Genomic DNA, 47259 nt, shown 5'->3' with positions numbered 1-47259 from the left:
TACGGAGTATAAAAATGCGTAACTGTTAATAACATACATGATGCATTGGCGATTTTAAATTGACTGAGATTGGCGTTTTTAATCCGACTCTGAATGGTGAAAATCGCCCGACGCTAACATCGCAATTGATGAGTCCATTATACCACTTCCATAAACAAGATTACAGAAGAATCTATTTCTCTCTTAAATGGATATATAAAAAATTCATAATATTTATAGTTTTTTAAACTCCTTGCATAATTTATCTGTTTACTCCATTTATTATTCACAGAATTTATGCATATAATATATAAAATTTTTCAGGAGCGTATAGTATGGACTACTCAAGGATTGGCTCAAGAATCAAAGAATATCGTGAAAAACAGAAAATGACGCAGCAGATGTTAGGGGAAGAAACAGACTATTCTGTCCAGCATATCAGTCATATTGAAACAGGAAAGACCAAGCTCAGCGTACAATGTCTTCTTGATATTGCTAATGCGCTCCATGTATCCGTAGATGAACTGGTATGTGGATATAATACTGCTTCCTCTGTTATTCTGGACCAGGAAATTAAAGAACTCCTGGATGACTGTACCCCTCAGGAGAAACAGATTATTCTGGAAACCATGAAAAGCCTAAAATCCAGCTTAAGAAAAAGCAGCAATACTTGAACATCTTTATCGAGCAAGAAAGATATTTCCATATGAGCATTTTTTTAAACAGGGGCTGGCGCACTTGATGCGTCAGCCCCTGTTCTCTCACTTACTGAAAAACAGCCTGATTTTTGTAATTTAACGCAATATAGCTTTTTCCTCTGTTAATGGAAATCTCCTGACCGGACTCATCGTAAAATCTCAGGTAGGAACTTTCATTATTGTAGTCCTTAGACCAAGTAATTTTCTGAACGCCTCCATTGGATACATAATATCCTACAGAATCTGTTCCTCCATCCCAGTCAATCTCTTTATGTCCCACACTGTCTCTCACAGAAATATCTGTTTCCAATACAAATACATTAGTAAAGGCCAGCTGTTCTCCGGTTTTTCCATCTACCTGGGCATCGCCATTGATCTGCTTCAAATAAACCTTATTCTCTGCATCATAAGTAAACTGTGAAGACTGCGCGCCGAAGTTAATCTGTACGCTGGTACAGTCACTGCCCTCTGGCTTGAGCTGTTCCTCCAGGCCGTTGAACTGGAAAGCAGGCCCCTTCTTGTCCTCATTCAGGTCTGTCCTCAGGCCCTGAGACTCAATATAAGAAACCAGCTTTGTTCCGTCAAAATATCCTGTATGTTCCAGAGAATATCCCTGATTCAGCCTGTCCTGGTCCCTGCCGAAAAGTCCGCCGGTATTGGTAATCCCTTCAATCTGGTCCATATTCAAAGCTTCCAGATAGTCCGCCATAGTATCATCAATTCCCCAGTTTACATAGAATGCATCAAATCCCTGGGAAAGAGCCGGGAAATAATAACGGCAGCTGCGGATGGGGCAAATTTGAGGCACCTGGGTATAATCGCCGTAAAGAGCCATAAATCTGGTAGCATCTCCCTCAACAGGAATTTCAAAAATAATATCTGCCTGTCCTACGCCATACTGAGGCATTGCGTAAGAAACATTATTGACCATAACAGCTACTGGCCGTTTTCCAATGGCCCCGTCTGTCAGGTCCGGCACTCCTGTAAGAAGGTTCTGATTAGCAGGAATCTCTTCCTGAGGCTCTACTGCAGAACCCTGTACTGCCCCCTGATCATCTTCCGTCTCTCCCTGTGAGGATTTTTCGGTCTGAGCAGTCTCATTCTGGCTCTGTTGTGTATCGTCCTTATGGCTGCAGGCTGCCATGGAACCTGCAAGAACAAAAGCTGCAGTGATCAGCATAACTTTTTTGAATTTCATTTATATTCCCCCTAGTATAATAATGGTGTAGTCAATAAGACTACTCGGTTAATAAGTTTCTATGATTAGATAACAGAAGAAGGTGTTCTTCCTTCATCAGATGTTATCCTAAAATTATCATGTCTGACGGTTCCTGATAGACACCAGATAAAACGTATACGGTAGTATACGATAAACCATGAGTACTGGCCCATTTTTTGACCGCCGTTTCCGACGGCCTGGTTTACAGCTTGGTTGTTTTTGACTCGCTCCGGCAGATCTCTGGTAACTGATCTGACCATGGAAGCAGGTTGATTATTCCGGGGCTCTTTGAGCCACCTGTCCGCACTGTAATATTCAATAACAAGCCTTTTGAAATCATTACTCCTCGAGAACATATCAAACAATATAATGCTGATAAATACGACATAGCTGCATAAAATACTGCAAATCCAACGAATCAATATCTTTTTAAAAATGATATTATCACCAAGGGGAAAGTCTACCCTTTTTTCTGATGAAAAATATTTTCATTTATCTATTGGCATTTATTAGCTGGACTTTACATAAGCATAAATGATACCGTACAAATTCATCCTTTTGTTTCATTCAGATTTGTTTCTCCACATATATAGATAGGTCTCTTCTTGGTTTCTAAATACGTCTTTGAAAGATACATACCCAGGATTCCCATACAGAGAAGCTGAATTCCCCCAAGCATAAGAATAATACAAGTCATTGAAGGCCATCCGGCTACCGGATCACCAAAGCACAATGTCTTCAAAAGAATAATCACTAAAAATAAAAATGCCACCAAGCAAACCAGAATTCCTAAAGCAGATACCAGGGCAAGAGGCGCTGTAGAAAAACCAATGATTCCCTCTAGACTGTATTTAAATAATTTCCAAAAAGACCACTTTGTCTCTCCTGCCTTTCTTTCTATATTTTCATATTCTATCCATTTCGTTTTAAAACCTACCCAGCCAAAAATTCCTTTTGAAAACCGATTGTATTCACCCATTTCCAGTATAGCATCTTTAAACTGCCTGGTCATTAACCGAAAATCCCGTGCTCCATCCATAATCTCGGCTGTAGAAATCCTTTTCATTAATTTGTAAAAGCACCTGGCAAAAAAGGATCTAACAGGAGGCTCTCCCTTTCTGCTCACTCGCCTAGTGGCCACAGAATCATATCCCTCCTCTACAATTCCCTTCATCATTTCCGGAAGTAAAGAAGGCGGATCCTGAAGGTCTGCATCCAGCATAGCGATATAATCCCCATCTGCATGCTGAAATCCAGCATAAATAGCGGCCTCTTTTCCAAAATTTCTGGAAAAAGAAAGATATTTTACTCTATCATCTCTGGCAGCCATTTCCTTAATAATAGACAACGTTTTATCTTTAGAGCCATCATCCACAAAAATAACTTCTGTGTTATAATTTTTCAGTTTTGATGCAACTTTCTGAAATTCTTCGTAAAAAAAAGGAAGGACTTCTTCTTCATTATAACAGGGCACGATCAGTGTCAGCTTTTCCATATTCAATTCCTCCCCAATAACCCTAGTTTTTATTTTCCTGGGTTTTGCTTGATTTTCTAAATACCCAAAATTTACTAAAAATATAATTTAACACTGTTACCAAAACCTGATTCATCAATTTTACAATATTATCATCTATCTGACATATCTGGACAAAAAAATACATACTGAGGATTTCTACCAAAAGAGAAGCAACCCTGCTGGATATAAAGCTGGACATTTCTTTTACCGTATTATGCATTCCAGAATAGCGGGATTTAAACACAAACTTTTTATTCGTCACATAAGCAAATGCTACCGCCAATATCCAACTTATAATATTTGCAGTCTGATAGTATAATCCCAACGGATTTGCAAGGATATAGTAAGACACCAGCGATACGATCATAGTACAGACTCCTACGATCACATACATAACCAGTTCTTCGTATTTTTCATATAATTTTTTTATTAGCTCTATCATATCTCATCCTTTTTCATTTTTCTCACTAATTGAAGCCGGAATTCAAATTCCTGGCGTTCCTTTTCGGCTAAAGTAGATAGGATCAGACCAGAGAACAAAGATTCTAAGGCCGCAAGGGTAATAAACCCACTGACAATTAAAGTGGGGAAATTAGGGACCAGACCTGTTCTGATATAGACAGCCAATACAGGGATAAACATCGCCGCAGAAATCAGCAGTAATACAAGTGCTGCAATTCCAAAAAACTGCATCGGCTTGTAATTTCGGTAAAGCCGCCCTATCGTTTTTAATACTTTCAGTCCATCTGAGTAAGTATTCAATTTCGACTCGCTTCCCTCCGGTCGATCCCTGTACTCAATGATGATATTTTCAACATTCATATTCTTGTCTACTGCATGAATACTCATCTCTGTCTCAATTTCAAATCCCTTTGACAACACAGGAAAACTCTTAACAAATTCATAGCTAAAGGCTCGATATCCTGTCATAATATCCCGGATATTACTATGGAATAACTTATTAATAGCTGCTCTTACAAGACTATTTCCAAAATTATGAAATGGTCTTTTATTTTCTTCAAAATATGTAGAGGAAAGCCGGTCACCTACAACCATATCAACATTTCGAGTCATTATCCTCTCTACCATCTCCCGTCCAACTTCTGCTGGATAGGTATCATCTCCATCGATCAAGATATAACAAAAAGCGTCAATTTCGCGAAACATCCTTCTGATCACATTGCCTTTGCCCTGCTGATATTCATATCGAACTATGGCTCCTGCAGCTCTGGCAATTTCATCAGTATGGTCTGTAGAATTATTATCATACACGTAAATTGCCGCTTCCGGTAACTCTACTTTCCAATCACGTACTACCTTCTCTATTGTCTGACTTTCATTATAACAAGGAATCAACACTGCTATTTTATCCATCATTAGTTCCTCTCACTATTTTTCATACCTAGTGTACTGTATCACTCACATTTTTCATAATGACTTGCCTGAACTTCCATCTGCGGCGTTGTCGTCAATCAGCGTAGCCACCGCTACGCCTCATTCCTCCGCCTTGTAGAGTGAAAAATTCATTCGTCGTCATTATGCTGAAAGTGAATGATACAGCACACTAGGTTATTTTACTACAGATCAGAAAAAAATAAAAGTCTTTTACCAGTATAAACTTCATCCATTCACATTCTTCCTGCAAGACATTTTTTACGATTTATTCTCTTTATAGAATAGACTGCAAGATATACTATGAATCCTCCGGTAAGGATATCCCCTATGCGATATAGCTTATTTTCCTTGTATATTACTTGAACCACGCCTTCAGTCATTTCCTCAGGAATACAGATCAGAATACGATTTTTATCATCCTGTCCATAAGAGATTTTTTCGCCGTTAATGAATATTTCATATTCATTATAGTCATATAAAGGTAGATGCATATCTTTATCCTTGTCTTCCGGATTCTCAAATTCAAATGAAAAGGATAGATCTGTTCCCTTTCTTCTAAAGGAAGAAATTTTCACATCTGCTTTTGTATCAATTTTATTTCTTTCTTGCCACATCCAGTCATACCCTATCCCTGTATCGTAATAGTCAGCATAGTAAGCAGAAGTATATGCCTGTGTCCTGCTCTTTAAAAAAGTCGTACCATCTGTTTGGTAACTGTCCATACTCATTACTGCCATCCACAGCGACAATCCTGTCATAGCTCCCGCGATCAGTACTTTTTTATCCTTTAGGAGTTCCTGTATGGCAATCCCTGATACAACAGCCAAAAATAAACTGGCAAATCCCAGCATTCTCCAGGGATACTGTATCACACATAGAAGACTATCCGCCACTGAAAAACTCTGAATCCAGTCCCACGGAAACCATGTGCTGGCCGCATAGCAGGAAAGTATGCCAAGCAAAGCACATACATCTGCGATCCTGTAAACATGTTTTCCTAACTTATCTGTAAAAAAACGATATCCCAGATAAATGATCAGACCAATAAGCAATACCAGTCCAATAGTTTCTGGCATTTCACCTTCCGCGCCATAAAAAACGTTCCCTCCCTGCATTTTAAAGCTTGTCTGGAACATCTGCTGCCAATAAACAGTACTTCTCGACAGCACATCGTCTGCGCCGGCAATAGCTGTCTTTCTTCCCATTTGCATGAAAAGAGGAAACAAAAACCAGGCATTAGCTAATATACAGGCTCCCGCCGTTTTTCCCAAAGCTATGATCCTATATATACATACTTTCTTTTTTCGTATCTGCCAGATTATGACAGGTATAGCAAAAGCCGTCACAAAAAGCACAGACAACTCAACTGTCAAAATATGGCTCTGCACGATCCCCGTAGCTGCGATTGCTGTAATCCACCATTTTTTATAGTCGCCACAAAACAGTTCATAAATCCCATATAAAAGGAGCGGTAAAAACATGGACGCCAAAAGTTCTCCTAATGCAGCCCTCAAATAGAGGTTCGTCAAGTGATATGGATTCAACACATAAAGCAAAGCACAATATAGTCCTAATCGTTCCGATTTCAGCAATCCGCGAAATCCTAAATATGCTAAAATCGCCGAGAAAATATTTATGAAAAAGATAAGGATCTTGTAGGCATTCAGCAGTGAACAGCCCAGTAAACAAAGTATTGCGGCAGGATACAGGAATAAGTTCGGATAATAGATCGGATCCAGAAAACCAAGCCCTTGATTCATCACGGTATCCATGCGCACCGGAAACTGTCCCTGACTAAGCCCCTCCGCAATCCCTTCTATTCTTGCCAAATGGAAGAGAAGATCATGCCCGCTTTGGAGATAATCTCCAAAAAATGGCATTGTCAGGAAAATTCCCGATGCTGACATAATCACATAATTGCGTTGCTTTTCCCAGTCCCAGACCATAAATAATGCAAAAATAACTCCTGCCGCCGCCAAAAACAGGAATAAACTATCCGTATACTCATCCTTTATCAGGGAAATGTTCCAATTTTGCACAGAAACATCCTCTGAGTCAGAATAAAATGTAAAATACAAACTATCAGTATTTTTTTCTATGGAAAAATCTATCTGGATTTTTTCCCCTTCTCCCGCGGGATAGCTTCCTTCCTGAAGAACTTTTCCTCTATAATTATTCCCGTCATTTTGATTCCTGTCCTCTATTTTCCATATGCCTTCCTGACCAGCGGAATAAGACAGTTCTAATTCATATTCTCCTTTATTAAGGGCCAGGATCAAACAAGGCCATCCCTTCTCCCCCTTTTCATTTTCCTCCCAATAGACGTCAGGGCTGCTTCCGCCATCCCAATATCCATATCCTAACTCTTTCATGAGAAAAACTCCGGCAAGGATGAGCAATATTATCAAGAATAAAAACGATTTCTTAGCTAATCTTTTCCTTTCCATCTTCCACTTAGTTCTCCTTTATCTTTTCACAGCAAACCCCAGCTATCACAGGAATACTTACCATCAGAGGATACGCATATCGCAGGAGCACCACCGGTGAAACCATTAATGTCAGCCACAAAATTCCCAAAAGCACAAATGACAGTAATTTCCCAGATCTTTTAATAAAGATAAGATACCCAACTGCCAGACAAAGACACCAGAAAGCTGATCCAGGACTAAACAGCATGGATATTACCGGATATTTCTGATAAACCCCGCCTTCCGTCCAATCCCTGTAGAACTTTTCCAGGCCAGGCAGCAGGCTGTTTCTCTCAATGAAAATACCCTCTTGTGAATATTGGTCTTTTCCTTCTTCCGGGGCATTTTCATAATCTATATGAGACATATAAGCTCCAGGATCCGGATATACCATATCAGGATACCAGAAGCCAAGATTCATAGACAAAAATGCGTCTACATAACAGCCAGGGTACTTGATCCCCAGTTCTGCCCAAAGTCTAATAAAGCCCGCCGGGTTTTCTTCAAAGGCACTTTTATTAAAGCTAGCCTTTACATTATCAGCAACTCTAGGTGTATACTTTTCATAATCCGGGATATAAGTCCTGACCTGTTCCTGAAACTCTTCTGTCTCATCCTCCTCTCCGTATAACATAGCTCTTGAAATCTGCTGCATGGGAACGCTTAAAATCTCTGCCGGGCTTCCTTTCTCCACATCCAGTGCTTTATATACAGGTCCCGTATAGATCATCCATATTCCGAGCACTGCTATGGACATCAGCAGAATCCTTTTCCAATATTCTCTTCCGAAAATCAATAATACAGGTATCATACAGGCAAAAATATAGATGCCTGTATTACGAAATGCACAGGCCAGCAGCCAAAGACCCCCATATAAAACAATCTTTTTCCAATTCTTCCAAAAAATATTCTTATCATCCGCCATTTCTGCAGTCTGAAATACAACCAGCAAAAAGAAGCCAGAGAAGATCACATCCTTAGTCGCTGTAAAAGAGAAGACTGCATGATAAGGCAAAATTCCATATAAAAGAAGAAAGACTGCACACAAAACTAATGGCAACTTTTTCTTAAGTTTCAACAATGTATAAGAAAAAACCGCCGACATAAACAGCATCTGAAACAGAGAATATAAAAATACACCTGTTTCATAAGAGTGAAACACTGCTTTTCCTAAAGATAAAAACCAGCCGATCAAATATGTATGGAGCACGGGATGATGGGCCAGCATCTCGCCGGTAAAGTACCATTTGGACTGAAAAACTGTGTCGATCACATAAACCCCGGGATAAGCCGCGGCAATTCCAGGCAGCCAGCAGACAAAAATTATTGCCCAGCCGATCAGAAAAGTTTTACCAGCGCTGCACTGTTTTTTCACAAGCCACCGCTCAGCTGCACTGCTTTCTAATTTGCACATCCACACAGGCCATGCTTTATAAAGCGCTCCTACTATAATCGCCATGAAGGGAGTAACTGCCGCTATCATCAAAAAGCCATAAGTTCCTCCTATTTCATCATACAAATAATAGTTGGATCCGATTATCAGTGCAGCGGAAAAAATAAATCCTAAAATCCATAATATAACAGCATTTCTATTGAGAATACTCCGCCAATTCTTTTTATACACAAAAAAAATCACTGCAAATAAAAGAATGGATACCACACTGTTTCTGATCGGAAGGGGATCTCCTCCCAGACGGATCGCATATGGTATTGCCACGACACAGATCCATGACAGAACCATCAATATCAAAACTCTTACTGTCTTTTTCATAAAGCAGCTCCTTTCCTGCGTATTCTTTTATTCGTTAGCAGAGCGGCCCCTGCGCCCACCGCCGTTATAATTATTCCCGGCAGGACGCCCGGCACATGATACTCCATAACAATCTCATGTCTTGCTGCGCCATCGGTCGAAACAGCCAAAAGGCTTCCATTTGCAGACTGGGCCTCTGCCTCTTTTCCGTCCACACTGATCTCCCAATTTTCATCATAAGGTATACTTGTGATAATATAGCCATCTTTGTCAGATTCACAGGAAAATTTTACTTTTCCGTCTTCAAACTGTGTCACTTCTGTATTTCCTGTATTTAACCGATCTACAACGTTTTTCCACACATCCATATCCAAATACCAAAAATGTGCGCCAACTGAAAAATCCCCCTGATCTTTACAAAACTCAACAGAATGTTCCTGGCTTGACGACCCGATATTAAAAACAAGATAACTAAGCCAGGTATTATACACACATCTTTTTTCCCCGTCTATTTTAAGGATCAGATCCTGCTGTTCGGGACGCGCATATCCATAAATAGGATTTTCTCCCTCCAGCTTCTCTGTGTCTAGGATATATCTGACCCCATCTGCTGTATTCTCTTCATCACATGGGATTTCCTTATACAATTGTGTCTCTTCGCCCAATATAAGGGAAAAAAACTGATTTTGATACACAAAAGGATTATCCGTATCTTCGACTATCTGCAGTACTTTTTCAGAAGCAGGCATAGCCAGGGGCAGTACATATGGATTTTCATATACGCTTTTCCCATTATATTCTGGAATACTTTCTATCTCAGCATAAAAAGGGATTGCAAAGTCAGACAGTACATACTTAATCCCAAGAAATGCGTCTGATGCAAGAATCGGCTCATCATATATAGTCAGATCTATGGAATCTGAGTATCCCAGTTTAGAAATAAATTCAGATACAGGATAATCATATGAAGAAGAATATTGAGATATCCCATAATAGCCATAAGCCATATTTTCAGAATAATGTGCATGGATCCTGTCTCCATTTGCATCACTTCCTCTGGCAGAGGTCTGTTCCATCCGGTAGAAGGGTGTATCATCATATTTCTCCAAGGCCTCCTGTGTCTTATTTGCCTCGCTGACATACTCCTGATAGGCCTGCGCAGATCCTGAATATTCTGTTATCATACGAAGTACCAAAAATCCGTTCAATCCCAGCTCTATACATACAAGAATACACAATGCATACCTTTGATAATGACGGTTCCAGAAAATCAAAACTCCTGTTACCAGAGCTATCCCACCGGAAATCCACAGATACTTTGGATGCTCCAAAGGCATCCATATAGTCAAAGCTCCTATAAGCACATAGAAGACGATCAATAAAAATAACACTTTCTTCTTATCACGAGGTTCAAATACCTCCACCCCTTCTGAGGCTGTCAAAAGAAAGGTAAAGATGATCAAATAACTGAAGCGATATGGATAAGAATACACAAATCTGAGACCATTAAAAATATTTTCAAGTAAATTAAAATGGCAGGTCAGAATCATCCCTATCAGGAAAATCCCCATGGTAGCCTTTCGTCTCCTGCTGATCTTTCCTGAAACGAAAAAATATAAAGCAAAGATCACTGCCAGCATGCCGCAGAAAAAAGATGGGATCTGACGCACACCAGGATTTGATCCCACAAGAAATCCCTCTAGGAACGCCCATGGGGAATTATTTACTGATAAATTAAAAATCCTGCTGTCGAACACAGATTTTCCATTAGACAAACTAATAACAGCTGGAAGAAACAAAAAGCCGCTGCACATCACTCCCAAAAATTCTGCCCACAAAAATAGAAAGAACTTACCAACTGCCTTTTTTAATGTTCCTTTTTTATAGTACCGTCCAATATACTGTGCCAGGTAATAAAGCACAATAAAAAGACAATTCATATACGCGGTATACCAGTTCAGGACAATGCAGAAAGCTGTAAAAAACACGGTTGCAAGAATCCTGCCTTTTTTTAAAAACTGATCAACCGCCCACAAAATCACCGGAAGGAGCAGGACCCCATCCAGCCACATAATATTCGACATCTGTGAAAAAATATACTGCATCAGAGCATATCCCATAGAAAGCAAAAATACTCTGCTCTTTTCCAGCTTTCCATGGTGCAGGAAAAAAAATGCCGCTGTTACTCCGCATAATCCAACCTTGATCGCAGTTATTATATAAATAAATAATGGTATCTGCGTATCTTGAAAAAATACCACCAGAAGATTCAGAGGCGAAACCAGATAATAGGCAAACACCCCCACAAGAGAGCCCCCCAAGGACTTCGAAAAAGAATATCCTATATGGGCTTCTCCCGTCAATACATTTTTCAGATACTGAAAATAATCTGCGTACTGTACATCCTGATCCCACAAAAGCCATGTTTTTTCTCCAAAAGGATACAAGTTATTTGCAGCTGTGATCAATGATAGAATAACAATAGGGACCATAAAAATCAGAAGATAAAAAAGGCCTTTTTTTCTGATCCAATCTTTCATCTTATAACCTCCTCCTAAGGAAACACTCGTCTTAATATCGGGATTTTTTTAACAATAAAAACGATTGCCATACAGATCAGATAGATCCCTACTGCTCCTACCGTCATCCACCGGATACCGTTATGCTCCGGGTTCTCCCATATCAGCGGAGCTATAATCCGCATTTGGATCAAATAAATACCAAAACTGGCGCCTGACATCGTTTTGATCGTCCTGCGGATTTTTTCTTTTTCTAAAAAACTCCAGTCGTGATATCTGAACCATACGAAGACTGCCGCAGCCATGCCATAAGCAGTAAGCCCGCTAGAATCAAAAAAAGTATAAGAAAATGTCCCATCTCTGCCTGACTGCAATAATGTATATACAAACATTAAAGCAAAACATAATACACCAATCCCATAAATAAGACACCGCATTTTTTTACCTAGATTTTCTTTGCTTAACAGCCATCCCAGCACAATATATCCTACAAAGCCATTAGCTAATGGTGAAAAAAGCGCTGCATTATAATAAATTTGAAAATGATCTGGAAGATACGCCAAGACACAGCTGTATCCCCCAGCGATCATCAATATATAATAAAGGATCTTTTTTCCCCCGGCTCCTGTCAGCATGGAAAACACCGGTATCAACAAATACATTCCAAATAAAGGATAAAAAAACCAATAAATACTCTCTATTCCATTTCCAAGATACCAGCTGACAGTAGTCTTCCAGCTTTCCCAAACTAATTCTCCGGTACACAATTTCCAGATTAGAAAAACAGTACTCCAAATTAAAAATGGCCCTATTACATGGATAAATCTTCTCTTAAAATAAATTTTAGTGGAATACTTTTCTCTGTAATTCATCAACGTTGCGCCGGAAAGCATTACAAAGATCGGGACGGTCCAGTAAAAGGCCACCTGCATAAGCAATGAAAATATCCATGTATGATTTAATCGGTAATCAAATACCGTATTGCTGCAGTGGAGGACCACCACACCAAAACATGCAGCAATATTTAACAGATCAATATATAAGATCCGCTTTGGTTCTTTTTTCTCCACACTTTTTGCTCCTTATCATAGATTTATTCTTTCAGTGCTACACCAGCTTCTCTAAATTCGGACTGCAGCTTTTCGCCTTTTACCAGCAGCAATTCATCCTCATCTAAGACCAGATATGCATACCCTTTAGATGTCCACTCATAATAATCGTTATCCGTGTACACCATATTCGTAAAGAAAACAGCTTCTTCCACCGTATCTTCCGGAACTTCCGGTATGATCGTATACCGGTTCAGAAGAAATTGATACTCATAGTAGGTAAATTGGTCTGTCATCCAGTCCCTGGCGTCCTGTACATAAATTGTATCTGGTATATCTATTTTCTCCTCCAAAGACTTGATAAGTCCATAGCTTTCATCTGCAATTTCCCAGTTGTCTTTCATAAATTCTCTGTCCCATGCAATACCAATAAAAAAGTACACTTCTACAAATATCCCGCAGACAAATAAAACCGACGCCCATTGCTGTTTCTTTTTCACCATGACCCAGCACAAAATAAAGGACAGGAAAAGGATTACTGACGCCGGCAGCAGAGCCAGCAGCCTTGTTTCTTTATCCAGCGTCCACAAAGAAAACGGAAAATAAAAATTAAAAACACCAATCTGTCCACAATGATAGATATATGGAACAATGCAGATCATCCAATAAGCTTCGCATACCATCAGAGCAGCCAAAGCCGGTCTAAAATATTTAAGGATCTGCTCTCTACGTTTATACATCCAGACGCAGCATATACAAAACAGTGGGCCGCAGAAAGGTCCAAAATACCGGAGATACCCATAAGCTTTTGTCGCATAAAGATCATTTTCAAATCCTGCGGCAATCACTTCTCTGGATCCTGGCAGCCAGGAAAAGGACTGACCCAGCATAGTCATAGCAATTCCTGCCATACAAAATACGATAACCGGAAAGGTCCCCCTCTCCACTGCAGAAAGATCCTGTCCCTGTAATTCTTTTCTTCTCCAAAGCGCTTTCCAAAGTAAATGTGTAAATATCACAAAAAATAGAATAAAAATGCCGCCGGTAAATACTCCTGCCGTATGTATCTGACCGATCACAATATTGGCCCATGCCTGCCAATTTTGTGGATCCAAAAGCTGAAGCGGCCCCCCAGAAAGATGAATTTCAGCATTTCTCATACTGGAAGCACTGTCTGCTATCCAAAGTTTTCCCTGTATATACTGCACATACCATGTACCTGCCGCCGCAAATACGCCTCCGCTGATAACCGCAGCCGGAATGGAAATCAAACATCTGTGATAGAGCCAGGCATAAAACACCACTGCAATTCCCACAGCCAGCCAGAAAGCAATAGCCCTTGTATGGAGAGTCAGGCTATATCCTAATACTAAGATTAAAAGCAAAGTGGCTCTTATCTTTTTCTTCTTATTATCCAGATTTTTCTGGAGATACAATAAAATCCAAGCTATGATCCATGAACACAGCATAAGAGGATGTTCATTAAAAATAATGATAGAACAATCCGTTACTAAATAAGAAGAAGCAACTGCGGCTACTGCCACAAAGAGTATTTTCTCTATAGAAAAATATTTTGTAAAAATTCTATAGGCGATCAGGGAGGAAGCCCCCTGAAGCACTGCACAGACCATTCCTATCCCTCTGTAGATGATCACAGGATCATCGGTAGCCATAAACAGCGGAGCCATAAGCGCTGTGAAACCTGTGCCATAATATCCTGCATGCTGTATTACCTGGGACCAGTCATATCCTGCCAAATATGCTCCCCCAGAAATCGTTGCAGTTTCATCGGAAAGCACTCCTACTGGGATCATGAAGAAGCAAAATATAACTCTTGGAAGAGTTGCGAGCAAAAAAATCATGATTGGAATACAAAGATTCTTTTTTTTAGTATTTGTTTGTATTTTTTTCATATCTTTTTATTATCCTTCTATAATTAGAAATCATATCATACAGAAAAAGCTTTCGACAGACAGTCTTTTTTATCTCCCTGTCTCTCAAAAGCCTTGTCAGTTCATACGCAGCACGTAATTATGACGCAATAAAATCCTGCATATTAAAATTATACTTTTATATTTATTTTGAGTATTTTAATCAATTACAACTGCACCTTGTTAATATACTCTTTCTAAAGAGATGAAAAAGCATTTACCGCAAGAACAAAAAATAAATTGTACTTTATTTTCTTATTAAATTCTTTATATCCTCTCTAAATAACATACAATATCCTGCTATTATAATAACTGCTATGCATAAAGGAATCAATAACAAATCTCTCATCAAAAATCTCCAAGCCAAAAAATACCCTAAGAGACTACCTGCCATAATATAGATCTTGCAACCTATTTTTAATAATCGTATTTTTACTAAAATTACCGCAGTAATCAAAATCGCTATTATATAGCCTACTAATGTTCCTATTGCAGCTCCTTCGATACCAATAAGCGGAATTAAGATATAATTGATTATTACATTAACGAACGCGCCAATAACTAATGCCAATAAATTATACCACGTTTTTTTTATTACTATAAATTGATTCACTATTACTTGGAAAAGCATAAGCATGAGCGGTGCCAAAAATAAATACGGGGCAACTACATAGCCTTGTACATAATCCCCGGTAAACAGTATTTTAAAAATAGTTTTACTACATGCAGCCATCAATATCCCTGCACCAAATGCAATTGCAGTTAAATATTCAAAAATATGAGAGGTCATATCAACCTGATCTTTATCCTTCATAGTAGAAAAAGCAAAAAACTGCCATCCCCCAGCAAAGGCTGTATAAATCAACTGGCTAACTTGTCCAACTTTTCCTCCAATGGCATAAATACCATTATAATCCATACCAAGCATTTGAGCTATCATTAATCGATCACATGAATTAAAAACCCAATATACTAAAAAATTAGGGAATAATGGGATTGCTATTACTAATAAGGGTTTCAAACAAGAAAAATTAATACGTCTAATTGAAAACCAATTACGATTTAATATTGCAAAAATAACCTCTATTGTCAAGGCCGAAATAACCGCAGCTAAAGGAAGTGCAACAACATACATTCCCTTAACCAAAAGCGGTATTGAAATAGCATATGATATAATCGGACTAAGGGTATTAGTTACAAGAAAAATTTTTCTTTGATTTCTCATTCTCGTTGGTGCCGAAACAATTGAGTTAGTAGCACCAATTAAAATACTCATTGCCGATAAAATCAGCAAATTAACGAAACGCCTATCTGAGAAAAAAATTTCAGTCCAAAAATTTCTAAATAGAATTAACACACAAAACACAAGAATAGACAAACCACTTGTAAACGCCAAAGTTGTAGAACAGATAGTCTTTCTATACTCTTCATTATCTTTGTCAAAGAATAATCGAAACATAGCATCATACATTCCTAAAACAGCAATAGCTGAACCAAAAGACACTATAGTGGTCGAAATATCATTTAGCCCAAAATAGAATGTGTCCGGCATTAATCGAGTAATTATAGGTAACATTATTAACGGAACAGCCTTACTAATTACTCCACCAAGTCCATATACTAAAATATTTTCCAAAAAAAGCTTAAAACGACCCATTTACTTAATTCCCATCTTCATATGATTCTTTTAAAATTCCAAACCAAAATAAATCTTGGAAGCTGCCTCTTATATATTTATGTTTTTTAAAAACCCCTTCTTGTGTAAACCCCATTTTTTCATAGAATGCTCTTGCTCTCATATTTTCTTCTAAAACGTTTAAATAAACACGTTCTAATTTCAAAGTATTAAATGCATAGTCTAAAATTTCTCTCGTTGCTAGATTGGAAACTCCAGTTCCATGAGCCTTTTTTCGAAGGACTACTGCATATTCAGCATTACGATCTTTTAAAGAAATATTTTTTAAACTGATTGTACCTAAATACTCATCGTTTTCATCCACAACTGCAAAGTGATGATTTTTTTCATCAAAACTATTTAATATAAAATTTCTTGCATCTTCTATTAAAAAAGACTCAAAGTTTACATTAAACATACTATTTATATGTGAATCATGCATCCATTCTAACATAAATTCCGCATCTTTTAAATGTAATCTTCTTAACATACTATTCTCTATGATGCCTGCATAATACCAAACACCATTTTCCCTTTCTCTTAATTTTGTTTCATAACCTGAAAAATTCAGATACTACAAACATATTAATCTTTGCCTTATATATTTATCGAATAATAATGTAGTCGAAATTAAGTTTCCCCCAACTCTATTCAAATTAGGATAATTCAGTACAATTCGCATATATGTTTTGATATGTTAAAGTTTTGCTCCGAAATATCAGTTCTAAAAAAAGCTGAAGTATCAATTATATTTTCATTTAACCAATATTTCAATAAAATTCCAGCGTTTTTAGAAATACATCGCCTGAACTATATAGTAAATTCAAAAAATCTAATATTTCACTATATGCATTAATATACATCATAAGAAGCAACAGAATAATACTACATTTAAACAAAAAGTAAGAATATAAGAAAGCCTACCATTAAAGTTATACTTTATACTGTAATATCTAAAACCATTGCACAAATATCCATTTAACATATATAATCATCCTCTTTAACTCTCAACTCTAATTCCGTCTTTCCCATAATATTTTCCTTCATACCAAGAATTAACAACCATTTGTCCATTTCTTTTACTAAAAGCATACCAGTTCCCATTTATTTTTTTTGTTCCAAATGTCAATGTTCCATCCTCATTATAATAATATTTATTCCTTCCAACTTCTCTCCAACCTGTAAGCATAGTTCCATTTTCTCTGAAATAGTACCATGAACTTCCTATCTTAGTCTCTCCTAATGCTAATTTTCCATCCGTTCCATAATAATATTTATTCTTTTCAACTTCTCTCCAACCTGTAAACATAGTTCCATTCCCTCTGAAATAGTACCATGAACTTCCTATCTTAGTCTCTCCTAATGCTAATTTTCCATCTGTTCCATAATAATATTTATTCTTTCCAACTTCTCTCCAACCTGTAAACATAGTTCCATTCCCTCTGAAATAGTACCATGAACTTCCTATCTTAGTCTCTCCTAATGCTAATTTTCCATCTATTCCATAATAATATTTATTCTTTCCAGCTTCTCTCCAACCAATTGTTGCTGCGCCTTTACAATTCATATCAAAATAATACCACGCACCATCAACTTTTTGTTCTCCGTATAGCTTATCACCTCCAAAATAACCGTAATATTTTCCTCCTTGAAGCAATACCCTATATTTTTTTATTGTTCCAAAATCCATATTAATATCTACATTTTCACTAATTCCTTTAACATTTCCTATGTCTGTACATTGCCACATAGTATAATTACCTGTATATGTACATGTACTATTATATTGGGCCACCCATTTTTCTACAGTATCAAAAAAAGGATCTATCAAATAATTACTAAACCAATCTGTATTTGCATATATTGCTACATTATATCCTGCTTCCGATATTATATCGCAAAATGTTTTTGCTATTTTTGCGATTTCACTAGTTGACAATTTTTGTCTAACAGAATTTTCTTCTAAATCATAATAAATTGGATATTCTAACTTATAGTTTTTTATTAATCTTAAAACATGTCTTGCTTCACTTTCTGCTTTTTCGACACTATCCGCATATGAATACAAATATGCTCCAAATGGAATTCCCAATCTCGTACATTCAGACGCATTTCTCTCCCAATATTTATCATCTTGATTCTCTTGATTCATCCCATATCCACATCTAATTATTGCATATTCTACATCTGTTTTTTTTACCGTATCCCAGTCGATTATCCCCTGCCATTCGCTAACATCTATTCCTTTGGAAAGTGCTCCTTCAATTATTTCACCTCTAGAATTAATATAAAAGCCATCCACTTTAGTCCATGCATTTTTACTACTAATGGTCCGTTCTTCACCCGGCTTGTCTAATATCATTTTTTCCCCATTAAAATATCTCCAACTATTTGCCGGACCTTCTATATTATTCCCTTTACCATCTTCTTCATTATTACTTTGATTTTCGGTTACTTCTTCTTCCATACTTTCTTCTTGTTTAATTTCAGATTCTTCAGAATTACTATTATCTTCTGTTTTGTCTTCTAAGTTCTCTTCTTCCTGTTTAATGTCAAACTCCTCATTATTACCATTGTCTTCTTTTTTGTCTTCTAAATTCTCTTCTTCCTGTTTAATGTCAAACTCCTCATTATTGCCATTATCTTCTTTTTCGTCTTCTGTCAATTCTTCTTTTTCATGTTTAATTTCAAGCTCTTCACTTTTACTATTATCTTCTATTACTTCTTCTGCTATATTCTCTTCTTTATTATTTTCAATTTCATCGCTATTACTTCTATCCTCGGCTACTTCTTCACTTTCTATATTTATCTGTTCAAATATATCATCTGAATTTTTATCATTTTGATTTGCTGAAGCATATATTGGATTTATAGAAATCATAAATTGTATTATAACTAAAAGCATCACTAAAAGGCTATCAAAACTTTTTTTCATTTCATATTCCTTTCAACTAATAAATCTATTAGGCGTTTGTGAAACATCACAAGCCGCATAAATACGGCATTTCCTGCTACCTAAAAACAAATAACTCCTCACTGGATATGGTATAATAGAATTGACTAAAAGCCAAAATACATACCCAAGAAAGGAGTTATTCTGATGCCTATGATACCATATAAACAACTTTCTTTGGCAGATATTTTTTCAGATTGCCCCAAAATTTGAATAGGACAAACCTGCTTTTCTTCCTCTATTAGAATCCCATATCGACCTTGATGAAATAATTCCGATCTCCTTTCGAAATCATTTCTATGCTTCTACAGGCAGAACCCGTAAATATCCTTTGCAAGCTTTTCTGTGGGCCTTGATCATCCAACGTATTTTTTCTATCCCCACAGACCTGCATCTCTCAACTTTTCTCGCTTACTCCAACCCGCTTCGTGAGTTCTATGGCTTCACCAAGGTCCCCATGCTTCTAAGATCACCCGTTTCAAACAAGACTTCCTTGATGATCTACATCTCGTATTCGATAAACTCGTTGATCTTACCGAACCCATCTGTCAGACTATTGATCCTGCAAACACGGAGATGACTACCTTTGATTCTTCAGGTATTGAAGTATTCATTACCGAGAATAATCCGAAGTATGCAAATAAGATCATCAAAAAATTAATGGCTTTTGCAAAAGCTCCTGGCTTTGATCGATCTTATGATTCTTATAAAGCCGCTTATGTTTCCATGCCCCATGCATCTGCAAATCCGGAGATCAAACAACTGTATATCAGTGGCCATTTTTGCTGTGTCTTCAAGTTTGGCATTGTCACCACCGGTCTCGGTATCTCATCCGTCATATCGCTTTCTATAACAAGTACTTTATACTGTCCCATCCCGACATTGTTGTTGAAAAGAGATCGGATTCCCCTGACGAAGATAAATCCATCCATGATTCAAAGCTTTTGATACCAACACTGAAAGGTTTCTTTTCAAAACAGCCACTGATCGATCCGAAAACATTTCTCGGTGACGCGACTTTTGATACCGTAGAACTTTATAAAAGTATTCTTACCGGCAACGCTTTTAGGAATAACCGGCATTTCCTGAAATTTTATATTCCTCTAAATGCAGGATCCGGACTTAAAAACCAGGACTACACCACCAATGAGGATGAGGGCCCCTGTTGTCCCCATGATCCTTCGCTTCCCATGAAGCAGTAGGGCAACAGATCGAACTTACGAAGCGGCATACCTACTTTTAAATTCGCCTGTCTAAAAATGAAATGAATCTACGATAAAACCACTCAAAAGTCTCACAAGCACTGCATTTGTGAAAATCCCTGTACCTCTTCCCGATGTGGACAGATGATCTATATCTGTCCCCCAAAAACCTGCGTGCGTATCCAAGAAGGATCTGCGGGGCCAAAGGATAGGATGGCACTTATAAAACTAGGACTGCTGTCGAAAGAGACCTCAATCACATCAAGGATCATCTATGCCTTGCAGGGCGCCGGAATCAAATTGAGAAGACTTTATATGCTAATCTAATCCTTGCCGACATCACACAATTCATTACGGTTGTCCTTGCAGATAAGATCGATCATCATAAATTCTTAAGAAGCTTAAAGCCCTTATAGTATAGGACTTACCAACTCCATAAAGCCTAAAGCTTATTAAAGTGTGCCTAAAATGGCCGGTTATTCACATTTGCTCGTATAATTTGTACTCTGCATAAAATCACCCTTGTTTTGGTTCAGAATTACGAATGTACTTAATGAGTTTCGCAATTACCTAAATAAATCTATAATATTTCAATAACCATCAACTTATATTTCATATAGGAAAGAAACTTTTTTCCAAAGAGATTTCCTAGAATTGGCATACCTATCATAAGTACTAAATAAACCGGAATTTTCAGAATATACGGAATCAACAAAATATTATTGTTTACACATTCTAAAATTCTTAAAATAAGCATATGATACAAATAAATATATAATGAAAATTCTCCCAACCATGATAAAACGTTAATTATGCTCTCTATATATTTATTCTGAATTTCACATATGGCCGAAAAAAAGGAAAATAAAAATATTACAACCCCCATAGAATAAAGAATGAGCGAAACTCCCGGGGGATTTAAACCATCTCCGAACCAAAAAAATCTTTCTATTTTCAACTGATCATGATACAAAAACATAAAACAACAGATAGTATACAACAATGAAAAAATTGCCAATCCTATTTTTTTCCTAAATGTAATTGATATTCTTCCATAACTGGCAAAAAGCATTCCAAAATAAAATATTATTAAATAACTACCACCGAATAGATATTTTCCTCCTCCATATATATTTATAATATATGTATAATTAACACTCAGAACACAAATCCCCAAAATAATACATCCTAAAGCAACAACATACAAAAGTTTCCTTTTTTTATTCATACATATCATTATCATTCTATAGAGGAGTGGACTTATTATAATTAGTTGCAAGTAAACCAAAATATAATAAAAATGGCCACTAATGTTAAAATGCAGTAAATGATATATAAATGTTTTTAAATCCCAAAAACGATATGTAGCAAATTGATATATCGCTGTTGCTACAATATATGGAATAGCAATCCCCTTAATTCTTCTTATTAAGTCTTTTAAAAAATTGTCTTTATAATGGCGCTGATTAGAATAAAATGAGGTAACACCAGACAAAAAAATAAAAACTGTCACTGCAAAGTAAGACAGCCACGCAAAAATAGGATTATCATACAAAATACCATTTACATGATCAATGATTACTGCCACGATTGCTATAAATTTTGCTATATTAATCCATTTAATTGTATCCCGTTTATTTTTTTCCATAGTCTACCTTTCCTATAATGTATTAAATCTACCATATAATTACCAGAGTAAATATTTTTATGGTAAATTATGAATATAAAATTTTTGTTTCAAATGACCAACGATATGCAAACAACTATAGATAAACATTTGATATTTTAACGCTAATTATATAAATAATTTTTCACATTTTTATTATTCATCCTCTTAAACATTAGATACAACTTTTTATATCAAAACGTAGTTCCACGGTCTAAATTCAACAATCTTCTCTCTTCACTAAATATATTCTAACATTTTTATCAAATTACATGCCTTTTATTCCCATCCTATATTTTATAATCTACTTAAAATTGTTTACATTACTAACAACATAACTAATTTCCTTATCAGTCATTCCATTATACATTGGTAAAGAAAGCACTTCATTTGCATATTTTTCAGTAATTGGCAAATCTCCTTTTTTGTATCCTAAATATTTATATGCTTCAGACAAATGTGGAGGTATTGGATAATGGATAAGTGTATTAATATTATTACTTTCTAAATATTCAATCAATTCTTTACGCCTATGTGTATGAATCACAAATTGATGCCATACTGTTGTAGCCTCTTCTAATATTTTCGGTAATAAAATATTCTCATTTTTTATCTCTTCTAAATATCGATTAGCTATATAACTTCTTTCTTGATTTATATCATTAAGGTGTGTCAGTTTCACACGTAGTAAACCAGCTTGTAGCTCATCCAGTCTAGAATTTGCCCCCACAACCATATTGTAATATCTTTTCTCACTACCATAGTTCCGATAAATTCTCATTAAACGATTTATTTCTTCATCATTTGTTACTATGGCTCCCCCATCGCCAAATGCTCCTAAATTTTTCGATGGATAAAAAGAAAAGCATCCAATATCTCCAAATGATCCTACCATTTTCCCTTTATATTTTGCACCATGGGCTTGAGCACAATCTTCTACTAATTTCAAATTGTATTTTTTACAGAGTTGTAATATTTTATCCATATTTGAAGCCTGACCATATAAATGTACAACCAAAATTGCTTTTGTCCTATCGCTGATTTTACATTCAATTTTTTCGGTATCAATATTATTATATTGATCTGGTTCTACGAAAATAGGTGTAGCCCCATTAATTGTAATCCCCATGACACTGGCTATATATGTATTACCCTGAACAATCACTTCATCCCCTTCTTTTATACCTAGGATCTTAAAAGCTAGCCATAAAGAATCCAGACCACTAGCCAATCCGACACAATATTTTGCCCCGATGAAATCTGCAAATTCATTTTCAAAATTATTAACTTCCGGACCCAACACATACCAACCTGAGCGTAATATTTCTAAAGCTTTACTTTCATATTCATTTTTATACTTGCTATATCCTCGATCCAACCTATTAACTTTAATTTCCATTATTTATAACCTCACTTTTATCATTTTACAATACTGCTCATAATCTCGAATATATTCTTCTGAATCATAATATTGATCAGATAATACTAATAAGACAGAATCCTCAGAGAAATCAAACATATCTTTCCATATCATGGATGGTATATATATTCCTTTATTAGGACGGTCTAAGACTATAACTTCTGATTTATCTCCGTTATCAACTCTTATTTTTGATGAACCACTTACATTTATAAGAACAAACTGCGATTTTTTATTAGCATGTTGTCCACGAATAACATTTTTCTCCGATCCGTACATATAAAATATTCTCTTAATTTCAAATGGAATATCCTTTAAAGCTTCAACTACAACTAATTTTCCTCTTTCGTCTCCTTTCTCTATAAAATCAATCATTTTAGCTTCTTTTCTTTTCATAACCATTTACCTCTTTATCAGTCTTTATAATATATATCAAACACTAATGTACTTTCTATCTCTCGGATTGAGTTATTGGAAATATTAGTGCCTGGATCAACTAATATAAGCGCACTTCCATTGACATCATCTTCGGAATCTATTGCTATAATATTTTTATGTTCTAGTAACAATTGTAAATATTTTATCGGTATATTCATTTCATTAGCCTCATCATCATTTAAATAATAGAGATCTACTTGATCATATTGTTCTATAACTTTTTCCACCTCATGATATTTCTGATAATTCTCCTCTTTCATAGAAAGTTGTTCTGCAATTGGATCAATTCCTAAATAAATCCAGTACACCATAAACATCCCCATAATACATAAATATGTATAAGGCTTCAATTTTTTATATTTAAATAAAGAAATTATAATTTCTAAGGCGCATAAAAATCCACACGTAACAATTACAACTTTCAGCAATGAAAAACTCAAATCTACATTTTGAATATAAAACTCGAAAAATCCTCCCATTGCGACCGCGCTACTAGTTCCGAACATATTGCTCTCCGCAGACTCCATTCTTTCTAGAATTATCGGAGTAGCAAACATTACAAAAAACATAAAAACATAATTTAAATTTTTCCATCTATAGTTATACTTATATTGCTCAGATAACCAATACAATCCTATCGCTAATATTGGTCCAATTATATTCTCCATATAACGTCCATAGACTATGGTCTCCGTTCTAACCATAGTTGTTTTATTTGTCGCAAACGCTACTATATTTATCAATAATACAATGCCTAAAAATAGATATACTCTCTTCTTTATTCCATCTTTTGTCTCATGAAAACAGATACAAGCCTTAACCCCTTCATATATGCATACTATGCTTCCTACAAAAAAAGCTATATTTCCGGCAACAAAAAAATAATATAACTGGCCAATAAGACCTTTGAAGAATGGCAAAAACTTTTTAAATATATCCATAATTCTACCTGCTATATCTAAATTAGTATTAATACTATTAATAGCAGTCTCTGTTCCAAACAAATTATAATGCCACTGTTTTGCATATTCAAGCAATATTAATCCTATTCCTATAAAAATAAAGATCAAAAAAAGATTATACCATTTTTTCTTATCTTTAATGGTTCTTATAAATAAAAATAAAACTGTTGCCATTACAATAACCAATGTTCTCAAATGAACTAATAACATATAAACTAGAATTATACCTAGTATAATAAAATAGTACCACTTGTCATTCTCTAAAATTTTATTTATACAAAACAAAAGACTCCAAAACAATGTATATAATAATGTTTCAGCTAAAGCATCCTGCATAAAATAAATATTACTCGGATATAAAATCAGCACTGAAGCGATTAAAAAAAGTTTTTTATAATTATTTGTTTCAAAATGCTTTTTTAAAAAAACATACGACAATAAAAAACTAATACATAACAAAATTCCATTTAGAATAATTATCAAACGATATATAATAATAAAATCATTTATAAAATAAAATAAAGGAATCCATAAAATCCCTATCCCAATCCCATAATATGGAAAATTTCCAGAAATCCCACCTTCTGACCAGCCACATATTTTTGCCGGAAAAGATAAATATCCTAATTCATCGGTTGTAACACCTATAAAATGAATATTAATAGCAAAAAATATAGATAACATTAAAATACATAAAAATCCAAATACTAAATATTTTATTTCTATAGTAATACCTTCTTTTATATTTTTTAATGAATCCATCTTATCTCCTTTGTTTTCTTCTGTTTTGTACTCTAATTTTCAAGTTCATCAAAGCACAATCATATACGTTTAAAAATGCATATTTTGCTGCACTCTCTATTTTTCCCTGTTTTTTCTTTAAAATTTCTTCCATAATATTATCTATTTGATAATATTTCTTGCAAGTATAATACGATTTATAGCAGTGTTCTCTATATTGCCAATCACTTTTTTCTAACTCCTGTCGTATACATTCTTCAAATGTCATACAATCATGTGCTGACAACTGAATATTACCTCCAACATTGTCATATTCTTTATCAAAAAATCCAACCGTGGAATCTCCATTTTGAAAAGCTGTTGCAACTATACTAGGAAGACCACTCTTTGAGGCCTCTATCAATGTTGTTCCCATTCCTATATATAAACTAGCATTGTCATAATATTGTTGTAACTCGTTATATGCCACTTCTCCAGTTAAAGAAATTTTCTTTCTAATGTCTAATGGTAATTTGTTTAATGCCTCTTTTACTAAATCATTATTAGGCCCATCTCCTACTATCACCAAATTTAAATTCGGATATTCTTTTCCCAATATCCCCATCGTATTTATCAATCCTAAAATATATCCTTTAAAGGGAAAATCAAATCTTGCAATAGTTAATATAATAAAATTATTTTTTCTGTTTTTGATCCTGATTTTTATTCTTTCCTCATCTAAATTGGGGAAAAAACTTCCTACTCTATAATATTTTGAATTTTTAACTTGAAGTGAATAATATTCTTCACAAAATTTTTCTGTTTCTCTATCCATAAACAGTATATTATTCAGGTTATCTCGAATTAATTTTCTATATGGCAAATTAAAAAATTTATGCTTTTCTACAACTGTTGCATGGGGATGCAAACAATAGAAAAAGACTTTCATATTATTATATTTATTTAAATTTTTGTAATAAAACATTCTAAAGTAACAGTGGAGATCTGCTGCTATACAAATCACCTCATCATACTTTTCTATTTCTACATTTTCTAACTGTTTTACAGGTATATCATATCTTATAATATTTAATCTTAAATCGTCCACTTGTTTTTTCCAAATCGTATATATTTCCCTGTTTTTAGGAATTAGCAAAGCTTTATCAAATCCTTGTGAAGCTGCCCATTGAAATATTCTCATAAAATAGGTAGGAACTCCTCCCATAACAAAATCATATGATGTTCCGCAAACTATCAGCTTATTCTTCATAGTTAACTTGTATGATGTATATAGAAACTTAAACACCATATTTCCTTTCTTTTAATCTAGTATCGTGGTCCACCAATACATTCAGATTCTGTGGACTTTTAATTTGATCCTGTAGCCTTGACTACTCTATAGGAGTTTATTGGCGCTACCTTTATCTGAATTGTTTATGTGCCGGATGTTATCGGAAGTATTTCTATTGAGTACATATTTCAATCAAGTCTACGATGATAATCGCTGGTGGATATCACAGTATCAGACTTTAGAAAGGGAGGTACTGCCTCATGATTTACGTTGGTATTGACATTGCCAAACTCAACCATTTTGCGTCAACTATTTCTTCTGATGGCAAAATACTCATGGAACCGTTTGAATCCTCTAATGACGCTAAAGTTCTCCATATATTGGTATCCAGACTCGATTTACTCGAATCTGACAACACCATCACTGGTCTTGGATCTACGGCACACTATGGCGACAACCTTATACGATACCTTGTTGCCAGTTCCTTTAATGTATGTGTACTTAACCCGACCAAGACGTCTTCCATGCGTAAAAACAATATACGCAAAACGAAGACGGATAAGTTCGACACTTACATCATTGCTAAAACTCTTATGATGCAGGATTCCTACAGGTTTGTCACTTTTTATGACCTTGACCTGACGGATTTCAAACAACCTGGCCGCTTCCGGCAAAAAGCCATTACGCAGCGGACACGTTTGAAGATCCAGCTAACTTCTTATGTGAATCAGGTATTCCCTGAACTGCATTATTTCTTCAGATCAGACCTGCACCAAAAATCTGTCTATGCTCTTTTGAAAGAGGCACCTTCGCCTCAGGACATTGCTTCCATGTACATGACTCATCTAAGCCATCTCCTTACGGCCGCCTCACATGGTCACTTCAAAAAGGAGCAGGCAAACAAATTAAGAGTTCTCACACGGAAGTCTGTCAGTGCTGACGACAGTGCTTTATCTATTCAGATCACTCAAGCCATTGCCCAGATTAAGTTACTGAATAGCTAATTAAAGAAGGTTAAAACCGAAATAACTGAGATCATGAAGTTCCATGACTCTGTCATCATGACGATCCGAATATCGGTTATATCAACTGTAGGACCATCCTTAGTGAAATCGGTGATATTCACCGGTTTTCCAACCCCAGTAAGCCGCCGGCGTTTGATGGTCTGGATCCATCTGTATACCAATCCGGAAGTTTTCTGACCATGCGGATACAGATGTCGAAACGTGGCTCCTATGTTCTCAAATATGCTCTGATCAACACAGCTCACAATGTAGTAAAAAACAATGCCACCTTTAAAGCTTACTATGATAAGAAGATGGCAGAGATCCAGACTCACTACAATGCCCTTGGGTATTGTGTCGGCAAACTTGTCAGAGTTATCTAGAAAATGCTGACTGACAAAGTAGAATTTAACCTCGATTAAGAGATCTGTATACCTCAATATCGATAGATTTTTTTAAGCACCCTAAAGGAGCTCTATTAAAGTTACCCTTTTTTACCATCGATACCTAAAAGAAATATTTTGCTAATTTATACTTGGCTTTTCGTAGCTGGCCGCCTAGTATATTTTTTTAATCCCAAGCATTTCCGTACTCTTTTTCTAATCCATCTAGTCCATACCCTGCTTTTATAAGTAAATCAGAATAATCTTTTTTATTTTTAAACTCATCCATATGTAAAATAATATATTTTGCCCAAACCTCTGGACTATCTAAACTAAAAAAATTTGCTAAAGGTGTAATCGCTAGTTTTGGATCAATCACATCTGAAAACATTGAATAGGTACCCGATGCTTGCGATTCTATCCCCACGAAAGGTAATCCCTCATATATTGATGGAAGAACAAAAAGGTCAAACATTTGATAATACTCTTCTACATTCTCCACTCCATCTACAAAAATCACTTTTGAATCCATTTTTTTTTCAGATACTTCTTGTTGGATCTTATTTCTCATAATACCATCTCCAATAAGTATCACTTTTATATTTATATTATTCTTCAAATTCAGCAAAGCTTCTAATATTCTCAAAATAAATTGCTGATTTTTTTGTTCTCGAAATCCACCTATATGTCCTATAACTAATTCATCTGTTATACCATATTTTCTTCTTAATGCGCTTCTTATTACTGGATTATAAGCATATCTTCCTATATCTATCTTATTTTTTATTACAACAAAATCAGTATTTTTTCCATACATATATTTTCCAGCTTCCAAAGAGCAAGCAAACAAGCGATTACAACGAACTTTTATAATATTAGATAATATCCTCTGCAACAATTTATGGTTTCCTGTAGAATTATGACTATGAAAAAAGATTTTTTTATCCTTTGAACACCATATTGGAAATGTATACAACATACATAAAGCATGATTTGCATGACAATATATATATTCATATTCCTTATGAATTTTATAAAATTTGTACATTTCACCAATGAATTCAAACGGTTTTTTTATATAATATGGCATAAAATAGAATCTGCATCCGTCTGACTGAAATTTTTTTAAAAACTTCGAATCCCATTTTCTATATAGTAAAAAATCGATTCTATATTTATTTTTATCCATAACTTTATAAAAATTTTCAATAAATCTCTCTGTTCCTCCAAGCATACCATTTGGTGTAATAATTAATATATATTTCATCATTCTCCTTAGTAATTCATTCTTATTTTTAATTTTTCTAGCAGGAAATCATATACCTTTCCCATAATTCTAATACTATCAATATTAATATACGAAATTAAAGCTAATAATCGACTACTATTTTTTGCATTTTTATTATATAACATTTCTTTTCTGTAGAGTTTTATAATTTCTTTTAACTCCTCGACCTGATTTTTACTTACTCCAAATGGTATAAGTCTAAATATTTGGATAGCACTAATAAATATTCTATTATGAGCCGCTTTAATAAGCTCCTTTTTATTATCGCTCACATAATTTACGATTTCATTTGAAATCTCAATTAAATCCCATTTTTTTATATTATATTTTGAATGTTGATAACTTCCTTTGCGTTGCAAATAGTAGTAGCCTTCATACGTAATATAACCAACCTTTTCTGCTCTGCCATACCATTTATATACTGCTCCTAAATCCTCATATAATTTTCCCTCCGGAAATAGTCCACTAACAACTATAGACTTTTTTACAATTTTTGCACATGGGCCTGAAGTTAAAATTTTACGATATAACATTAATTCCAGAGCTTCATCTCCTGCCATTATCCTTATTTTTTTCTCTGCTAATTTTCTTTTTCTTTTTCTTTCTTTTGTGATATCCTCATATGAATATATTTTTCTATAACCACAAATCGCTATATCTAAATTATATTTTTGTAAGTAATACATTAAAATTTTTATATAGTCTTCATCAATAACATCATCTGCATCAACAAATGCGATATATTCTCCTTTTGCATATTTAATACCCAAATTTCTTGCTTTAGCAACTCCGCTATTTTTAATATGAATATACTTAATCTGTGAATTTTTACTTTTATAAAATTCACAGATTTCCCCTGAATGATCCTCCGACCCATCATTTACAAGAATTATTTCTATATTTCTATAAGTTTGTCTTAGTAAAGATTCTAACATTATTTTCAAACTATCTTCTGAATTGTATATAGGAACTATTATACTTACTAATTTTTCCTCCATCTAGATATCTCCATTAATAATATTTGTGTACATTTTTCCCACTTTATCATAACTATATTTTTCAGCAGTTTTTATCGCATTTTTTGAAAGTCTGGATGATAATTCAGAATTTTCTATAATGTTCCTTATACAGTGTCCAATAGCTTCAACATCTTTTTCCTCTGTTAAAAACCCATTATATCCATCCTGTACTATTTCTGGTATCCCGCTGGAATTACTGGCTACTACAGGTAAACCAGATGCCATTGCCTCTATAATCGTTGTCGGTACCCCTTCTTTATCTCCATCAGCAGCTGTAATAGACGGTGCTACAAACAGATCTGCCGAAGCATAAATTATTGGTAATTCATTATGACTTTTTGGCCCTAAAAAAATAATTTTATCTCGATATTTTTTAGCTTGATTTCTAAGTTCAGTTTCTAATGGACCTGAACCTACTATAACCAAAAGGATATCAATTTTTTTAACGGCCTCTATTAAATATTTAACACCCTTTTTTTCTGCAAATCTGCCCACAAATAAAGCAACTTTTTTATCATTTTGAGAAAAGAAATTATTCACTTTATTTTGTTGACTAAATTTTTTCAAATCGCATCCCATAGACTGTACTAACACACTAACGTTAGGCACCATTTCATTTATGGTCCTTTTCAATGCATTAGATACCACAGTAACTTTTTGCGCTCTGCTTAAGCACCTTATTTTCAAATGTTTTATTATTCCGAAATTTAAAGAAGTAACATCTCCTCCGTGACCCGTAATTATATATGGTTTTTTAAAGAAAGACTGTACAATTCCCTGTGGAATAATCCAATGTGCATGAACCACATCAAAGTCATTAATAATACGATGTAGTCTCATCCATAGCCCCAAAAACACAAATGGCACTAACAAGACTCTAATTTTCTTTTCTTTTATTCTCGGAACAATAGCACCTGGATAGCATAATGTTTCCCACTTATGAATAGGGAAATAATGATATCGCATTACTTTAACACCCTCTAAAATTTCTTCTTCTTTTGCTCCGGGGCATGCAGGTACCAAAACTGTAATATCAAAATATTCATTTAATGCTTTACATAAGTCTAGGATAAATCTAGGTTCCGTATCTCCTTCCCACCTCGGGAATGTGGAGGCTGTTACCAGTAATTTTTTCTTCATCTTTTCCTTGCACTCTTTCCTTGTATTTTATGCAATCTCACTATGCTCTTCATAATAGACCACATCTTTGTTTGTATTTGTATCCTTGTCCTTCACTTCGGCTTCCTGCTTCATCGCTTCATGTCCTTTTCCATAATCCATTCTTCTCAGTTCAAACTGGATTTCTTGAAGCAGTTTACGATTTGCCGCAATCACGTCTCCCAGACATGCGATCACTCCCGCCAAGACGCCGATAATGATCAACATACTTGCCAGGATCAGCGAAGGGATATGTCCTCCCCCTTGTCCCATAGCCATGTAAACGATATATCGTATTCCCAGTGCAATTCCGCCCACGCTGAATACTGCTGCGATAGCTGTAAAGAATGCCAGTGGCTTATACATCATAAAGGCCCGAATGATCGTCAGCATTGATTTTTTCACATAACCAAACATACTGCTGAAAAGTCTGGAAGGACGCAGTTCCTCGTTAGTTCGGATCGGTACAGAAGTCACTGCCATTTTATTTCTTCCTGCCTGGACAATCGTCTCCAGGGTATATGTATATTCATTGATCACATTCATACGCATAGCTGTATTTCTGCTGTAGGCTCGAAATCCGCTGGGAGCATCTGGGATATCCGTTCTGGAAGCTTTCCGCACTACCCAGCTTCCAAAATGCTGCAGTTTTTTCTTCAATGGAGAAAAATGCTCTGTCTGGTCAATAGGCCGCTCGCCCACTACCATTCCTGCTTCTCCCCTCAGGATCGGCTGCACCAGCTTTTCAATATCTGCCCCGCAATACTGATTATCTGCATCTGTATTCACAATAATATCCGCACCATTTCGCAGACAGGCGTCCAGGCCGGCCATGAATCCCCTGGCAAGGCCTTTATTGTTTCTGAAGTTTACTACATAGTTTACGCCCCATTTTTTTGCCACTTCTACTGTTTTATCTGTGCTTCCGTCATTAATGATCAGATATTCGATCACATCAATGCCATCGATATGTTTTGGCAGGGCATTTAAAGCCACCTCCAGGGTTTCTGCTTCATTGTAACATGGTATCTGTATGATCAGCTTCATTCCGTTTCTCCATTCTTAATTAATATCGTTTACAGTTCTTCTTCCTACAGATCCGTAGGTGATCCCGGTATTTTCAAACCTCTCCAAAGGATAACAATTACGTCCGTCTAACACAATCGGCCGCTTCATCAGTTCTTTATACTTTCTCACATCCAGTTTCTTCACTTCATCCCACTCTGTAAAAATCAGACAGAGATCTGCATCCTCTAATGCTTCCTCTATAGTATTGCAGTAGCAGATATTCTTTTCTCCTATCCTCTTTCTAAAGTTTTCCATTCCCACCGGATCCCAGATCCGCAGATGAGCGCCGTCCTCCAACAGAAGAGGAACATTTACCAGCGAAGGAGCTTCCCTCAGGTCATCTGTTCCTGGCTTAAAGGTACAGCCCAGAATAGCAATATTCAGGAATAGAAAATCATCATAATATTTTTTAGCTTTCTTTACCAGCTTGAATTTCTGGCTTTCATTCACCTCAATTGCTGCCCGGACTGTTCGGATTTCCTTATCGTTAAATCTGGCCAGCCAGCTCAATGCTTTTGTATCCTTAGGGAAACAGGAGCCTCCATATCCGATTCCTGCATTGAGAAACCGATTTCCTATTCTCGGATCCAGACCCATTCCCTTTGTTACCTCTTCCACATCAGCCCCTACAGTCTCGCACAGATTTGCGATCTCATTTACATAACTGATCTTCAGCGCCAGAAAATCATTTGAGGCATATTTTACCATCTCAGCGCTCCGTCTTCCCACAGTCAGCTTGGGTGCCTCAAATTTCTCATACACCTTTAAAAGTACCTGTTTGGGATACTCCTCCTCTGTTCCGATCACGATCCGGGATGCGTGAAGAGTATCTCTCACAGCCGTGCCCTGTGCCAGGAATTCTGGATTGGAGGCAATGTATATCTTTATATCTTTATTTTTTTGTTTGTCATGGATATAGGATTCCAATTTATCATTGGTTCCAATAGGAACTGTGGACTTTATCACCACCACACAGTCCCTGTCAGCTGACTGCGCGATCTGTTTAGCCACCTGGTATACATAGGTTAAATTAGCAGAACCGTCTGATTTCTCTGGAGTCCCTACTCCCACAAAAATAACCTCTGCATCTTTATAGGCTTCAGCATAGTCTGTGGTAAAAGTAAGATTTTCCATACTTTCCATCATCAATTCAGAAAGTCCCGGTTCGTAGATCGGAGACACCCCTTCCTGCATAATCTTTACTTTTTCCTCATCTACGTCCACGCATGTTACCCGATAGCCCTTACTGGCCAGACATACTCCCGTCACCAGCCCAACATAACCGGTACCAGCCACTGCAATCTTCATCTTTACAAACTCCTTTTAACAATTTATAACGCATATAGATAGGCAATAAATTCTTAATGACCTTATAACATTTTAGCATATATTATATTGTATTTCTACAATTTCCATATTTTTTTAATGCCAAAAACTGCAGAAAATAATCCCTTTCTTAAACTTCTTAAAAATAGCAAAAAAAAATCTCTTTTTTGCCAAAAAATTTCTTAAAATTGTAGATTTTCACATCTATAATTTTAAGAAAATTTTAAAGTGGCAAAATAATGTTTTTAGCCTTCTCTATTTTCTCCGAAATACCGCAGCCCTGAGCAGCATCCAGAAAAATGGTCTTGTTTTCTTATAACATCCTGTTGCCAGGAAGGAAGAGATCACTTCTGTTGCCAAAGTAGCCACTGCTGCTCCTACAGCACCATATTGAGGGATCAGCAGTGTATTTAATATCAGATTGATCAGAGCGCCTAATCCGATAAAATATTTAATATATTTTTCATATCCTTCACAGAGCATCCACATGCTTCGTACTAATCCAATAAGTGAAAATAATCGGGACCATATTAAAAGAAGCAGAACTGGAACAGAGGCCATATATTCTTCTCCGTATATGATCCAGATAACAAATTTACCGGCAATACTGAAGAAGATCCCTGCCAAGATACTGATCCAAATGATTCCGATACACAAAAGTCCCAATCTGCTTTGATACTCTTTTTCATCTCCAGCCGCTTTTCTGCTCATGATCAACGGCCGTCCAGAATCAATGATCGCATTTGGCACAAAGATCCACAAATTAGCGATAGTCATACCAGAAGTGTAGATACCAACTTCCCACTGATTTCCCAGACCACCTACCATCAGTTTATCCATTTGTGTATAAATCGTCACTAAAAGATTTACCAGAATAAAGTGATAGCTGTGTTTTAACAGATATTTGGCTGTCTCCCAAGAAAAAGATATCTTGGGACAGTTTTCTTTTCGATAAAAATAAAATAGGACAATTGCAATAGTCAGGGCATCTAAAACTGTTGCCCACCCAAACCAGGTTACATTCCTTTTTGCATAAATAAATACAAGCCGCAAAAGACACACCAGCGGATAGGATATACTCCTGGCTATTGCCGTATATTTTGACTGCAGACGAGACTGAAAATAAAAATCTAGCGTATCAAAGGCCACAAACAGCAGAGAAACTGACTGGATCAAGGTAACCGCTAATATCAGCATCTTCCCCGGATTCAATATCCAGACAAAAATTCCAGTGATCACTAATGAAAGCAGACTAGAAAGCAGACGCAATACAGTAGTTGTCCCCAACAGTTCTCCTGCCTGGTCTTTTTTCCGGATGATCTCATTTACCAGAATGCCATCAATCCCAAGTTTACAGACTATAGTAAATATCTCCACGAAAGCCAGGCCATAATTTAAAATCCCATAGTTTTCAACACCCAGATACCGGGCCATCTCCCTGGTAACCCACAAAGAGAGCGCCATATGAAAAATCTTATCAAAAACAAGCCATCCTGTATTTGATAAAAACTTTGCAGCAAAAGGATTCTCCATAATTTTATCTTTTATTCTGTTCATGCTAATTCAATCTTCCTTTTAATATGTGAAAAAGGCCGGCATATTTTGTCTTCAATATTCTTTTTACCCAAATGCAGGATCGCATCTGAACATACCGCTGTTTTTCATACAATCTCAGCACCAACTGGGTATACCGTCCTGTAGCCTTTCTATCTTTTTTCAACATGTAGGATACTAATTTCTTTTTCTGAAGTTTCTGAAAATATTCATTCTGCTCTTTCCAGCTCTTTTTCCAGACTGGCAGACAAATATTTTCCAGACAGCACACAAAATCGTTCTGGAAATAATCGATCATGCTTTTCTCACTGTCCGCTCTTTTATATCCCCATTGTTTCATGGTCTCAAAATACTGTAATACAAATATTTCCATAATGTCATAAAAATCATAAGGCAGTTTTCTCAGCTCGACCTGCCGACTTTCTCTGTATCGGTGAAGTATTTGATCCAAAATACTGCAAGAATTGCAGTACTGGAAATAAAGCACATTAAAAATACCATCTTCCAAACGTCGCATTTTAGGAAAAGAAATTTTATTTTCTTTTATGATACTTGTTTTATACAGCTTATTCCAGGGAAAACCCAGCAATCCTTCCGGATAATGCCGGACAAAAAAATCTCTGACCTGCTCTTTTCCTCTTAACTGCCGGCGAGGATAGCACACCCGTTCTCCTATGGTCTGCGTCTCCTCCAGCAGTTCCTCATATCCGGCGATCACTACATCGTAATCTTCTTGTTTTTGTTCCTGGATAAGGCATTCCAGCATTTCTGGAAGATAACAGTCATCTGAATCCAGAAAAGTCAGGAATGGAGTATCCGTATATTTTACTCCTGTATTTCTCGCTTCACCGCCGCCTCCTCCGTTTTCCTTATCTATCACTCGGATCCTGTGATCTTTTTCTGCATATTCCCTGCAAATAAGACCGCTTTTATCCGTTGATCCGTCGTTTACCAAAATCAGATTCCAGTCTGTATAAGTTTGTTCTATAACTGACTGGATACATTCTCCTATATATTTTTCACAGTTATATACCGGAACGATCACTGTAATCTCTGCCATATCATATACTCTCCATTTTGTTTTCTTCTTCATCCTTCTGGGCAAAATACATTGCATATCCGTAGATTAAAAAGAAGAAAACATAAAAAATCCCCACCCGGTAAAGTATCCTAGCCTCCATCATTTCCATTCCTGCAAACTGTGCCAAAAGAAGCACCACACCTCTAAAGTATACATTTTCTTCCAGCCCTCTTTTTCGAAATCCATACCGAAAAAATTTTTTCAATGTTAAAATTATAAAAATGGCCAGAATCGTAAATCCAACAGTTCCAGAAGAAACCAAAACGGTCAGATAAATATTATGAAGCCCCCCTACATCAAGACTCGACTGCCAGGTCTTATCATTCAGATACTGTTGGCAACTGTCATAAATATTTTCTCTTGACACTCCAAAGATGGGGGCTTTTAAAAATCCCTGAACACCTGCCTGCCACAGATCCACCCGACCTGTCAGCAGTCCCCCGGCCCGTTCCTCTTCGGTTTCTTTCCGTGACAGGTCCACTTTCTTTGGTGAAGCTTTTACATTTTTATCTTTTCCTGTATCTGCCGCTTTCTGTTTTGTCTCTTGGGATCCCTGTCCCTGTTCCGTTTTACCTACTACTGTTTCTGCAATAATCGGAGGAAGATAGCTTAATCCGCTCCGGAGGACATTTTCAGAAATCATCAGCAATGAAAAAGTTAAAATCCCGACTAATACTGCTTTTCCATACCTCCGTCCTTTTTTCTTCCAGCCCTTAAATCTTGCAAAAGCAAAGAAAACATACACTGCTATCCCGCCTATTCCTATCAGGATCGGTGCCCGTGAATGGGTAAGGATCAGACACAGAATCTGTACTGCCATATTGATTCCAAGAAGGATCCTCACCAATATTTTTCTGGTCTTACAGCTCTCCCAAAGTATCAGCGAGATCATAATCGACATTACATTCAGTGTAGCTCCTGTATTCGGATTGTACAATCCCCATAGCCGATTATCATACATACCGATATGCATGGGTGTTTCCCCGTCCATATAAGTCAGGTTATATGAAAAAAGATAGGTAAAAAGGCAGATACTGGAAAGTATAAAAGTAGCAATCATAACACTGCTCAAAACAACTCGCAGTTCCAGTGTTTTTCTTTCTTTCGGCATTTGGGGATCAAAGCCATAAAGTGTAAGGAAAATAATCCCCATATAAAGCAAAGCCTTTGCATTTTCAACGAAATGAAGCTCCCTGTTTATAAGAATCGTGATCCCATAGGAAACTGCAAATAAAACAAGGGTAACCACACCTTGGGCCTTCCACAATTTTCTTCCGCCAAGAACCAGATCATACAAAACTAACAGCACCCCTGGCACAAGTATGATCCGGATATAAGGAGATATGATCTCATGAATAAAAGGTACTGCGCTAAGCATCATCAAAATTATAAAAGCTACTTTGTAGGCAATGGTAAAGTAGTAGACTCCCTGTTCTTGTCTCATTTTTATCCTCTCCCCATGATTTTATCCAGCTTTTCTGAATCCACTCCCAGAAAATGCAGGATAAGAGCTTCATAATATCTCTTCCGTGTTTTTCTCTCATGATCCGGATAATTTTCTTTCAAAAATTTCCGAAATTCCTCTGCCTGCTTTCTCCCCGCTCTCCTATCTTTATTAAAGATCAAGGAAATATTATACTGGGTATGAATGATCAGGTTTACTTTCCGCTCCAGATATTCTCCTCTTTTTCCGGTAAAGCCCTGTTCTTTTTCATAACGCAGCAGTTCTTTTGTAACAATATCATGATGACCATATCTTTTTACATAATTCTGACTGGATACACTTTGATTTACATTGCCTACTAAATATTGATAGATTTCCAGAGCAAAAAAAATAGCAGTCTGACATAGACAGGTGGCTTTTACGATAAATTCATAGTCTACATAGAAAACATGTTCCTGAAGTTTTATCTTGTTATTCTTCAGAAGTTCCGTTTTAACTGACAGAGTATGTATCATGATATAAGATCCAATATCCTCTCTAGTACATATCTCCTCAAAAGAACAGCTCTGATCCACTGGAACATAAGATGGGATTGGAAAAAGTTTTGTTTTCCCGGTGACCATATGAACCTCTCTCTTTTCATCGATCACCATGTCTGTGTCAATTTCCCTTAATTTTTCCAGAAATATAACTAAATTTTCTGTATGGACCCAGTCATCTCCATCAATTACTCTAAAATATTTTCCAACAGCATTTTCAATACCAGCATTTACAGCAGATCCATGGCCCCCATTTTCCTTATTTATCAGCCGGAAAATTTCCGGGCATTTTTCTACATATTCTCTTGCTATTTTTTCTGTAGAGTCAGATGACCCATCATTAACGATCAGGACCTCTAAATTATCTTTCAGCCGTTCATCAAAGTAAGACTCTAACCCTTTTCGCAGGTATTTCTCTACATTATAACATGGTACAGCTATTGACAAGAGTTTTCCCATTGCTCCCCTTCTCCTTATAATTCCTTTTCTACCAGCTTAAAGGCGGATTCAATTACTTTATCCATGTCATAATATTTATACTCTGCCAGCCTTCCGCCGAAGAGGACATTTTCTTCTTTATCTGCCAATTCCTTATACTGCTGGTACAGGTTCTGATTTCTTTCGTCATTGATTGGATAGTAAGGCTCCATACCCTCCTGCCAGTCTGCCGGATATTCTCTGGTGATGACCGTTTTCGGCTGAGTTCCAAATTCAAAATGTTTGTGCTCAATGATTCTTGTATAAGGAGTTTCTCTGTCTGTGTAGTTTACTACTGCTACACCCTGATGATTTTCCTCATCCAGCACTTCTGTCTCGAATTTCAGGCTTCTGTATTCCAGTTTGCCAAAACAGTAATCGTAGAAAGAATCAATGGTTCCTGTATAAAGGATTTTTTCTCCCAGTTTCTTATATTTTTCCCTGTTTTCGTTGAAATCCACGCCAGTCTCTATATCGCAGCCTTCAAAAAGTTTCTCGATAAGCACATTATAACCTCCGATAGGGATTCCCTGATACAGGTCATTAAAATAATTGTTGTCATAGGTAAATCTCACAGGCAGTCTCTTGATAATGAATGCCGGCAGATCTTTACAGTCTCTTCCCCACTGTTTTTCTGTATAGCCTTTCACCAGTTTTTTGTAAATATCTTCTCCTACCAGACTGATGGCCTGCTCTTCCAGATTTTTAGGTTCCCCCTGGATGCTGGCTTTCTGTTTCTCTATAATGGCCTTTGCTTCTGCCGGAGTGCTGATATTCCACATTTTGCTGAAAGTATTCATATTAAAAGGCATATTGTACATTTCTCCATGGAAATTTGCCACCGGAGAATTGGTATAACGGTTAAATTCCACCAGAGAGTTCACAAACTGCCATACTTTCCGATTGCTGGTATGAAAAATATGAGCTCCATATTTATGCACATGAATGCCTTCGATGTCTTCGCAGTACAGGTTTCCGCCTACAGTATCTCTTTTTTCGATCACCAGACATTTTTTTCCTGCCTTTACCGCATGATAGGCAAAGACCCCTGAAAACAGACCGCTTCCAACTAATACATAATCATATTTTTTCATCTCGTTTACCTGCGCTTTCTTACTTGATTTTTCTATTGTCCTGCCGGTTTTTTCTGCCGGCATAAGAATCTTATCATCTCTGAGACTTTACTTTTGAATACAACATCGGAAGGCTTCCTCTTACCAGATGGACTGCCCTTCCAAAGGCAAGACACAAAAATACAGATTTTGCCTTCATACAGGTGAGTGCCAGTTTTAAGGCTCTGCTGTCTCTGGCCTCCGCTGCCGGTATCAGCCTTTTAAAAAGAGGATCTGCAAAGATCTCCCGGCAAAACTTTTTCCTGTCTCCATGATTCATTTCTGCCCGTTTATCACAGTTCCTCTCCAAAGCGGAAAGAATATATCTCCCATACAGACTGCCCAGCACAGAGCAGCTTTCCCGGTTATCCAGTCCCCAGTATTTCTGCTGCTCATAGAGCATGGCGATTCTTCTCCTGTGAAGGGGATAATAATCAGGCACAAATTTCGTAGTCAGACTTCCCTCCATCCTTTTTGCATAGTGATAGGGGGTAATGTCCAACAGATTCATAGTGTCAATATCCATACAGTATTGAATATTAAATACAATATCCTCGATCAGCCGAACAGTTTCATAGCTCAGCTTTTTTTCACGGATATAGTCTAAATCGTAAATTTTATTCCAGGCATATCCATAAAGGGTCTCCTGCTCCAGAGGAAGGATTTCTTTCCGGACTTCCGCCTGATTTCTGCAGAGCCGTCTCCTGGGTTTTACCGGATGGGCGTAGGAAAAGCTGCCGTCTTTTTCATAATACTCTTCCACATGTCCAAACACTGTCAAACGAGCCGGATTTTCCTCCAGAGCCCCCTGGACCTCCTGAAGAAGGCTTTCTTCTACAGAATCGTCCGGATCCATAAACCAAATGTATTTTCCTCTTGCCTGGCAGATTCCGGTATTTCTGGCTTCACTGAGACCTTTGTTCTTCTCATGATGAACTACTCGTATCCGGGAATCCTTCCCTGCCAGACGGTCTGCCAGCTCCCCTGTCCGGTCTGGAGATCCATCTTCCACAATGATCAGCTCCCAGTCTCCAAAAGTCTGGCTCCGGATGCTGTCCACTGCTTTTTTCAGATATTTTTCCACTCCATAGGCCGGCATAACAACTGTAAAAAATGGTCTGTCCATATCAAGTCAGCTCCTCGATCAACTCAATTATCTTCTTATAGGATTCCGGTCTGTCAAACTGTTCTTCTGCAATCTTTCTGGCCTTCTCTCCCATAATCCTGCAGCCGTCTCTGTCTTCATAGAGTTCTGCAATGGCATCTGCCAGGATTTTCACATCCTCCGGCAGAATATTGATGCCGAACCCGTCATTTTCCACCTTTTGGCGGAATTCCGGACTCATACAGGTATTGATCATTGGCTTTCCTGCTGCCAGATAGTCGCCGATTTTTGTTACAATACTCTGAGGCGCCTTTTTTACAAAGGAGTTCACCAGAATGTCGGACTTGGCAAGATAGGCTGCCATTTTAGGATAAGGAGCGTATCCCACAAACTCCACATTGACACAGCCCTGTTCTTTTGCCAGATTTTCCAGTTCATCTTTCAAGGGGCCCCCTCCCAGAATCTTGAATTTGATCTGAGACATTCCCCGGTCCAGAAGCTCCTTGCCTGCCAGCACCATAGTACGGATATCATAGCTGGTACCGATGGTTCCTGCATAGGAGACCCAGAACTCTCCTTCTGGTTTCTGGATTTCCGGTCCGTATTTTTCCACGCCTCTGTCAAACTCTGCAATTTCATTTCCCACATAAACAGTTTTTCTGGGAACATCCAGCTTCTGATTTTTTAAAGGTCTGTCCCTGTATTCATCGGAAGTTCCAATAATGCCGGACACCAGAGAATATACCTTTTCTGCATCTCTCTGGAGAGGATAAAACAGGATATCGCTGACCACAGGAATATCCAGGACCATCCTCATGGCTTCCGGCCACAGATCGTTTACATCAGGTACAAAGGGTATTCCCTTCTTTTTTGCATATTCTGCCGCTGCCAGGGCAACATCATTAGGCGGTATCTCACAATAGATCAGGTCATAGTCTCCTTCTTTTTCCAGAAGTTTTGTAAGATTTTTTGCCGCAATGCTGTGACTGCGTATTCTCCTTAAATCTATGTTTTTCCTATATCCCGGTTCATAGATAAATTTCAGCTGAAATTTGTAGTCTTCTTTCTTAATGGCATCTATATCCCGCTGAGCTTTCTCCCAGTGCTGAAATGTGGTGGTGATCAGATCTACCTGATATCCTGCATCTGAAAGAAAATCTCCGATATAGCGGAAACGGCTGTATCCTTTCTCACCGTTTAGCTTTACTCCCATGGAAATTACTGCTATTTTTTTCTTCATAACTATCTCCTGTCTATCTTATTACCGCCAGGGCTGTGTCTATCATGATCTTCAGATCTCCCAGCACGCTGAAAGAACGGATATATTCCAGATTATACTTCATTTTTTCCGGCAGAATATAATGAATATAGATTTCTTCTGTTTCTTTCCCCGTTTCTTTTTTATAACGGTCAATTTCTGCCTCTTCATCTTTATAGGCAATGCTGGTCCTGGAAGTAATCCCTGCTGGAAGGAGAAGAGTGGCCATCATTTCCGGCGTATAGCTGTCCACATATTTCTGGACCTCAGGCCTGGTTCCCACAAAACTCATTTCCCCTTTCAGCACATTGAAAAGCTGAGGAATCTCATCCAGACGGCAGCTCCGCAGTTTTCTTCCCATTCTGGTGATCCGGGAGTCTCCCCCTCTGGTGACCAAAGGACCTTTTTTATCTGCGTCAGCCACCATTGTACGGAACTTAAAGATCCGATAGGGCCTGCCATACTGGGTAATCCTCTCCTGGCGATAAAAAACCGGCCCCTTGCTGTCCAGCTTGATACATATTGCAAGTATAAGCATTACGGGCGACAAAAGAACCGTTAAGATAAGTGCCATAACCACGTCCAGAAAACGCTTGGCAGCAAGTGCCGGGCGTTTCCTGGAAAGTTCTCTATAATATTTTTTTACCTCTTCCTTCTTCATTGATTCAGGAAGGCTGTTCCAATCCTTCAACATGGCTTACAGCTCCTCGATAATTTTTCTATAGTTTTCTATGATATACTCTACCTGTTCGTCGGTCAGGCAAGTATGAAGGGGCAGAGTAATCTCATTTTCAAACATATGGTAGGCATTTGGATAGTCTTTTATATCAAAGCCCAGATTTTTATAAGCAGTCATCATTGGCAGCGGTTTATAGTGTACATTGGTGGCAATGCCTGCATCAGCCATTTTTTCAATGACCATATTACACTGCTCTCTGCTCTTTCCAGGCAGTCTGGTCAGGTACAGATGTCCGCTGGAAGTATGTTTTTCTCCATAGTGCTCAAGTACCTGGATATCCAGATCTTTAAATCCTGCATTGTACCTTTCTATGATCTCCCTGCGTCTCTTCAGCAGAGCCGGATATCTCCGAAACTGAGCCAGCCCCAGAGAAGCCATGATATCCGTCATATTGTATTTATAATAGGGGGCTACAATGTCGTACTCCCAGCTTCCCGGCTTTGTCTTTGCCAGGGCGTCTTTGGTCTGTCCGTGAAGAGAGTAGTCCATAAATCTTTTATAAAGATCATCACTGGAGATTCCCGGAATTTTCTTCCATACTGCAGCGCCTCCCTCAGCCGTTGTGAGATTCTTTACTGCATGGAAGGAAAAACTGGTAAAATCTGCAATCTCTCCGCACATTTTTCCATCATAGCTGGCCCCAAAGGCATGGGCTCCGTCTGCCAAGACAGCCATTCTGCCCAAAGCCTCCTGTATTTCTCCGGAAGGCGTAAAAAGACTCTTCTTTTCCTCTGCGATCTTGTAGATTTCTTCATAATAAGGATATACGATTCCGGCAAGATCTACGCAGATTACCCCTTTAGTCCTTTCTGTAACTGCTTCCCGGACTTTCTCCGGGTCCATATCATAGGAACCTGGGATCGTGTCTACCAGAACCGGAGTTGCGCCTACATGGCAGATCACGCTGCAGCTTGCAGTATAGGTATATGCAGTTGTGATCACCTCATCTCCCGGACCGATTCCCAGTATCCGGAGGCACAGCTCCAGAGAGGCTGTGGCGGAATTCAGACATACGGCTCTTTCTGTATGGCAGAATCCGGCTATCTCTTCTTCAAACTTTTTTGTTTTTGGTCCTGTAGTGATCCAGCCGCTTCTTAATGTATCTATAACCTCATTTATTTCTTCGTCCGTGATATCCGGTGGTGAAAATGGTATCTTCATGATTCAATATCTCCTGAAATTTTTCGCATACTTAAATATATTATACCTTGTTTTCCTGTAAAAGCAAGGTATAATGAAAAAATATCTGGGCCAGGTCTTCCTGGAAATATCTGACGTCAAGGGTACATTCTGAAGTATTGCCTTCCTGATCTATGGAAAAGTCAAACTGACGGTCTCCTATGATCAGGTATCCTCTCTCTGCTGCCTCGTCCAGATTCAGGGAAACTGTCACCAGACTGCCTTCTTCTGTCACTGTATAGTCTGCATCCTGAAGAGAGATAAACTCATCTCCAAAAGCCTCTGTATCAAGTTTTGGATTCAGTTCCTTATTCTCCAGAGTTTCATAAGAAAAGTAAGCTCCATTGGTCGCATATTCTGCCGTCTCCAGGATCACGCAATCCGGCTGGAAAATATTAAAATAATAGTCAAAGTCTAAAAAGTTCTCATAGTTATGCACTGCGTCATATTCCTGGAAAGCAGACTGCATGTACTGGGTTCTCTCGTTATAATAGCTGCCCTGGAAAACAAGGGCTCTGGGAAGTTCCTCTGCCCCTTCTTTGTGATTGGCAAGACAGAACAATGCATTATAATTCTGGTCCAGTTTCATACTTCTGTAATTTTCTGTAAGGTCCTGGATATTTCCCTGATTTTTATCCCAGAAGGCCGGCACGTCTTCATCAATGGCAAAATGAGAAACTGAAAGACTGTCCTCGTGAACTGTTCCTATTTCAAATTCTGTCAAATCTCTGGGCTGTACATTTGGAAAATATTCCGAAACCTTTTCCAGAATATGATTTGTGCCATAAAAGGCTCCTAAATCGTTCCAATGGCCTGCATCGTATTTGACATTATATACCTGTTCTGTTTCACTTTTTTCTTTGAGCAGGTATTCGTTTGTAATATAATTTACCCCATACTCTTCCAGCTTTTCATACATCATCTGGTTCAGCTTGTCCTGATAAATATATCCATCGGGGAGATATTGCTGATATATGGTGATCTTGGAGGGGTTCAGACAATAGATGAAGGGAACACCCCGCTCTTCGCAATAGTCCTGAACCTGTCTCAGATACGCGCAGAAAAGTTCTACAAATACAGGGTCCGGATTTTCGTAAGACATCTGAAAAAATACATATCCGTCTTTTCCATAAGTGTAAGTAGGGTGGACCATCATGCCAAACACCTTATCATTCAGTTCTGTATATGCATCAATAGCCTCTGTCCGGAATCCAATCCGGTCATTGATATAGGACTCCACCATTTCAGTTACATCTCTACCAGCAGGGTCCCACTCTGTAAGCATTCGGTTATCAATAGGTGATGCATAATTCTTCTCAAAATTGAAAAATATAAGAGGCAGCACCAGAGCCACGCATAAAATCCCCAAAAACAATATTTTTATTTTTTTCATTCACCGGCCTCCTAAAACTGAAAGTATAAAAAGGGTTGATAGCCCTCAGAAACGGAAGTAACAAAGCAAAGGAACAGGCATCCCAGAAGGAATACATATTTAATCCCATTAAACACCTGGGACTCTTCATTCCACTTTATCAGCTGTACCTGGACCTTTTTCCTGCTGAAAATCAGAGTCCCTAATATTACAACTGCCCATAAAGTCACTAATCTAGGTGTCAGGTAAAACAGCCCTGTAAAGGAAATAGGCGTTCCCATACCGAACAGGTATCCTAAAAACTCTGTAAATTCATCAAATTTTGTCACATTAAAGGTTATCCAGCCAATATTCACAATAAAGAAGGTTGCAGCCCATCGGAGGAATACCGGTATTTTTTCATACCAGCTTTTTTTCATAATGTATCGTTCCACAACTACACAGACACCGTGCATGGCTCCCCAAAAGAGATAAACCCAGGCTGCACCGTGCCAGATTCCAGTTGCCAGAAATACCACAAACAGATTCAGGTATACATTTCCTTTTCTGCTGCCGCCCAAAGGAAAATAAAGATACTCCCGGAACCATGCTCCCAGAGACATATGCCATCTCCTCCAGAATTCGGTTATTGAAGTGCTGAGATAGGGGAAATTAAAATTCTCCTTAAATTCAAATCCCATCATAGCAGCCATGCCGATGGCCATATCTGAGTATCCGGAGAAGTCCATATAAAGGCTGAAAGAATAGCTGATAAGAGCAATCCAGGCAGTTCCTGCATCCATCCCCATCCCCATACTATAAAAAATGCTGCTGGATGTCTGGCCTAAAATATCTGCGATCAATACTTTTTTGGAAAGGCCCATAATAAATCTTTCCAGCCCTCTGAGAAACTTGTCAAAAGTTATAGTACGGTATTTCAGCTGTGTCTCCATATCCTTGTATTTCACAATAGGTCCCTGAGAAAGTTTTGGAAAAAAAGAAATATAAAGGGCGAAATCCAGAAAATTTCTGCTGGTCTGAGCCTTGCCCTGATATAAATCCATAAGATAAGAAATACACTGGAAGATAATGAAAGAGATTCCTAAAGGTGCTATGATCTCCCAGAGAAAGAAATCTCTGTGCAAAATATCATTATAAGTAGTGATGATCAGATTTAAATATTTATAATAGAATAAGACGCCCAGAATCAACTACCCCGGTGCAAGCACTCAAGCACTGTGCTCGGCTCCTACGTCGCCGCTCACAGCACTTGCCTTTCGCTCTTGCTCCCGCAAGCGCGAAAGCGGGGTATGCGAATTTGTT

General features: G+C 37.3%; 36 protein-coding genes and 1 pseudogene. 4 read left to right on the top strand and 33 right to left on the bottom strand.

Annotated elements, in window-relative coordinates; all coding sequences use genetic code 11:
• The first annotated feature begins 314 nt into the window (after positions 1-314).
• Positions 315-653 (top strand): helix-turn-helix domain-containing protein, encoded by a 339-nt coding sequence (locus tag B5G33_RS17685; RefSeq protein WP_087268751.1) that lies wholly within the window; start codon positions 315-317, stop codon positions 651-653.
• A 91-nt stretch (positions 654-744) separates the two neighbouring features.
• Here the strand turns inward: B5G33_RS17685 and B5G33_RS17680 are convergent, their stop codons facing one another.
• From B5G33_RS17680 to B5G33_RS17625, 12 genes are all read right to left on the bottom strand, one after another.
• Positions 745-1875 carry a DUF3048 domain-containing protein gene (locus B5G33_RS17680; RefSeq protein ID WP_087268754.1) on the bottom strand — a complete coding sequence of 377 codons (1131 nt, stop codon included), beginning with the start codon at positions 1873-1875 and terminating at the stop codon, positions 745-747.
• 571 nt (positions 1876-2446) lie between these two features.
• Positions 2447-3391 (bottom strand): glycosyltransferase family 2 protein, encoded by a 945-nt coding sequence (locus tag B5G33_RS17675; protein ID WP_087418585.1) that lies wholly within the window; start codon positions 3389-3391, stop codon positions 2447-2449.
• A 22-nt stretch (positions 3392-3413) separates the two neighbouring features.
• Positions 3414-3854 (bottom strand): GtrA family protein, encoded by a 441-nt coding sequence (locus tag B5G33_RS17670; protein WP_087418584.1) that lies wholly within the window; start codon positions 3852-3854, stop codon positions 3414-3416.
• The gene (locus tag B5G33_RS17665) at positions 3851-4786 is read right to left on the bottom strand and encodes a glycosyltransferase family 2 protein (RefSeq protein ID WP_087418583.1); all 936 of its coding nucleotides are present in this window, start codon (positions 4784-4786) and stop codon (positions 3851-3853) included. Before B5G33_RS17665 ends, B5G33_RS17670 begins: the two co-directional genes overlap by 4 nt.
• 254 nt (positions 4787-5040) lie before the next feature.
• The gene (locus B5G33_RS17660) at positions 5041-7179 is read right to left on the bottom strand and encodes a hypothetical protein (RefSeq protein ID WP_143276556.1); all 2139 of its coding nucleotides are present in this window, start codon (positions 7177-7179) and stop codon (positions 5041-5043) included.
• A gap of 82 nt (positions 7180-7261) precedes the next feature.
• Complete coding sequence (locus B5G33_RS17655; protein WP_087418581.1) at positions 7262-9046, bottom strand: DUF6020 family protein; 1785 nt, start codon at positions 9044-9046, stop codon at positions 7262-7264.
• Positions 9043-11565, bottom strand: a complete 2523-nt coding sequence (locus B5G33_RS17650) for a YfhO family protein (protein WP_087418580.1) — start codon at positions 11563-11565, stop codon at positions 9043-9045. Before B5G33_RS17650 ends, B5G33_RS17655 begins: the two co-directional genes overlap by 4 nt.
• 14 nt (positions 11566-11579) lie before the next feature.
• Positions 11580-12614, bottom strand: coding sequence for an acyltransferase (locus B5G33_RS17645; protein WP_087418579.1), 1035 nt, complete (start codon positions 12612-12614; stop codon positions 11580-11582).
• Between the two features lie 23 nt (positions 12615-12637).
• Positions 12638-14407 carry a hypothetical protein gene (locus tag B5G33_RS17640; RefSeq protein WP_204247428.1) on the bottom strand — a complete coding sequence of 590 codons (1770 nt, stop codon included), beginning with the start codon at positions 14405-14407 and terminating at the stop codon, positions 12638-12640.
• Between the two features lie 364 nt (positions 14408-14771).
• The gene (locus B5G33_RS17635; RefSeq protein WP_087418577.1) at positions 14772-16181 is read right to left on the bottom strand and encodes an oligosaccharide flippase family protein; all 1410 of its coding nucleotides are present in this window, start codon (positions 16179-16181) and stop codon (positions 14772-14774) included.
• A gap of 4 nt (positions 16182-16185) precedes the next feature.
• Complete coding sequence (locus B5G33_RS17630; RefSeq protein WP_087418576.1) at positions 16186-16689, bottom strand: GNAT family N-acetyltransferase; 504 nt, start codon at positions 16687-16689, stop codon at positions 16186-16188.
• A gap of 510 nt (positions 16690-17199) precedes the next feature.
• Positions 17200-19134 (bottom strand): GH25 family lysozyme, encoded by a 1935-nt coding sequence (locus tag B5G33_RS17625; RefSeq protein WP_087418575.1) that lies wholly within the window; start codon positions 19132-19134, stop codon positions 17200-17202.
• 171 nt (positions 19135-19305) lie between these two features.
• Here B5G33_RS17625 and B5G33_RS17620 point away from each other — a divergent pair.
• Positions 19306-20770: pseudogene (locus B5G33_RS17620) on the top strand (transposase).
• A 164-nt stretch (positions 20771-20934) separates the two neighbouring features.
• On the opposite strand, the gene B5G33_RS17615 reads toward B5G33_RS17620, so the two are convergent.
• The 5 genes from B5G33_RS17615 to B5G33_RS17595 form a co-directional block, all read right to left on the bottom strand.
• Positions 20935-22002 carry an acyltransferase gene (locus tag B5G33_RS17615; RefSeq protein WP_087418574.1) on the bottom strand — a complete coding sequence of 356 codons (1068 nt, stop codon included), beginning with the start codon at positions 22000-22002 and terminating at the stop codon, positions 20935-20937.
• A gap of 322 nt (positions 22003-22324) precedes the next feature.
• Positions 22325-23419 carry a DegT/DnrJ/EryC1/StrS family aminotransferase gene (locus tag B5G33_RS17610; protein ID WP_087418573.1) on the bottom strand — a complete coding sequence of 365 codons (1095 nt, stop codon included), beginning with the start codon at positions 23417-23419 and terminating at the stop codon, positions 22325-22327.
• A 3-nt stretch (positions 23420-23422) separates the two neighbouring features.
• Complete coding sequence (locus B5G33_RS17605; RefSeq protein WP_087418572.1) at positions 23423-23836, bottom strand: sugar 3,4-ketoisomerase; 414 nt, start codon at positions 23834-23836, stop codon at positions 23423-23425.
• Between the two features lie 17 nt (positions 23837-23853).
• Entirely contained in the window at positions 23854-25602 is a 1749-nt protein-coding gene (locus tag B5G33_RS17600) for a hypothetical protein (protein ID WP_087418571.1), read from the bottom strand.
• A 1-nt stretch (position 25603) separates the two neighbouring features.
• Positions 25604-26785, bottom strand: a complete 1182-nt coding sequence (locus tag B5G33_RS17595; protein ID WP_204247427.1) for a glycosyltransferase family 4 protein — start codon at positions 26783-26785, stop codon at positions 25604-25606.
• A 326-nt stretch (positions 26786-27111) separates the two neighbouring features.
• Between B5G33_RS17595 and B5G33_RS17590 the strand changes: the two genes are divergently transcribed.
• Both B5G33_RS17590 and B5G33_RS22075 read left to right on the top strand, forming a co-directional pair.
• Complete coding sequence (locus tag B5G33_RS17590) at positions 27112-27855, top strand: IS110 family transposase (protein WP_242974756.1); 744 nt, start codon at positions 27112-27114, stop codon at positions 27853-27855.
• A gap of 71 nt (positions 27856-27926) precedes the next feature.
• Entirely contained in the window at positions 27927-28238 is a 312-nt protein-coding gene (locus B5G33_RS22075; protein WP_330396733.1) for an IS110 family transposase, read from the top strand.
• A 187-nt stretch (positions 28239-28425) separates the two neighbouring features.
• Here the strand turns inward: B5G33_RS22075 and B5G33_RS17585 are convergent, their stop codons facing one another.
• The 16 genes from B5G33_RS17585 to B5G33_RS17510 form a co-directional block, all read right to left on the bottom strand.
• Positions 28426-29508, bottom strand: a complete 1083-nt coding sequence (locus B5G33_RS17585; RefSeq protein ID WP_087418569.1) for a glycosyltransferase — start codon at positions 29506-29508, stop codon at positions 28426-28428.
• Positions 29509-29513: 5 nt separating this feature from the next.
• Positions 29514-30524, bottom strand: a complete 1011-nt coding sequence (locus tag B5G33_RS17580) for a glycosyltransferase family 2 protein (RefSeq protein ID WP_087418568.1) — start codon at positions 30522-30524, stop codon at positions 29514-29516.
• On the bottom strand, positions 30525-31685 hold the full coding sequence (locus B5G33_RS17575) for a glycosyltransferase family 4 protein (RefSeq protein WP_087418567.1): 1161 nt from the start codon (positions 31683-31685) through the stop codon (positions 30525-30527).
• 27 nt (positions 31686-31712) lie between these two features.
• A complete protein-coding gene (locus B5G33_RS17570; protein WP_087418566.1) occupies positions 31713-32750 on the bottom strand; it encodes a glycosyltransferase family 2 protein in 1038 nt (345 codons plus the stop codon).
• A 15-nt stretch (positions 32751-32765) separates the two neighbouring features.
• On the bottom strand, positions 32766-34079 hold the full coding sequence (locus B5G33_RS17565; protein ID WP_087418565.1) for a UDP-glucose dehydrogenase family protein: 1314 nt from the start codon (positions 34077-34079) through the stop codon (positions 32766-32768).
• A gap of 273 nt (positions 34080-34352) precedes the next feature.
• Complete coding sequence (locus tag B5G33_RS17560) at positions 34353-35654, bottom strand: flippase (RefSeq protein WP_087418564.1); 1302 nt, start codon at positions 35652-35654, stop codon at positions 34353-34355.
• 1 nt (position 35655) lies between these two features.
• Positions 35656-36711 carry a glycosyltransferase family 2 protein gene (locus B5G33_RS17555; RefSeq protein ID WP_158229649.1) on the bottom strand — a complete coding sequence of 352 codons (1056 nt, stop codon included), beginning with the start codon at positions 36709-36711 and terminating at the stop codon, positions 35656-35658.
• A 1-nt stretch (position 36712) separates the two neighbouring features.
• Entirely contained in the window at positions 36713-38176 is a 1464-nt protein-coding gene (locus B5G33_RS17550) for an O-antigen ligase family protein (RefSeq protein ID WP_087418562.1), read from the bottom strand.
• Positions 38177-38178: 2 nt separating this feature from the next.
• Positions 38179-39174 carry a glycosyltransferase family 2 protein gene (locus B5G33_RS17545; RefSeq protein WP_087418561.1) on the bottom strand — a complete coding sequence of 332 codons (996 nt, stop codon included), beginning with the start codon at positions 39172-39174 and terminating at the stop codon, positions 38179-38181.
• Between the two features lie 14 nt (positions 39175-39188).
• Complete coding sequence (gene glf, locus B5G33_RS17540) at positions 39189-40286, bottom strand: UDP-galactopyranose mutase (RefSeq protein WP_087418586.1); 1098 nt, start codon at positions 40284-40286, stop codon at positions 39189-39191.
• Between the two features lie 73 nt (positions 40287-40359).
• Complete coding sequence (locus B5G33_RS17535; RefSeq protein WP_087418560.1) at positions 40360-41430, bottom strand: glycosyltransferase family 2 protein; 1071 nt, start codon at positions 41428-41430, stop codon at positions 40360-40362.
• A 1-nt stretch (position 41431) separates the two neighbouring features.
• Complete coding sequence (locus B5G33_RS17530; RefSeq protein ID WP_087268868.1) at positions 41432-42649, bottom strand: glycosyltransferase family 4 protein; 1218 nt, start codon at positions 42647-42649, stop codon at positions 41432-41434.
• Positions 42650-42662: 13 nt separating this feature from the next.
• Positions 42663-43361, bottom strand: a complete 699-nt coding sequence (locus tag B5G33_RS17525; RefSeq protein WP_087268871.1) for a sugar transferase — start codon at positions 43359-43361, stop codon at positions 42663-42665.
• 3 nt (positions 43362-43364) lie between these two features.
• Complete coding sequence (locus B5G33_RS17520) at positions 43365-44567, bottom strand: DegT/DnrJ/EryC1/StrS family aminotransferase (protein ID WP_087418559.1); 1203 nt, start codon at positions 44565-44567, stop codon at positions 43365-43367.
• Positions 44568-44607: 40 nt separating this feature from the next.
• Positions 44608-45978 carry an alginate O-acetyltransferase AlgX-related protein gene (locus B5G33_RS17515; protein ID WP_087418558.1) on the bottom strand — a complete coding sequence of 457 codons (1371 nt, stop codon included), beginning with the start codon at positions 45976-45978 and terminating at the stop codon, positions 44608-44610.
• A gap of 11 nt (positions 45979-45989) precedes the next feature.
• Positions 45990-47147 carry an MBOAT family O-acyltransferase gene (locus B5G33_RS17510; protein WP_087418557.1) on the bottom strand — a complete coding sequence of 386 codons (1158 nt, stop codon included), beginning with the start codon at positions 47145-47147 and terminating at the stop codon, positions 45990-45992.
• Between the last annotated feature and the right edge of the window lie 112 nt (positions 47148-47259).

It is taken from the genome of Blautia sp. An81 (genome assembly GCF_002161285.1).
Taxonomy (GTDB): Bacteria; Bacillota; Clostridia; order Lachnospirales; family Lachnospiraceae; genus Blautia; species Blautia ornithocaccae.
Note: the sequence above shows the minus strand (reverse complement) of the source record. Positions and strands in the feature narration are given on the sequence as shown.

What these genes read in the sequence shown, in the direction of transcription:
- B5G33_RS17685 (WP_087268751.1), top strand. Translation starts at nt 315, where the DNA reads ATGGACTACTCAAGGATTGGCTCAAGAATCAAAGAATATCGTGAAAAA.
- B5G33_RS17680 (WP_087268754.1), bottom strand. Translation starts at nt 1,875, where the DNA reads ATGAAATTCAAAAAAGTTATGCTGATCACTGCAGCTTTTGTTCTTGCA.
- B5G33_RS17675 (WP_087418585.1), bottom strand. Translation starts at nt 3,391, where the DNA reads ATGGAAAAGCTGACACTGATCGTGCCCTGTTATAATGAAGAAGAAGTC.
- B5G33_RS17670 (WP_087418584.1), bottom strand. Translation starts at nt 3,854, where the DNA reads ATGATAGAGCTAATAAAAAAATTATATGAAAAATACGAAGAACTGGTT.
- B5G33_RS17665 (WP_087418583.1), bottom strand. Translation starts at nt 4,786, where the DNA reads ATGGATAAAATAGCAGTGTTGATTCCTTGTTATAATGAAAGTCAGACA.
- B5G33_RS17660 (WP_143276556.1), bottom strand. Translation starts at nt 7,179, where the DNA reads ATGAAAGAGTTAGGATATGGATATTGGGATGGCGGAAGCAGCCCTGAC.
- B5G33_RS17655 (WP_087418581.1), bottom strand. Translation starts at nt 9,046, where the DNA reads ATGAAAAAGACAGTAAGAGTTTTGATATTGATGGTTCTGTCATGGATC.
- B5G33_RS17650 (WP_087418580.1), bottom strand. Translation starts at nt 11,565, where the DNA reads ATGAAAGATTGGATCAGAAAAAAAGGCCTTTTTTATCTTCTGATTTTT.
- B5G33_RS17640 (WP_204247428.1), bottom strand. Translation starts at nt 14,407, where the DNA reads ATGATCCCAGTAGGAGTGCTTTCCGATGAAACTGCAACGATTTCTGGG.
- B5G33_RS17635 (WP_087418577.1), bottom strand. Translation starts at nt 16,181, where the DNA reads ATGGGTCGTTTTAAGCTTTTTTTGGAAAATATTTTAGTATATGGACTT.
- B5G33_RS17630 (WP_087418576.1), bottom strand. Translation starts at nt 16,689, where the DNA reads ATGTTAAGAAGATTACATTTAAAAGATGCGGAATTTATGTTAGAATGG.
- B5G33_RS17625 (WP_087418575.1), bottom strand. Translation starts at nt 19,134, where the DNA reads ATGAAAAAAAGTTTTGATAGCCTTTTAGTGATGCTTTTAGTTATAATA.
- B5G33_RS17615 (WP_087418574.1), bottom strand. Translation starts at nt 22,002, where the DNA reads ATGGAAAAAAATAAACGGGATACAATTAAATGGATTAATATAGCAAAA.
- B5G33_RS17610 (WP_087418573.1), bottom strand. Translation starts at nt 23,419, where the DNA reads ATGGAAATTAAAGTTAATAGGTTGGATCGAGGATATAGCAAGTATAAA.
- B5G33_RS17605 (WP_087418572.1), bottom strand. Translation starts at nt 23,836, where the DNA reads ATGAAAAGAAAAGAAGCTAAAATGATTGATTTTATAGAGAAAGGAGAC.
- B5G33_RS17600 (WP_087418571.1), bottom strand. Translation starts at nt 25,602, where the DNA reads ATGGATTCATTAAAAAATATAAAAGAAGGTATTACTATAGAAATAAAA.
- B5G33_RS17595 (WP_204247427.1), bottom strand. Translation starts at nt 26,785, where the DNA reads ATGGGAGGAGTTCCTACCTATTTTATGAGAATATTTCAATGGGCAGCT.
- B5G33_RS17590 (WP_242974756.1), top strand. Translation starts at nt 27,112, where the DNA reads ATGATTTACGTTGGTATTGACATTGCCAAACTCAACCATTTTGCGTCA.
- B5G33_RS17585 (WP_087418569.1), bottom strand. Translation starts at nt 29,508, where the DNA reads ATGATGAAATATATATTAATTATTACACCAAATGGTATGCTTGGAGGA.
- B5G33_RS17580 (WP_087418568.1), bottom strand. Translation starts at nt 30,524, where the DNA reads ATGGAGGAAAAATTAGTAAGTATAATAGTTCCTATATACAATTCAGAA.
- B5G33_RS17575 (WP_087418567.1), bottom strand. Translation starts at nt 31,685, where the DNA reads ATGAAGAAAAAATTACTGGTAACAGCCTCCACATTCCCGAGGTGGGAA.
- B5G33_RS17570 (WP_087418566.1), bottom strand. Translation starts at nt 32,750, where the DNA reads ATGAAGCTGATCATACAGATACCATGTTACAATGAAGCAGAAACCCTG.
- B5G33_RS17565 (WP_087418565.1), bottom strand. Translation starts at nt 34,079, where the DNA reads ATGAAGATTGCAGTGGCTGGTACCGGTTATGTTGGGCTGGTGACGGGA.
- B5G33_RS17560 (WP_087418564.1), bottom strand. Translation starts at nt 35,654, where the DNA reads ATGAACAGAATAAAAGATAAAATTATGGAGAATCCTTTTGCTGCAAAG.
- B5G33_RS17555 (WP_158229649.1), bottom strand. Translation starts at nt 36,711, where the DNA reads ATGGCAGAGATTACAGTGATCGTTCCGGTATATAACTGTGAAAAATAT.
- B5G33_RS17550 (WP_087418562.1), bottom strand. Translation starts at nt 38,176, where the DNA reads ATGAGACAAGAACAGGGAGTCTACTACTTTACCATTGCCTACAAAGTA.
- B5G33_RS17545 (WP_087418561.1), bottom strand. Translation starts at nt 39,174, where the DNA reads ATGGGAAAACTCTTGTCAATAGCTGTACCATGTTATAATGTAGAGAAA.
- glf (WP_087418586.1), bottom strand. Translation starts at nt 40,286, where the DNA reads ATGAAAAAATATGATTATGTATTAGTTGGAAGCGGTCTGTTTTCAGGG.
- B5G33_RS17535 (WP_087418560.1), bottom strand. Translation starts at nt 41,430, where the DNA reads ATGGACAGACCATTTTTTACAGTTGTTATGCCGGCCTATGGAGTGGAA.
- B5G33_RS17530 (WP_087268868.1), bottom strand. Translation starts at nt 42,649, where the DNA reads ATGAAGAAAAAAATAGCAGTAATTTCCATGGGAGTAAAGCTAAACGGT.
- B5G33_RS17525 (WP_087268871.1), bottom strand. Translation starts at nt 43,361, where the DNA reads ATGTTGAAGGATTGGAACAGCCTTCCTGAATCAATGAAGAAGGAAGAG.
- B5G33_RS17520 (WP_087418559.1), bottom strand. Translation starts at nt 44,567, where the DNA reads ATGAAGATACCATTTTCACCACCGGATATCACGGACGAAGAAATAAAT.
- B5G33_RS17515 (WP_087418558.1), bottom strand. Translation starts at nt 45,978, where the DNA reads ATGAAAAAAATAAAAATATTGTTTTTGGGGATTTTATGCGTGGCTCTG.